The 56,559-nt window shown below is 63.3% G+C and carries 52 protein-coding genes and 1 other RNA gene (1 of these 53 only partly in view); 25 read left to right on the top strand and 28 right to left on the bottom strand.

Translation table 11 applies throughout. The features are described 5' to 3' along the window. Positions 1-231 precede the first annotated feature (231 nt). From sixA to IRZ56_RS09530, 3 genes are read right to left on the bottom strand one after another with little or no spacing between them, the layout of a single operon-like run. Entirely contained in the window at positions 232-690 is a 459-nt protein-coding gene (sixA, locus tag IRZ56_RS09520; protein WP_196144727.1) for a phosphohistidine phosphatase SixA, read from the bottom strand. Continuing rightward, complete coding sequence (locus tag IRZ56_RS09525) at positions 687-1,034, bottom strand: DUF4389 domain-containing protein (protein ID WP_196144728.1); 348 nt, start codon at positions 1,032-1,034, stop codon at positions 687-689. The genes sixA and IRZ56_RS09525 overlap by 4 nt, the downstream gene beginning before the upstream one ends. 15 nt (positions 1,035-1,049) lie before the next feature. Further along, complete coding sequence (locus tag IRZ56_RS09530) at positions 1,050-2,075, bottom strand: NAD(P)H-dependent glycerol-3-phosphate dehydrogenase (RefSeq protein WP_196144729.1); 1,026 nt, start codon at positions 2,073-2,075, stop codon at positions 1,050-1,052. Between the two features lie 139 nt (positions 2,076-2,214). On the opposite strand from IRZ56_RS09530, the gene IRZ56_RS09535 reads away from it, so the two are divergent. The 5 genes from IRZ56_RS09535 (at position 2,215) to fabB (ending at position 9,222) form a co-directional block, all read left to right on the top strand. Further along, a complete protein-coding gene (locus IRZ56_RS09535; protein WP_196144730.1) occupies positions 2,215-4,368 on the top strand; it encodes a TonB-dependent receptor plug domain-containing protein in 2,154 nt (717 codons plus the stop codon). Further along, positions 4,368-5,258 carry an ABC transporter substrate-binding protein gene (locus tag IRZ56_RS09540; protein ID WP_196144731.1) on the top strand — a complete coding sequence of 297 codons (891 nt, stop codon included), beginning with the start codon at positions 4,368-4,370 and terminating at the stop codon, positions 5,256-5,258. The genes IRZ56_RS09535 and IRZ56_RS09540 overlap by 1 nt, the downstream gene beginning before the upstream one ends. Then, complete coding sequence (locus IRZ56_RS09545; RefSeq protein WP_196144732.1) at positions 5,255-7,177, top strand: ATP-binding protein; 1,923 nt, start codon at positions 5,255-5,257, stop codon at positions 7,175-7,177. The genes IRZ56_RS09540 and IRZ56_RS09545 overlap by 4 nt, the downstream gene beginning before the upstream one ends. Positions 7,178-7,474: 297 nt before the next feature. Then, complete coding sequence (fabA, locus tag IRZ56_RS09550) at positions 7,475-7,990, top strand: 3-hydroxyacyl-[acyl-carrier-protein] dehydratase FabA (RefSeq protein WP_043211383.1); 516 nt, start codon at positions 7,475-7,477, stop codon at positions 7,988-7,990. An 11-nt stretch (positions 7,991-8,001) separates the two neighbouring features. Further along, a complete protein-coding gene (gene fabB, locus IRZ56_RS09555; RefSeq protein WP_084854676.1) occupies positions 8,002-9,222 on the top strand; it encodes a beta-ketoacyl-ACP synthase I in 1,221 nt (406 codons plus the stop codon). A gap of 190 nt (positions 9,223-9,412) precedes the next feature. Here the strand turns inward: fabB and IRZ56_RS09560 are convergent, their stop codons facing one another. Then, positions 9,413-10,420: an amidohydrolase family protein gene (locus tag IRZ56_RS09560; RefSeq protein ID WP_196144733.1), complete on the bottom strand. Its 1,008-nt coding sequence runs from the start codon at positions 10,418-10,420 to the stop codon at positions 9,413-9,415. Between the two features lie 117 nt (positions 10,421-10,537). On the opposite strand from IRZ56_RS09560, the gene IRZ56_RS09565 reads away from it, so the two are divergent. Next, a complete protein-coding gene (locus tag IRZ56_RS09565; RefSeq protein ID WP_196144734.1) occupies positions 10,538-11,401 on the top strand; it encodes a pirin family protein in 864 nt (287 codons plus the stop codon). Positions 11,402-11,574: 173 nt separating this feature from the next. Here IRZ56_RS09565 and IRZ56_RS09570 read toward each other — a convergent pair whose 3' ends face one another. The 4 genes from IRZ56_RS09570 to IRZ56_RS09585 form a co-directional block, all read right to left on the bottom strand. After that, the gene (locus IRZ56_RS09570; RefSeq protein ID WP_196144735.1) at positions 11,575-12,300 is read right to left on the bottom strand and encodes a dienelactone hydrolase family protein; all 726 of its coding nucleotides are present in this window, start codon (positions 12,298-12,300) and stop codon (positions 11,575-11,577) included. A 247-nt stretch (positions 12,301-12,547) separates the two neighbouring features. Further along, positions 12,548-14,452 (bottom strand): molecular chaperone HtpG, encoded by a 1,905-nt coding sequence (htpG, locus tag IRZ56_RS09575; RefSeq protein WP_196144736.1) that lies wholly within the window; start codon positions 14,450-14,452, stop codon positions 12,548-12,550. Positions 14,453-14,547: 95 nt separating this feature from the next. After that, a complete protein-coding gene (locus IRZ56_RS09580) occupies positions 14,548-15,006 on the bottom strand; it encodes a PaaI family thioesterase (RefSeq protein WP_196144737.1) in 459 nt (152 codons plus the stop codon). Further along, a complete protein-coding gene (locus tag IRZ56_RS09585) occupies positions 15,003-15,479 on the bottom strand; it encodes a PaaI family thioesterase (protein ID WP_196144738.1) in 477 nt (158 codons plus the stop codon). Before IRZ56_RS09585 ends, IRZ56_RS09580 begins: the two co-directional genes overlap by 4 nt. Positions 15,480-15,639: 160 nt before the next feature. On the opposite strand from IRZ56_RS09585, the gene IRZ56_RS09590 reads away from it, so the two are divergent. Continuing rightward, positions 15,640-15,885 (top strand): hypothetical protein, encoded by a 246-nt coding sequence (locus IRZ56_RS09590; RefSeq protein WP_196144739.1) that lies wholly within the window; start codon positions 15,640-15,642, stop codon positions 15,883-15,885. A 65-nt stretch (positions 15,886-15,950) separates the two neighbouring features. Here the strand turns inward: IRZ56_RS09590 and IRZ56_RS09595 are convergent, their stop codons facing one another. The 11 genes from IRZ56_RS09595 to sdhC form a co-directional block, all read right to left on the bottom strand. Further along, positions 15,951-16,700 (bottom strand): DUF599 domain-containing protein, encoded by a 750-nt coding sequence (locus IRZ56_RS09595; RefSeq protein WP_196144740.1) that lies wholly within the window; start codon positions 16,698-16,700, stop codon positions 15,951-15,953. Positions 16,701-16,880: 180 nt separating this feature from the next. Continuing rightward, positions 16,881-18,194 carry a branched-chain amino acid transport system II carrier protein gene (gene brnQ, locus IRZ56_RS09600; protein WP_196144741.1) on the bottom strand — a complete coding sequence of 438 codons (1,314 nt, stop codon included), beginning with the start codon at positions 18,192-18,194 and terminating at the stop codon, positions 16,881-16,883. 386 nt (positions 18,195-18,580) lie between these two features. Beyond that, positions 18,581-19,465 carry a succinate--CoA ligase subunit alpha gene (gene sucD / locus IRZ56_RS09605; protein ID WP_084854666.1) on the bottom strand — a complete coding sequence of 295 codons (885 nt, stop codon included), beginning with the start codon at positions 19,463-19,465 and terminating at the stop codon, positions 18,581-18,583. Continuing rightward, a complete protein-coding gene (gene sucC / locus IRZ56_RS09610; RefSeq protein ID WP_011534748.1) occupies positions 19,465-20,631 on the bottom strand; it encodes an ADP-forming succinate--CoA ligase subunit beta in 1,167 nt (388 codons plus the stop codon). The genes sucD and sucC overlap by 1 nt, the downstream gene beginning before the upstream one ends. Positions 20,632-20,802: 171 nt before the next feature. Next, positions 20,803-22,239 carry a dihydrolipoyl dehydrogenase gene (gene lpdA, locus IRZ56_RS09615; RefSeq protein ID WP_196144742.1) on the bottom strand — a complete coding sequence of 479 codons (1,437 nt, stop codon included), beginning with the start codon at positions 22,237-22,239 and terminating at the stop codon, positions 20,803-20,805. Positions 22,240-22,331: 92 nt separating this feature from the next. After that, on the bottom strand, positions 22,332-23,549 hold the full coding sequence (gene odhB, locus IRZ56_RS09620; protein WP_196144743.1) for a 2-oxoglutarate dehydrogenase complex dihydrolipoyllysine-residue succinyltransferase: 1,218 nt from the start codon (positions 23,547-23,549) through the stop codon (positions 22,332-22,334). Between the two features lie 42 nt (positions 23,550-23,591). Next, positions 23,592-26,423, bottom strand: a complete 2,832-nt coding sequence (locus IRZ56_RS09625; protein ID WP_196144744.1) for a 2-oxoglutarate dehydrogenase E1 component — start codon at positions 26,421-26,423, stop codon at positions 23,592-23,594. Positions 26,424-26,669: 246 nt separating this feature from the next. Beyond that, positions 26,670-27,374: a succinate dehydrogenase iron-sulfur subunit gene (locus IRZ56_RS09630; protein ID WP_196144745.1), complete on the bottom strand. Its 705-nt coding sequence runs from the start codon at positions 27,372-27,374 to the stop codon at positions 26,670-26,672. A gap of 11 nt (positions 27,375-27,385) precedes the next feature. Beyond that, positions 27,386-29,158, bottom strand: coding sequence for a succinate dehydrogenase flavoprotein subunit (gene sdhA, locus IRZ56_RS09635; protein ID WP_196144746.1), 1,773 nt, complete (start codon positions 29,156-29,158; stop codon positions 27,386-27,388). A gap of 3 nt (positions 29,159-29,161) precedes the next feature. Next, positions 29,162-29,530, bottom strand: coding sequence for a succinate dehydrogenase, hydrophobic membrane anchor protein (sdhD, locus tag IRZ56_RS09640; RefSeq protein WP_043211427.1), 369 nt, complete (start codon positions 29,528-29,530; stop codon positions 29,162-29,164). Continuing rightward, positions 29,524-29,910: a succinate dehydrogenase, cytochrome b556 subunit gene (sdhC, locus tag IRZ56_RS09645; protein WP_172402947.1), complete on the bottom strand. Its 387-nt coding sequence runs from the start codon at positions 29,908-29,910 to the stop codon at positions 29,524-29,526. Before sdhC ends, sdhD begins: the two co-directional genes overlap by 7 nt. A 351-nt stretch (positions 29,911-30,261) precedes the next feature. Here sdhC and gltA point away from each other — a divergent pair, with 351 nt between their 5' ends. Continuing rightward, positions 30,262-31,551 (top strand): citrate synthase, encoded by a 1,290-nt coding sequence (gene gltA / locus IRZ56_RS09650; RefSeq protein WP_196144747.1) that lies wholly within the window; start codon positions 30,262-30,264, stop codon positions 31,549-31,551. A gap of 72 nt (positions 31,552-31,623) precedes the next feature. Here the strand turns inward: gltA and IRZ56_RS09655 are convergent, their stop codons facing one another. Then, on the bottom strand, positions 31,624-32,316 hold the full coding sequence (locus IRZ56_RS09655) for an alpha/beta family hydrolase (RefSeq protein ID WP_230381273.1): 693 nt from the start codon (positions 32,314-32,316) through the stop codon (positions 31,624-31,626). A gap of 50 nt (positions 32,317-32,366) precedes the next feature. On the opposite strand from IRZ56_RS09655, the gene ccoN (IRZ56_RS09660) reads away from it, so the two are divergent. From ccoN (IRZ56_RS09660) to IRZ56_RS09735, 16 genes are all read left to right on the top strand, one after another. Beyond that, on the top strand, positions 32,367-33,791 hold the full coding sequence (ccoN, locus tag IRZ56_RS09660) for a cytochrome-c oxidase, cbb3-type subunit I (protein ID WP_196144748.1): 1,425 nt from the start codon (positions 32,367-32,369) through the stop codon (positions 33,789-33,791). A gap of 13 nt (positions 33,792-33,804) precedes the next feature. Beyond that, a complete protein-coding gene (gene ccoO, locus IRZ56_RS09665) occupies positions 33,805-34,413 on the top strand; it encodes a cytochrome-c oxidase, cbb3-type subunit II (RefSeq protein ID WP_196144749.1) in 609 nt (202 codons plus the stop codon). Positions 34,414-34,422: 9 nt separating this feature from the next. Continuing rightward, positions 34,423-34,611 (top strand): cbb3-type cytochrome oxidase subunit 3, encoded by a 189-nt coding sequence (locus tag IRZ56_RS09670; RefSeq protein WP_196144827.1) that lies wholly within the window; start codon positions 34,423-34,425, stop codon positions 34,609-34,611. Then, a complete protein-coding gene (gene ccoP, locus IRZ56_RS09675; RefSeq protein WP_196144750.1) occupies positions 34,611-35,552 on the top strand; it encodes a cytochrome-c oxidase, cbb3-type subunit III in 942 nt (313 codons plus the stop codon). Before IRZ56_RS09670 ends, ccoP (IRZ56_RS09675) begins: the two co-directional genes overlap by 1 nt. A 429-nt stretch (positions 35,553-35,981) precedes the next feature. Beyond that, positions 35,982-37,424 carry a cytochrome-c oxidase, cbb3-type subunit I gene (gene ccoN / locus IRZ56_RS09680; RefSeq protein ID WP_196144751.1) on the top strand — a complete coding sequence of 481 codons (1,443 nt, stop codon included), beginning with the start codon at positions 35,982-35,984 and terminating at the stop codon, positions 37,422-37,424. Beyond that, a complete protein-coding gene (gene ccoO, locus IRZ56_RS09685; RefSeq protein WP_196144752.1) occupies positions 37,424-38,032 on the top strand; it encodes a cytochrome-c oxidase, cbb3-type subunit II in 609 nt (202 codons plus the stop codon). Before ccoN (IRZ56_RS09680) ends, ccoO (IRZ56_RS09685) begins: the two co-directional genes overlap by 1 nt. 5 nt (positions 38,033-38,037) lie before the next feature. Beyond that, complete coding sequence (locus IRZ56_RS09690; RefSeq protein ID WP_084854741.1) at positions 38,038-38,235, top strand: cbb3-type cytochrome oxidase subunit 3; 198 nt, start codon at positions 38,038-38,040, stop codon at positions 38,233-38,235. Next, positions 38,232-39,212, top strand: coding sequence for a cytochrome-c oxidase, cbb3-type subunit III (ccoP, locus tag IRZ56_RS09695; RefSeq protein ID WP_196144753.1), 981 nt, complete (start codon positions 38,232-38,234; stop codon positions 39,210-39,212). The genes IRZ56_RS09690 and ccoP (IRZ56_RS09695) overlap by 4 nt, the downstream gene beginning before the upstream one ends. A gap of 348 nt (positions 39,213-39,560) precedes the next feature. Continuing rightward, positions 39,561-40,976 (top strand): cytochrome c oxidase accessory protein CcoG, encoded by a 1,416-nt coding sequence (ccoG, locus tag IRZ56_RS09700; protein WP_196144754.1) that lies wholly within the window; start codon positions 39,561-39,563, stop codon positions 40,974-40,976. A gap of 11 nt (positions 40,977-40,987) precedes the next feature. Then, positions 40,988-41,518, top strand: a complete 531-nt coding sequence (locus tag IRZ56_RS09705) for a FixH family protein (protein ID WP_196144755.1) — start codon at positions 40,988-40,990, stop codon at positions 41,516-41,518. Positions 41,519-41,667: 149 nt separating this feature from the next. Continuing rightward, a complete protein-coding gene (locus tag IRZ56_RS09710; RefSeq protein WP_196144756.1) occupies positions 41,668-44,142 on the top strand; it encodes a heavy metal translocating P-type ATPase in 2,475 nt (824 codons plus the stop codon). After that, positions 44,121-44,336: a cbb3-type cytochrome oxidase assembly protein CcoS gene (ccoS, locus tag IRZ56_RS09715; protein WP_196144757.1), complete on the top strand. Its 216-nt coding sequence runs from the start codon at positions 44,121-44,123 to the stop codon at positions 44,334-44,336. The genes IRZ56_RS09710 and ccoS overlap by 22 nt, the downstream gene beginning before the upstream one ends. Next, entirely contained in the window at positions 44,329-45,012 is a 684-nt protein-coding gene (locus IRZ56_RS09720) for a sulfite exporter TauE/SafE family protein (protein ID WP_196144758.1), read from the top strand. The genes ccoS and IRZ56_RS09720 overlap by 8 nt, the downstream gene beginning before the upstream one ends. Before the next feature lie 267 nt (positions 45,013-45,279). Then, entirely contained in the window at positions 45,280-46,662 is a 1,383-nt protein-coding gene (hemN, locus tag IRZ56_RS09725) for an oxygen-independent coproporphyrinogen III oxidase (protein ID WP_196144759.1), read from the top strand. Positions 46,663-46,845: 183 nt separating this feature from the next. Beyond that, positions 46,846-47,580 carry a Crp/Fnr family transcriptional regulator FnrA gene (gene fnrA / locus IRZ56_RS09730; protein ID WP_196144760.1) on the top strand — a complete coding sequence of 245 codons (735 nt, stop codon included), beginning with the start codon at positions 46,846-46,848 and terminating at the stop codon, positions 47,578-47,580. A gap of 52 nt (positions 47,581-47,632) precedes the next feature. Next, entirely contained in the window at positions 47,633-48,181 is a 549-nt protein-coding gene (locus IRZ56_RS09735; RefSeq protein ID WP_084854644.1) for an adenine phosphoribosyltransferase, read from the top strand. Positions 48,182-48,249: 68 nt separating this feature from the next. On the opposite strand, the gene recR is transcribed toward IRZ56_RS09735, so the two are convergent. The 3 genes from recR to dnaX all read right to left on the bottom strand — a co-directional run bounded on the left by recR (position 48,250) and on the right by dnaX (position 51,621). Continuing rightward, positions 48,250-48,852, bottom strand: a complete 603-nt coding sequence (gene recR, locus IRZ56_RS09740) for a recombination mediator RecR (protein WP_196144761.1) — start codon at positions 48,850-48,852, stop codon at positions 48,250-48,252. A gap of 295 nt (positions 48,853-49,147) precedes the next feature. Beyond that, the gene (locus IRZ56_RS09745; RefSeq protein WP_084854642.1) at positions 49,148-49,483 is read right to left on the bottom strand and encodes a YbaB/EbfC family nucleoid-associated protein; all 336 of its coding nucleotides are present in this window, start codon (positions 49,481-49,483) and stop codon (positions 49,148-49,150) included. Positions 49,484-49,545: 62 nt separating this feature from the next. Beyond that, positions 49,546-51,621 (bottom strand): DNA polymerase III subunit gamma/tau, encoded by a 2,076-nt coding sequence (dnaX, locus tag IRZ56_RS09750; protein WP_196144762.1) that lies wholly within the window; start codon positions 51,619-51,621, stop codon positions 49,546-49,548. 129 nt (positions 51,622-51,750) lie between these two features. Here dnaX and IRZ56_RS09755 point away from each other — a divergent pair, with 129 nt between their 5' ends. Then, the gene (locus IRZ56_RS09755; protein ID WP_196144763.1) at positions 51,751-52,524 is read left to right on the top strand and encodes a substrate-binding periplasmic protein; all 774 of its coding nucleotides are present in this window, start codon (positions 51,751-51,753) and stop codon (positions 52,522-52,524) included. A gap of 3 nt (positions 52,525-52,527) precedes the next feature. Here IRZ56_RS09755 and IRZ56_RS09760 read toward each other — a convergent pair whose 3' ends face one another. The 5 genes from IRZ56_RS09760 to ligA form a co-directional block, all read right to left on the bottom strand. Further along, entirely contained in the window at positions 52,528-52,725 is a 198-nt protein-coding gene (locus IRZ56_RS09760) for a hypothetical protein (RefSeq protein ID WP_196144764.1), read from the bottom strand. 319 nt (positions 52,726-53,044) lie between these two features. Beyond that, positions 53,045-54,979 (bottom strand): hypothetical protein, encoded by a 1,935-nt coding sequence (locus IRZ56_RS09765; RefSeq protein ID WP_196144765.1) that lies wholly within the window; start codon positions 54,977-54,979, stop codon positions 53,045-53,047. A 17-nt stretch (positions 54,980-54,996) separates the two neighbouring features. Continuing rightward, positions 54,997-55,419 carry a hypothetical protein gene (locus tag IRZ56_RS09770; RefSeq protein WP_196144766.1) on the bottom strand — a complete coding sequence of 141 codons (423 nt, stop codon included), beginning with the start codon at positions 55,417-55,419 and terminating at the stop codon, positions 54,997-54,999. Between the two features lie 164 nt (positions 55,420-55,583). Further along, an RNA gene (gene ffs, locus IRZ56_RS09775) (signal recognition particle sRNA small type) lies at positions 55,584-55,680 on the bottom strand. Between the two features lie 122 nt (positions 55,681-55,802). Next, on the bottom strand, positions 55,803-56,559 hold the final stretch of the coding sequence (ligA, locus tag IRZ56_RS09780; RefSeq protein WP_196144767.1) for an NAD-dependent DNA ligase LigA. 1,598 nt of this gene lie beyond the right edge of the window; only the last 757 of its 2,355 coding nucleotides appear in the window; the start codon falls outside the window, past its right edge — the gene reads right to left on this strand; the stop codon is at positions 55,803-55,805.

A 56,559-nucleotide genomic window follows, 5' to 3' on the forward strand; every position in this document is an offset into this window, starting at 1 on the left:
CCCTTGCCAGGCGACGGTGATATCCGGCCCGGCCCAATCGCGGGACAAGCCCGCTCCCACAAAGCCCGCAAAATCAAATAGTTATGCGTTGCTCTATGAGAGCTGGCTTGCCAGCGATAGGACCGGGGCAAGCAACTCAAGACGGTTGGCTCCCACAGGGGGCTTGTTATCTGCGCGACAGCGCAGCCCGGAAGGGCTGGGTGATTTCCCACAAGAGTGCGATTGCCCAGCTCATCCCGCGTGATGCAGCCCCCGCAAGGTCATCACCCCCGCCAGCGGCCAATCCCCTTCGAGCTCCGCCAGGCTGGCCGTACTCATGGGCGCCGGGTGCTGGCCATGGCCATGCTCCAGCATACTCACCAGGTTACCCACCAACGGTTGATGGCTCACCAGCAGCATGTGCTCCAAGCCCAGCTTGTCCAGCTCGCCGATCACCTCGCCGGCATCGCTGTCGGGGGTCAGCCAGGGCACGGTACGCACCGGCCCGGCGAACCCGAGCGCCTCGTATACCAGCGCCGCCGTCTGTTGGGCCCGCACATAGGGGCTGGCGATGATCGCATCCAGTGGTTGGCCCAGCAGCCGTGCGGCACTGCGCATGACCTGCTCGCGCCCGTGGGCAGTCAGACGCCGCTCGGCATCGGTGTTGGCCCGCGGCTCGGCCTCGCCATGACGCAGCACCCAGAGCTTCACAGCTTGGGCTCCTCGTCACGCGCCGGGTGGGCGCCCGCGGCTACTTCATGGGGCTGCTCGCCTTCCGGGGCGCGAGGCGTCGGCCAGTCGGCGAACGGCCAAGGCTTCTGGTCGCTGTGGAAGGTGCCGAAGCGGCCGATCTGCGCCAGGTACTGGCTGAGGCTGTCGCCGAAGTTCATCAGGCTGCCGCTGGGCGCGCCATAGACCAGGCGGTAGATCAGCTGCACCAGCACCAGGCCGCCCAGCAGGAGCTGCGCCACGTGCCAGACCAGCAGAAACACCAGCATCCACAGTACCCGCAGGATGATCGATTCGCGCTCGGCGCGGTTTACAGGGTCGTTCATGGATTGGCTCCGGGGTCAGTTGAAACCGCTGATGGAAATGAAATCGACATCGGTCTTGGGTTCGGCGCGCATCAAGTGCTCGATCACCTGGTTCAGCGTGCGCCCCTCGAACAGGATCGCATGCAGCCCCGCCACCAGCGGCATGTACACCTGTACCTCCTGGGCCTTGGCCTTGAGCACCTTGAGGGTGTTGACGCCTTCGGCCACCTCGCCCAGGCGGCTGACCGCCTGCTCCAGGCTCAGGCCCTGGCCCAGGGCATGGCCGACCTGGTAGTTGCGGCTCTTGGGCGAGGAACAGGTGACGATCAGATCACCCACCCCGGCCAGGCCCAGGAAGGTCATGGGGTTGGCCCCCAGGCTCACGGCGAAACGGGTCATCTCGGCCAACGCTCGGGTGATCAACATGCTCTTGGTGTTCTCGCCCATGCCCAGAGCCACGGCCATGCCCGCGATGATCGCATAGACGTTCTTCAGTGCCCCGCCCAGCTCTACACCGAAGCGGTCGGCGCTGGCATAGACACGGAAGGTGCGCCCGTGCAGCACGGCCTGCACCTGCTGGCAGAGGGCTTCGTCCTCGCTCGCTACCACAGTGGCGGTCAGGGCGTGCTCGGCAATCTCACGTGCCAGGTTCGGCCCCGAGAGCACACCGATACGGGCCTGGGGGGCGATTTCCTCGAGGATCTGGCTCATCAGCTTGAAGCTTTGCGCCTCGATGCCCTTGGTCAGGCTCACCAGGCCCTTGCCGCGCAGCAGCTCGGCATGGGGCGCCAGCACGCTGCGCAGGGCGCTGGACGGCAGGGCGACGAAGATCAGGTCACAGGCCTGCAGCGTGGCCAGCAGGTCATTGACCGGCTCGACCCCATCATGCACGCGGATGCCCTTGAGATAGCGCGGATTCTCGCGATTGACGCGCATGGCCTCGGCCTGTTCCGGGTCGCGCATCCATTGGCGCACCGGCACGCCGTTCTCCGCCAGCAGGTTCGCCACGGCGGTGCCGAAGCTGCCGCCTCCCAGAACTGCAACAGGTTGCTGTTCAGTCATATCCAATCCGTTAAAGCCAATAAGTTAAGTGGCGACCGGGGCATTATACGGTGCGTATGCGACAGGGCCAGTGTCAGAGCTGTCGCAAACAAGACATGGAGGACACAGACCACTGGCAAAACCCAAACGGTCGGTTAACATGCCTGTTTCATCCCCGAAACAAGGCCGTACCGTGTTCCCTGGCACGCCACCCTTCCCGCGCCTGTTGTTGCTGACTGCCCTCGTGGGCGGCCCGGCCGTGGCCGACGACATGTTCCTCGACAACCAGGATCTGCCTCAGGTTCTGACCGCAACCCGTCTCAAACAATCCCCGGCGGCCGTACCGGGCAGCATGACGGTGCTCGACGCCGAGCTGATCCGCGCCAGCGGCGCGCGCGATATCCCGGAACTGATGCGCCTGGTGCCCGGCATGATGGTCGGCTATGGTGCCGGCAACCAGCCGACGGTCAACTACCATGGCAGCAATGTCAGCGACGCCCGGCGCATGCAGGTGCTGATCGATGGCCGCTCGGTGTACCGCGCGGGCCTGGCCACGGTAGATTGGAGCGACATTCCGCTGGCCATCGAGGACATCGAGCGTATCGAGGTGTTCCGCGGCCCCAACACGGTCAGCTATGGCGCCAACGCCTTGATGGCGGTGGTCAACATCCTCACCCGCAACCCAGCCGACAGCCATGGCACCCGGCTGAAGGTGACCCGTGGCCAGGATGGCATCAACGATTTCTATGCAAGCCAGGGCTTTGGCTGGGAAGGCGGCGACATGCGCCTGTCGCTGTCCGGCATGCAGGATGACGGCTTCGATTCGGACCAGTTCGGCAACGACTACCGTGACAGCCGCCGCCTGAACCGCTTCAACCTCAGTGCCAGCCACAACCTGGCCATGAACCAGACCTTGGAATGGCAGCTGGCGGCCAAGGAAGGCAGCAACCAGCGGCCCTATACCTACCAGCCGGTGTTTCGCAACGCCCTGGCCGGTGACAATGCCGACGTCAATGCCAAGGACTATGCAGGCTCGGTACGCTGGAACATCGACTTCAACCCTGAGCACAGCTTCTACATCCAGAGCTCGGCCCAGCACTTCGAGCGCGAGCAAGTCTGGCGTGCCTGCGACGCCGCCCTGGCCTTTAGTCCGCAGATGACCCGAATGTGGCAGCTGGACCCGAATTTCGCCGAGCGCGTGGCACGCAATATCAACAAGGGCCGGGACAGCTTACCAACGACTACCGACCCGGTCCTCAACGACCTGCTCGACCAGGTGCAGAACGAGTGGGACAACGGTGCCAACCAGACCGTCTGCGGTGACGTCGACCAAAGCACCCGCGAGAGCCGCTTCGACCTGGAGATCCAGGACACCCTGAGCCTGAGCGACAACCTTCGTCTGCTCAGCGGCATGAACTACCGTTACGACCGGGCCGACTCGCAGACTTATTTCAACGGTAGCCTGGACGACCAGACCTGGCGTCTGTTCGGCCAGCTGGAGTGGCGCGCGAACGAACACTGGATCGTCCAGGGCGGTTTGATGTTCGAGGACTCCCGACTTTCCGGCAGTTCGCTGACGCCGCGCATGGCCGTCAACTATCTGATCACGCCGCGCCACGGGTTGCGCGCGGTGTACTCCGAGGCCGTGCGCTCGCCGGACATGTTCGAGAACAACGTCAACTGGAGCTACACCGTCGACAACCTTAGCTCCAATGTCTACGGCTTCAAGAGCGGCGAATACTTCGTCAAGACCCGCGGCCCGGGCAACCTCGACCAGGAGCGCATGCGCTCGCGCGAGCTGGGCTACAACGGCAACTTCAGCGACATCGACTTGAGCATGGACGTGAAGCTGTTCTACGACGAGATCACCGGAATGATCAGCGAGCCGTTGCGCAACAACCAGTACATCGCCAGCAATGCCAACAAGGCCCGCTTCAGTGGTAGCGAGGCCCAGCTGGACTGGCGCCCCACCCTGCACGACCGCTTGCGCCTGACCTACGCCTACGTCGATGCCTGGGCCAGCAACCCCAACGATCGTCGCCTCAGCGCGCGCAACAGTGGCTCGGCCGGCTGGATGCGTGACTGGGGCGAAGGCTGGTCCAGCGCCCTCTTCTACTACGGCGACGATGCTCTCAACGGCTATCGCTACGAGCGCATGGACCTGCGCCTGGCCAAGCGCTTTCGCTTCCAGGGCACCAGCCTGGAACTGGCAGCCCTGTGGCAACAACGCCTTGACGACGAGCCGGTCACCCTCGAACAGAACCGCTATGACAGCCGCCACCGCCTGAGTGTCAGCGCGGAGCTCGAGTTCTGATGCGCCTGTTGCTGCGCCTGCTGCTGTTATGCCTCTGGCCGCTGGGAACGGTATCGGCCAGCGAAGTGCTGCTGGTCGGTGCCAGTGACCAACCGGGCGTCCGCAGCTTCGTCAGCGCCTTGCAAGCCCATCGCCCCCAGGACCAGGTACGCTTCAAGGCCGTGGCTGACCTGCCCCGGCCCGGGCATTTGAAGGGCGACGTGCGCCTGGTGCTGCTCGATGTCGCCGCCCTGGAATGGCGCCTGGGCGAGGCGGCAGGGCCGCCTGCCCTGGCCCTACGGGTCAGTCGTGTACAGGCCGAACAACGCCTGGGAAAGTCACGACCGGCATACCTGTGCCTGCTCTGGAGCGACCCGCCGCCTGCCCGCCAGCTGCGCCTGGTTCGCTACCTGCTGCCGCAAGCCCGGCGGGTTGGCGTGCTGTATGGCGAACATAGCCGCTTCCTGCTCGATGAGCTGCGCCTGGCCGCCCGCCCGCTGGGCCTGGAGATCGTCGCCCAGGACTGGCCGGACCCGCGTGACAGCAGGCCCTTGCAACGCCTGCTCGGCAACAGCGACGTACTGCTGGGGATCGACGACCCAGACCTGTACAACTCCAAGACCGCCAAAAATGTCCTGCTCAGCACCTACGGTCGGCAGATGGCGCTGGTAGGCCCCAACGCCGGCTTTGTCCGCGCTGGCGCCCTGGCCAGCACTTTCAGCGACCAGGACGACTGGCTGGCCGTGCTCGACCAGTTGCTCGACCGCCCACCGGCCAGCTGGCCGCGCAGCCACTACCCTGCGCACTATGGGGTGACCGGCAATCAGCAGGTAGCCCGCGCCCTGGGCCTGGAGCCGATCGACGCCGAGGCCGCGGCCGTGGTGCTGGCCGAAGGAGAGCCCATGCCATGAGCAATCGCCGGAGCTGGGACATTCATACCCGTACACAGATGATCAGCCTGGGCCCCGCCCTGCTGCTCACCTTGCTGTTGATCAGCTTCTTCACCTTCGTGCGTATCCAGGACTTACGCCAGGAGCTCAACCATACCGGGCAACTGATCGCCAACCAGCTGGCGCCGGCCTCTGAATACGGCGTGATCTCCGGCAACAACGAGGTGCTGGAGAGCCTCATGCGGGCTACGTTGAGCATTCCCCACGTACGCTTCCTGGAGGTGCAGGACAGCCGCAACCATATCCTGGTGTACGTCGAGCAGAACGGCGAGAACATCAACCGAGCCCAGCGCGTGGAAGTGTTCCAGGCGCCGATCCGCCTGCAGCAGATCCGCCTGGACAACGACTTCCTGCAAGAAGGCAACACGCCCGTGCCGAGCGTCGGCGACGACTATCTGGGCCGCGTCATCGTCGGCATGTCCGACGACGCCTTCAGCCAGCGCCAACAGGAAATCGTCACCAAGGCCGGCATCCTGGCCTTGTTCGCCCTGCTGTTCACCTTCCTCCTCGCGCGGCGCCTGGCCATGAGCCTGGCCAAGCCGATCAGCGACATGGGGCATGCGGTCAAGGCCATCCAGAAAGGTGAGTTCAACGTGCCCCTGCCGGTGGTCGACGACAGCGAGCTGGGCCACCTGGCCCGCCATATCAACAACCTGGCCAGTGCCCTGGACCAGGCCAGCGCCGAACAGAAGCAAGCGATCGCCCAGCTGACCCAGGCCCGCGAGGAGGCCGAGCAGGCCAACCGGGCCAAGTCGGATTTCCTGGCGATGATGAGCCACGAACTGCGCACGCCCATGAATGGCGTGCTGGGCATGCTGCAGCTGCTCGAGACCACCCAGCTGACCAGCGAGCAAGCCGACTACACCGCAGTGGCCAGCGAGTCCACCGGCCACCTGCTCAAGGTGATCAACGACATCCTCGACTTCTCGCGCATCGAGCGCACCGCCGTGGAGCTGGAGCAGATAGGCTTCAACATCGGCGAGCTGGTCGCCAATTGCGTCCAGTCGTTCCAGCACAGCGCTCAGCAACGCGGGCTGGACCTGCGCCTGCAGTTGCTGCCGGGAATCGACCAGTTGCAGGTCAGCGGTGACCCGACCCGGATCCGCCAGATCCTGCTGAACCTGATCGGCAACGCCTTGAAGTTCACCGAACAGGGCCAGGTCGAAGTGGACGCCCGCTGGCACATGCTCGACCCGCAGCTGGTATGGTTCACCTGTGCGGTGCGCGACACCGGCATCGGTATCGACAGCGACCGCCTGGAAATGATGTTCGTAGCGTTCCAGCAGGCCGACAGCTCGATTTCCCGGCGCTATGGCGGTACTGGTCTGGGCCTGGCAATCGCACGCACCCTGGCCGAACGCATGGGCGGGCAACTGCGCGGCGAGAGCCGCGAGGGCCTGGGCTCGACCTTCACCCTGGAAATCCCCCTGCCCCTGGCCTCGCCCGCGGCAGCGCCGCCCAGCACCAGCGCGGACCGCCAGGCACCGCTGCAGGGCGGGCGCATCCTGCTGGTGGAGGACAACCCGGTCAACCAGAGCGTCATCGATGCCATGCTGCGCAGCCTGGGCTTCGACGTCAGCATCGCCAGCGATGGCGCCCAGGCCGTCGAACAGGTGGCACAGCAGCCTTTCGCCGCCGTCCTGATGGACTGCCGCCTGCCCATGATGGACGGCTACGAGGCCACCCGGCGCATTCGTCGGCTGCCGAATACCGCACAGCTGCCGATCATCGCCCTGACCGCCAACGCGCTGCAGGGCGACCGCGAACGGTGCCTGGCAGCGGGCATGAACGACTACCTGAGCAAGCCGTTCAAACGCACGGAATTGCAGCAGGTACTGCAACACTGGTTGTCTGGCCGGACAGCCGCCACTGGCGATTAGCGCGCAAATGCGTCAGTCTAGGGGAAATGTTGGCTTGGGCGAGGCTCATTCGGTGTCATGGAGGGGGTCGCCCCAGCGACGCAAGCATCGGAATTCGCGCCCTGGCCACTAGACAGGACCTGCCCAGGCCCTGAAAATAAGCGTTTCAGTGCACACCTGTACTTCTTTTGCCAGGTGCGCTGTGACTTTCACCACAACGCAATAGTCTACTTGTAGGCTGCCGCCCCGGACTCAACGCATGCCGGGCCGGCCGGGAAGATTCAGCCCCAGCCGCACGGGGATTATTGAGGAGCTCGCATGACCAAACAAAACGCCTTTACTCGGGAAGATTTGCTGCGCTGCAGTCGCGGTGAGCTGTTCGGCCCAGGTAATGCGCAACTGCCCGCCCCGAACATGCTGATGGTCGATCGCATCACCCATATCAGCGCCGAAGGCGGCAAGTATGGCAAGGGTGAGTTGGTCGCCGAGCTGGATATCAATCCGGACCTGTGGTTCTTCGCTTGCCACTTCGAAGGCGATCCGGTCATGCCGGGCTGCCTGGGTCTGGATGCCATGTGGCAGCTGGTCGGCTTCTTCCTCGGCTGGCAGGGCCTGCCGGGCCGTGGCCGCGCCCTGGGCTCGGGCGAGGTGAAATTCTTCGGCCAGGTGCTGCCGTCGGCCCAGAAGGTCACCTACAACATTCACATCAAGCGCGTCCTGAAGGGCAAGCTGAACATGGCCATCGCCGATGGCTCGGTCAGCGTCGACGGTCGCGAGATCTACACCGCCGAAGGCCTGCGGGTCGGCGTGTTCACCTCCACTGACAATTTCTAAGGGTTATTCGCATGCGCCGCGTCGTTATCACTGGTCTGGGCATCGTATCGTGCCTGGGCAATGACAAAGCTACCGTCACCGAAAACCTGCGCAACAGCCGTCCGGGTATCCGTTACAACCCGGAATACAAGGAAATGGGGCTGCGTAGCCAGGTTTCCGGTTCCATCGACCTCAACCTCGAAGAGCTGATCGACCGCAAGGTCTATCGCTTCGTCGGCCATGCCGCTGCTTATGCCTACCTGGCGATGCAGGACGCGATCAAGGATGCCGGCCTGACCGAGGAGCAAGTCTCCAACCCGCGTACCGGCCTGGTCGCAGGTTCCGGCGGTGCCTCCACCCTGAACCAGATGGAAGCCCTGGACACCCTGCGCGAGAAAGGCGTCAAGCGTGTCGGCCCGTATCGCGTCACCCGTACCATGGGCAGCACCGTGTCGGCGTGCCTGGCCACCCCGTTCAAGATCAAGGGCATCAACTACTCGATCTCGTCGGCCTGCGCCACTTCGGCACACTGCATCGGCACCGCCCTGGAGCAGATCCAGTGGGGCAAGCAGGACATCGTCTTCGCCGGTGGCGGTGAAGAAGAGCACTGGAGCCAGTCGTTCCTGTTCGATGCCATGGGCGCCCTGTCGACCAAGCGCAACGAAACCCCGGAACTGGCTTCGCGCGCCTACGACGCCGACCGTGATGGCTTCGTCATCGCCGGCGGTGGCGGCATGGTGGTGGTCGAGGAGCTCGAACACGCCCTGGCCCGTGGCGCCAAGATCTACGCCGAAATCGTTGGCTACGGCGCGACGTCCGACGGCTACGACATGGTTGCCCCGAGCGGCGAAGGCGCGATCCGCTGCATGCAGCAGGCGCTGTCCACCGTCGACACCCCGATCGACTACCTCAACACCCACGGCACCTCCACCCCGGTCGGCGACGTCGCCGAGATCAAGGGCGTGCGTGAAGTGTTCGGCGACAAGGCACCGAAGATCAGCTCGACCAAGAGCCTGTCGGGCCACTCGCTGGGCGCCGCAGGCGTACACGAGGCGATCTACTGCCTGCTGATGATGGAAAACAACTTCATTGCCGGCTCCGCCAACATCGACGAGCTGGACCCGGAGGTCGCCGACCTGCCGATCCTGCGCAAGACCGAAGAAAACGCCAAGATCGATACGGTCATGAGCAACAGCTTCGGCTTCGGCGGCACCAACGCTACCCTGGTGCTCAAGCGCTGGACTGGCAAGTAACAGCCTGACGCAGCCGTAACGAAAACGCCCCGACTGGTTCGGGGCGTTTTCATTTGTGCGTCTGGAGATTGCCGGGGGCGCTGTTCGCCCCTTTCGCAGCACAAGGCCGCTCCTACACCGGACATGTAGGAGCGGCCTTGTGCCGCGAAAGGGCTGCAAAGCAGCCCCAGAGCCGCGATATGCAAGGACGCTACTTTGGCCCACCAGGCAATACGCCGAGAAAGTTCTCCCGCGCCACCTTACGGGCCACCTCGGCAGGCAACGCATCGAGGAACGGATCGAAGCCGTGCATCTGCTCACCGATGCTGGAGAAACGCCCCACCACGTCGGAGCCGAGCATGAAGCGCTCAGGGAAGCGCTCGACCAGCGCCAGCCATGCTTTGCGCGGCTTGCCGTGTTCATCGAGCAGGTAGGGCTCGCGCATGCTCCAGGACAAGTCGATGTACAGGTTCGGGTAGGTCTCCAGCAGCCGCGTGACCACAGGCAGGAGGAACTTCATCTGTGTCTGGTGCCGGTGGATTTCCATGCTGGTGCCAGCATGGGCCCAGATGAAGCGGGTATGCGGATGGTCACGCAGTGGCTGCTCGATCTCGGCCAGGTAGAGCGGGTTGCGTTCGCGCTTGGAGGTGATGTTGGAGTGCATCAGCACCGGCAGGTCCTGCTCGGCGGCCAGATGATAGATGCGTGTCATGGCCTCGTTGTTGGCCCGCGGGGTATCGCCGCTGGTCAAGGCGGTGAGGTCGTCGTGGCGGGTGAACACTTCGCCGATGCCCTGCCATAGACCTGGATAGAGCTCGAGCATTCGTTCGACATGGTGCACGGCATTCTTGTCCACCGGGTTGAAGCCACTGATGAACGGGTGAAAGCGCCGCCGCTGCTCGGGCGGCAGTGTTTCCAGCGCCGCGGCCACATAGAGGTCGGTGGCGCTGTACCAGTAGGCTTCGGCGTCGTCGCCTGCGTAGTAGCGGGGACGCTTGGGCTCGTCCTCATGCCACTTCTTGGCCACCGGAATGCCGGAAATCATCGACTGGTCGATACCTGCCGCATCCATTGCCTGGAGCAATGCCGGCATGCCTTCGCTTTCCTGGAAGAAATCGACGTAGTGCAGGTGAGCGTCGCTGTAGCGGTAATCGCGAGCCTGCGCCGCCAGGCACAATCCTCCCGACAACAGCAAGCAGGTCAGCGCTCTGGCAATCATGGGCAGTGTCCTTTTCAGGGGTACGAAAACAGTAGACCAACAGCTAAGCCAGACGGTTCAGCGCTGCGCCCCGACCCGCTATGCTAGAGGCACCTGTTGCCTGCCTGGAGCCCCGCCATGAGCCGCCCCCTGGTCATCCACCCCCGCGCCGAATCGGTCGAAGGCCAGCCCATCCTGCGTCCGCTGCCGTCGGCTCAATGCCGTAGCGTCGGGCCATTCGTGTTCTTCGACCATATGCTGGAAACAGACTACGCACCCGGCAGCGGCATGGACATCCGCCAACACCCGCATATCGGCCTGTCGACCCTGACCTACCTGTTCGAAGGCGAAATCCTGCACAAGGACAGCCTGGGCTCCGAACAGCGTGTATTGCCCGGTGACGTGAGCTGGATGACCGCAGGCAGTGGCGTCGCCCATGTCGAACGCACGCCAGCGGATGCCTTCGCCGACGGCTCGCGCCTGCACGGTTTGCAGGTGTGGCTGGCTTCGCCCAGGGAACATGAGCAAGGGCCTGCGAGTTATAGCCACCACCCGGGAGCCAGTCTGCCGGTGAGCGACAGTTTGGGCGTGCGTATCTGCATGATTGCCGGCGAAGGCTTTTGCCTGCAGTCCCCCGTACCGGTGCTCTCCCCTACCCTGTATGCCCTCGTGCAAATGCAGGCGGCGACCACGCTGACAGTCCCCACCGAACATGCCCAGCGCGCCTTGTACGTGCTCGATGGCGAACTGTTGCTGGATGAAGACGAAGTCGAGCCCTGCAACCTGCTGGTGCTGCCAGAAGGCGAAGAAGTGACGCTGTACGCACAAGGCGAATGCCAGCTGGTGTTGATCGGCGGCGCGCCGCTGGATGGGCCGCGGCGGATGAACTGGAACTTCGTGGCCAGTGACCCGGAATTGATCGAGCAGGCCAGAGCCAGGTGGGCTGCGGGGGATTGGCCCACGGTGCCGGGGGAAACGTCACGCATCGAATTGCCGCGCTAAGGCGCGATATCGAGTCGCCTTCATCGCGGGACAAGCCCGCTCCCACAGGGGGGCGGCGCTAGCCGCTTGTTCTCTGCGCGACAGCGCAGCCCGAAGGGCTGGGCAATCTCCCACAAAGGCGCCGCTGCACCCAATCTGTGGAAGCGGGCTTGTCTCGCGATGCAGGCAATGCGCTACTTCTGGAACACTTCATCCAGCAAGTTGAACATTGCTCGGAACGCCCGCTCGGACGTGCGCCGGTCGTACTGCATCTTGCCCGGCACGTTGGCCGCAGGGTCGGTGAACGAGTGCACCGCACCGCCGTAGCTCAGCAACTGCCAGTCCACCTTGGCCGCGTTCATCTCGTCCTCGAAGGCCGGCAACTGCTCCTTGGGCACCAGCGGGTCGGATGCACCATGCAGCACCAACACCGAGCCCTTGATGCGCTTGGCATCGGCCGGGTTCGGCGTGTCCAGGGTGCCGTGGAACGACACCGTCGCCTGCAAATCGGCACCAGTGCGGGCCAGCTCCAGGGCACAGCAACCGCCGAAGCAGAAGCCGAAGGTGGCGACCTTGCCCGGCTCCAGCAAGGCCTTGGATTGCCCCAGCAACTGCGCCAAGGCTTCTTCCATACGCTTGCGCAGCTCGGCGCGGTCGTTCTTGAGCGGCATCATCGCCGCCCCGGCCTCGTCGGCATTAGAGGGCCGCAGCGACTGCCCGTACAGGTCGGCAATCAGCACCACGTAGCCCTGGCTGGCGACTTCCTTGGCGATCCGCTCAGCGCCCTCGCCAATGCCCATCCAGTTCGGCGCCATCAACAGGCCCGGCTGCGGCAATGCGCCCGGGGCATAGACCAGGCGGCTCTCGTAGGCCTTGCCGGACAGGTGGTAGACCAGCGACTCGACGATTACCTTGCTCATCAAACTCCTCCTTGCACCATGAAAAAAAACCCTCCGAAGCGTAACGGCAGCCAGTTAAGCAATTGGGGCCGCTACGCGCCCCATCGCGGCACAGGCCCGCTCCTACAGGGACCTCGCCATTGGTAATGGTTTGCATGATCCTGTAGGAGCGGGCCTGTGCCGCGATGGGCTGCATAGCAGCCCCAATGACGCCCTAATCAGCTTGACTGACTGGCATTACGCCGAAGCGGGCGTTCCTTGCATCAACTCAAGCAGACAACTCGACCAGCAGCTTGTTCAGGCGACGAACGTAGGCCGCCGGGTCCTTCAGACTGTCACCGGCCGCCAGGGCGGCCTGGTCGAACAGGATGTGCGACAGTTCCGCGAAGCGGTTCTCGCTCTGTTCGTTGTCCAGCTTCTCGATCAGCGGGTGACCCGGGTTGAACTCGAAGATCGGCTTGGATTCCGGCACCTTCTGGCCGCTGGCCTCGAGGATCTGGCGCATCTGTAGGCCCAGGTCCTGCTCACCGATGGCCAGGATCGCCGGCGAGTCGGTCAGGCGGTGCGAGACGCGTACCTCGGCGACGCTATCGCCCAGAGCGGTCTTCAGGCGCTCGACCAGGCCTTCCTTCTCCTTGGCGACTTCTTCCTGGGCCTTCTTGTCTTCCTCGGAATCCAGGGCACCCAGGTCCAGGTCGCCACGGGCGACGTCGACGAAGGCCTTGCCATCGAACTCGTTGAGGTAGCTCATCAGCCACTCGTCGATGCGGTCGGTCAGCAGCAGCACTTCGATGCCTTTCTTGCGGAAGACTTCCAGGTGCGGGCTGTTCTTGACCTGAGCATAGGACTCGCCGGTCAGGTAGTAGATCTTGTCCTGACCTTCCTTGGCGCGGGCCAGGTAGTCGGCCAGGGCCACGTTCTGCTCGCCGCTGTCCTCGGAGGTCGAGGCGAAGCGCAACAGGCCTGCGATCTTCTCCTTGTTGGCGAAGTCCTCGGCAGGGCCTTCCTTCATCACCTGGCCGAAGTTCTTCCAGAAGCCCTTGTACTGCTCCGGCTCGTTCTTGGCCAGCTTCTCCAGCATGTCCAGCACGCGCTTGGTCAGGGCCGATTTCATCGAGTCGATGATCGGGTCCTTCTGCAGGATCTCGCGGGAAACGTTCAGCGACAGGTCATTGGAGTCGACCACACCTTTGATGAAGCGCAGGTACAGCGGCAGGAACGATTCGGCCTGATCCATGATGAACACGCGCTGCACGTACAGCTTCAGGCCGCGTGGTGCTTCGCGCTGGTACAGGTCGAACGGCGCACGGGCCGGCACGTACAGCAGCGAGTTGTATTCGAGCTTGCCTTCGACCTTGTTGTGGCTCCAGGCCAGCGGGTTCTCGAAGTCATGGCCGATGTGCTTGTAGAACTCCTGGTATTCCTCGTCCTTGATCTCGGTACGCGGACGGGTCCACAGGGCGCTGGCGCGGTTGACGGTTTCCCATTCTTCGGCTGGCTGCTCTTCGCCTTCGGCGGCGGCCTGCTCCTTGGGCAGCTGGATCGGCAGGGCAATGTGGTCGGAATACTTCTTGACCACGTTGCGCAGGCGCCAGCCGTCGGCGAACTCTTCCTCGCCCTTCTTCAGGTGCAGGACGATGCGGGTGCCACGCTGGGGTTTGTCCACGGTGGCGACTTCGAATTCGCCCTCGCCCTTGGACGACCAGTGCACGCCCTCGGCCGCCGGCAGGCCGGCGCGCCGACTGAAGACATCGACCTTGTCGGCGACGATGAACGCCGAATAGAAGCCGACGCCGAACTGGCCGATCAGGTGCGAATCCTTCTTCTGGTCACCGGTCAGGTTCTTCATGAAGTCAGCAGTGCCGGACTTGGCGATGGTACCCAGGTGGGTGATCACGTCCTCGCGGCTCATGCCGATGCCGTTGTCCTCGAGGGTCACGGTGCCGGCGTTCTTGTCGAAGCTCACGCGGATCTTCAAGTCGGCGTCACCCTCGAGCAGCTCAGGCTTGGCCAGGGCCTCGAAACGCAGCTTGTCGGCGGCGTCGGAGGCGTTGGAGATCAGCTCACGCAGGAAGATCTCCTTGTTCGAGTACAGCGAATGGATCATGAGGTGCAGCAGCTGCTTCACCTCGGTCTGGAAGCCCAGGGTTTCCTTTTGAGTTTCCACACTCATGGTCTTCAACACTCCGATCTGATGGCAGTGGTCGCCGGGCGCCTATGTAGGCTGCCTTTTGGCGGCGGATGTCCAGCAGATGGGGGCAGCCCGGACTATTTCAAGGGCTTTTCCGGTTCGATCTTGAAATGCGCCCTCGCCGTGGCGATAGGCGAGGCAGGGTCGGCCTGCCAGGCCGTGATGGCGACGTTGGTCACCCGCCGCCCCTGGCGCCATAGCTGGCAGCGGGCGAAGGTGTCGCGGTAATGCCCGGCGCGCAAATAGTCGATGGAGAAATCGATGATCTTGGGGATGCTCGCACTCTCGCTGTAGATAAGCAGGTACAACGCCGCCGACAGTTCCATGAAGCCTGCGATCACCCCGCCATGGATCGCCGGCAGCAGCGGGTTGCCGATATTGTCCGGGTTGGCCGGCAGGCGAAACAGCAGGTCATCGCCCTCGCGCGCGCACTCGATGCCGATCAGCCCTGCATAGGGAATCAGCGCCAGCAACGGCTCGTAGTCACCTACGGCATGCGCTTCATTGAGGCGCAGGCGAACGTCCCGGGGAATCATGGCCGGCCCTCCTTGAGCGTATTGCCGAAGCGGATGCCGCCCTTGATGGCCTGGCCCAGGCGCATGAAAGTGCCGACCACGTGGCAGATCGGCTGGGCTGGGTCGTCCTGGTAGGCGGTGCCGCGGGTGAAGATCACATCGCGGGTTACCCGGTAGCATTGGGCGTGGCCGTATATTGGCTTGCCCGCTTGCGCCGGGTGCATGTAGTCGATGCGCAGATCGAGGGTCGGGCACACTTCGAACTTGGGCAATACACATAAAGTTGCCATGCCGCAGGTGGTATCCATCAAGGTGGTCAGGGCACCGCCATGCACCGCGCCAGTTTGCGGATTGCCTACAATCGTCGGCGACCAGGGCAGCATCAGCGTCATGCCCTCGGTATCGGCATGATGCACCTGCATCTGCAAGCGCTGGCAATGTTTCAACGCCGAAAGAAAGCGTTCGGCCATGGCCATCAGGTCGTTATCAGACATGGGCAACCTTATTTTTTCGTGAGAATGTTCACTCTGCACACTTTCAGTGAAAAGTCTATCTAGCTCCGCGTGCGATATATCTGTAATCTGCGCGGAACTAATTCCGCTTACTTGAGCTCAAATGGAACAAGTAAGTTATTCCACAAGGAGAGACACCCCCATGCGTAAACCTTTTGCTTTTGCCCTGATGCTGGCCGCTGCCATGGGCCTGGCCGCTTGCGACAAGGCGAACGAAGAGAAAGCTCCGGAAACCAAGACCGAGCAAGCCGCTCCTGAAGCCGCTCCTGCTGCTCCGGCTCCGGAAGCTGCCCCGGCCGCCCCTGCTCCGGAAGCTGCTCCTGCTACTCCGGCTCCAGAAGCCACTCCTGCTCCGGAAACCGCTCCAAGCGAGCCAGCCAAGCAGTAAGCAACACCCACAAAAAACCCGGCGATTGCCGGGTTTTTTTGTGCCTGAGTTTTCAATAAAACGTTTCAGCCCACGTTATTGACGTTGTCCTTGCCCACCTCCGCCGGCGCACTTTCGGTTGGCGTGAAGACCATGACCTCCAGCACATCAGAATGAAATTCACGGCGATACAGAATGCATACCACCCCGACACTCATGGCCATGAACAACCATGGGCTGATGAACCAGCTCAGCATGGCCATGCCGAAATAATAGGAACGCAGGCCGAAGTTGAACTGGTTCGCCGCCAGCGACAATACACGCGCTGCGCGAGAAGCGAATGCCTTGCGCTCCAACTCATTGACCAGACGCTCGCCAATCATCGGTGCCGAGCCGACCAACACTGCGGCAAAGTTGTATTGGCGCATGCACCAACTGAACGTGAAGAACGCATACACGAAAACCATCGCCAGGCACAGCAACTTGACCTCGGACACGCCCTGGGACGCCTCCTGCACCAACGGCAGGTCAGCCAGCAATGACAACGCACGATCAGAGGCCCCCAGCACCGTCAGGATGCCCGCCAGGATGATCAGCGTGCTCGAGGCGAAGAACGATGCGTTGCGCTCCAGGTTGCCGATCACACTGGCATCGGCGATGCGGTTGTCACGCAGCAGCATGCGCCGCATCCAGTCTTCCCGGTATAAGTGCAGCACGCTGGCCAGGCAGGCTGTGTCGCGGCCCTTCCAGATGGCATAGCGGGTGTAGCCGCCCCAACACAGGGCGAACCAGCAGATGGCGAGCACATTGCTCAGGTTGCTTTGAATGAAGTTCATGCAGGTTCCTATCGTTCAGGCACGGTGAATGATATAGACCGGCTTTCGACGCCCAGGGCCGGGAAAAGGCACGCACCGACAATAAAAAAACCCCGCATCCGAATGGACGCGGGGTTCAGGTTTCAACCAAGGCGGGTGCCCTTGGGCTTGTGGCCGGCACCAGGACCTGGCGTCAACTCATCAGGCCAATGCCTCGCGCGGCTTGCCCAGCATGCGGTCGCACGCCACGGCCAGGCCCAGGGTGACCACCGAAGGCACCAGCCAGGCCAGGCCCTGGTCGCTCAACGGCAGGTGTGCCATGGCGTCCGGCAGCATGTGCGCCAAGCTGCTGCCCTTGATCGCGTCGACCAGGCCGAACAGCAGCGACACCAGCATCACCGGCGCCAGGATACGCACGGGCGAATTCCACAGGTCCTTGACGAAGCTCAGGCCCACGACAACGATGCACGGCGGGTAGATGGCCGTGAGCACCGGGATCGAGAACATGATCAGCTTGGTCAGCCCCAGGTTGGAGATCAGCAGCGAGAAGCCGGCCAGGATCACCACCAGCGCGCGGTACGACAGCGGCAGGATCTGGCTGAAGTACTCAGCACAGGCGCAGGTCAGGCCCACGGCGGTAACCAGGCAGGCCAGAGCGATCAGTACCGCGAGGAAGCCGCTGCCCAGCGAGCCGAATGTGTGCTGCACGTAGGCATGCAGGACGGCCGCGCCGTTGGAGGCACCCATGGCGATGTCATGGCTACCCGCTCCCAGGCGGAACAGGCTGATGTACACCAGCGCCAGGCCGACACCGGCGATCAGGCCGGCGATGATGGCGTAGCGGGTGATCAGCTTCGGCGACTCGACACCGCGCGAGCGGATGGCATTGACGATGACGATACCGAATACCAGGGCGCCCAGGGTATCCATGGTCAAGTAACCATTGACGAAGCCCTGGGAGAACGGTGCGGTCACGTACTGCGGCTGCGCCTCGCCGATGGTGCCGGCCGGCAGCGCGAACGCGGCGATGCCGAGCACCGCCAGGGCGATGATCTTCAGCGGCGCGAGGAAGCGGCCTACAGTGTCGAGCAGCTTGGTCGGGTACATCGACACGGCCAGTACCACGGCGAAATACACCAGGCTGTAGATGAACAGCGCCAGCGGGCTTTCACCGGTCAGCGGTGCCACGCCTACTTCGAACGACACGGTAGCGGTGCGCGGGGTCGCGAACAGCGGGCCTACCGAGAGGTAGCACACGGCCGCCAGCAGGCCGCCGAAGAACTTGCCGATCGGGCTGCTCAGCGCGTCCATGCCGCCGCCGACCTTCGCCAGGGCAACCACGGTGATGACCGGCAGGCCAACGGCGGTGACCAGAAAGCCCAGGGCCGCCATCCAGACATGCGGGCCGGACTGCAGGCCTACGATGGGCGGGAAGATGATATTGCCGGCGCCGACGAACAATGCGAACGTCATAAAGCCAAGTGCCAGGATATCCTGGCCTTTTAACACTTTCATTTAAGGAAGTACCACACTGCTGAAATCGGGATTCGTGAGGGGATTTCCCCATGGGTGAGGGAAATGCTGCCCGGCTTGGTGAGCCAGACCCGTTTAGCGTGTCGTTCCCTTTTGGGGGACGGGCACAGAGTGAGGGCGTAGGTTAACCGTTTTACCCGGCAAACGCACTGGGACAGACGTGCTTGTCCGATGTGCGTATGTTCTTGTCGTCTGGGTGACTCTGTGCAGCGGATATTCTCACAGGAGCATCGACCAGCGTCTGTCAGAAAATACCTATCAAACCCATCGAAAAAATCGTTGTCGTCACGCTTCGTTTGCATTGTCCTGAAAACACAAAGGCCACCCGAAGGTGGCCTTTGTGTTGCGTGGGGGGTATTGCGTGTTACTTACTTCTTGATTTCCCAGCCGGTCAGCTCGGCCAGGGCCTTGCCGATGTCAGCCAGGGAACGCACGGTCTTGACACCTGCGTCCTGCAGGGCGGCGAACTTCTCGTCCGCAGTACCCTTGCCACCCGAGATGATGGCGCCAGCGTGGCCCATGCGCTTGCCCGCAGGTGCGGTAACACCAGCGATGTAGGAAACGACAGGCTTGGTCACGTTGGCCTTGATGAAGGCCGCGGCTTCTTCTTCAGCCGAACCGCCGATCTCACCGATCATGACGATCGCTTCGGTCTGCGGGTCTTCCTGGAACAGCTTCAGGATGTCGATGAAGTTGGAGCCCGGAATCGGGTCGCCGCCGATACCGACACAGGTCGACTGGCCAAAGCCGGCGTCGGTGGTCTGCTTGACCGCTTCGTAGGTCAGGGTGCCGGAACGGGAAACGATACCGACCTTGCCCGGCAGGTGGATGTGGCCTGGCATGATACCGATCTTGCACTCGCCCGGAGTGATGACGCCTGGGCAGTTAGGGCCGATCAGGCGTACGCCCAGCTCATCGCACTTGACCTTGGCGTCCAGCATGTCGAGGGTAGGAATACCCTCGGTGATGCAGACGATCAGCTTGATGCCACCGAAGGCGGCTTCCAGGATCGAGTCCTTGCAGAACGGAGCCGGAACGTAGATCACCGAAGCTTCGGCGCCGGTCGCCTCGACGGCTTCCTTGACGGTGTTGAACACCGGCAGGCCCAGGTGGGTGGTGCCACCCTTGCCTGGGGTTACACCGCCGACCATCTTGGTGCCGTAGGCGATGGCTTGTTCGGAGTGGAAAGTACCCTGCGAGCCGGTGAAGCCCTGGCAGATGACCTTGGTGTCTTTATTGATCAGGACGCTCATTACTTGCCCTCCGCAGCTTTGACAACTTGTTGAGCAGCGTCGGTCAGGCTGGTTGCCGCAATGATGTTCAAACCGCTTTCTGCCAGTACTTTAGCGCCCAGTTCGGCGTTGTTGCCTTCGAGGCGAACGACGACCGGAACCTTGACGCCGACTTCTTTCACTGCACCGATGATGCCTTCGGCAATCATGTCGCAGCGAACGATGCCACCGAAGATGTTGACCAGAACGGCCGCGACATTGCTGTCGGACAGAATGATCTTGAACGCTTCGGTCACGCGTTCCTTGGTAGCGCCACCGCCAACGTCGAGGAAGTTGGCCGGCTTGCCGCCGTGCAGGTTGACGATGTCCATGGTACCCATGGCCAGGCCGGCACCGTTGACCATGCAGCCGATGTTACCTTCCAGCGCCACGTAGTTCAGTTCGAACTTGGCGGCGTGAGCTTCGCGGGCGTCGTCCTGGGAAGGATCGTGGAAGGTTTTCAGCTTAGGCTGACGGTACATGGCGTTGGCGTCGATGTTGATCTTGGCATCGAGGCAGTGCAGGTCGCCGTCGGCCTTGATGACCAGCGGGTTGACTTCCAGCAGGGCCAGGTCGTGGTCCTTGAACAGTTTGGCCAGGCCTACGAAGATCTTGGCGAACTGTTGAACCTGCTTGCCTTCCAGACCCAGCTGGAACGCCAGCTCACGACCCTGGAACGGCTGTGCGCCGACCAGTGGGTCGATGGTAGCCTTGAGGATCTTCTCGGGAGTTTCGTGAGCGACTTTCTCGATGTCCACGCCACCTTCGGTGGAGGCCATGAACACGATGCGACGGCTCGAACGATCGACTACAGCGCCCAGGTACAGTTCCTTGGCGATGTCAGTGCAGGATTCGACCAGGATCTTGGAGACTGGCTGACCATTGGCGTCGGTCTGGTAGGTAACCAGGTTCTTGCCCAGCCACTGCGCAGCGAACGCCTTGGCGTCTTCCTTGCTGCGAACCAGCTTGACGCCGCCCGCTTTACCGCGACCACCGGCGTGGACCTGGGCTTTTACCACCCACTCCGAGCCGCCGATCTTGTCGCAGGCTTCTGCCGCTTGCTCAGGGGTGTCGACTGCGAAACCCTTGGAAACTGGCAGGCCGTATTCAGCGAACAGCTGTTTACCCTGATACTCGTGAAGATTCATGCTTTTTACCGTCTTCGTTAGGTACTGCGCTTCGGCGCTGCGCCATTTCTGGCGCCGCGCCACCTGTGACCGTTTGCCCCGGGTTATCCCGGTGGCCCGGTCCGGCGGACGTTCCGCGGTGAGTCTTGCACGCAAGACCCACGACGGGCAGCCCGCCGTGGTTTCTTATAATTAACGCTTCTTACGGTTGGCCACGTGGATGGCACCGCCATTCACGGCCAGCGCGGCTTCATGCAGCGCTTCGGACAGGGTCGGATGGCTGAACACCATCATGCCCAGGTCTTCTGCGCTGGTACCGAATTCCATCGCGATCGCACCCTGCTGCACCAGTTCGGCAGCCGATGGGCCGATCACGTGAACGCCCAGTACGCGGTCGGTCTTGGCATCGGCGATGACCTTGACGAAACCACCGGTGTCGTTGGCAGCCATCGCACGGCCGCTGGCCGCGAACGGGAAGGTGCCCACGTTAACCTCAACGCCCTCGGCTTTCAACGCCTGTTCGGTCTTGCCGACCCACGCGATTTCCGGGTGGGTGTAGATGACCGACGGGATCAGGTCATAGTTCATCTGGGCCTTGTGGCCCTTGATGCGCTCGACGACCATGATGCCCTCTTCCGAAGCCTTGTGGGCCAGCATCAGGCCACGCACCACGTCACCGATGGCGTAGACGCCCGGTACGCTGGTGGCGCAGTGGTCATCGACGTAGATGTAGCCACGCTCATCGATGGTCACGCCGCTGTCGGCGGCCAGCAGGTCGGTGGTCACAGGACGACGGCCGACGGCGACGATCAGCTTGTCGAAGACGATCTTCTGCTCGCCATTGGCGTCGGTGTAGGTGACTTCGACTTCTTCGCCGTTGACTTTCGAGCCGGTCACGCGAGCGCCCAGCTTGATGTCCAGGCCCTGCTTGGTCAGGGTCTTCTGGGCTTCCTTGGAAACCGCGGTGTCGGCGGCCATCAGGAAGGTGTCCAGGGCTTCCAGGACGGTGACCTGGGCCCCCAGGCGCGACCATACCGAACCCAGTTCCAGGCCGATCACGCCAGCGCCGATGACGCCCAGGCGCTTGGGTACGGATTGGAATTCCAGGGCACCGGTGGAGTCGACGATGACTTTCTGGTCGACAGGAGCCGGCGGAATGTCGATCGGACGCGAGCCGGAAGCCAGGATCACGTTCTCGGCTTCGATGACTTCGGTGGTGCCGTCAGGCTTGGTGACTTCGACCTTCTTGCCGGCCAGCAGTTTGCCGTGGCCCTGGATCGAGGTCACGCCGTTGGCCTTGAACAGGGTGGCGACGCCACCGGTCAGGTTCTTGACGATGCCAGCCTTGCGGCCAACCATCGCGGCGACGTCCATCTTCACTTCGCCAGTGGAGATACCGTGGACGTTGAAGCTCTCTTTGGCTTCCTTGTACTTCCAGGAGCTGTCCAGCAGGGCCTTGGAAGGAATGCAACCCACGTTCAGGCAGGTACCGCCCAGGGCCAGCTTGCCCTCGGCGTCGGTGTATTTCTCGATGCAGGCGGTCTTGAGGCCGAGCTGAGCAGCCTTGATCGCGGCCACGTAGCCGCCAGGACCTGCACCAATCACTACCACGTCGAATTTCTGGGTCATAAAAGATTCCTTTTAAGCTTCAAGCGGCAAGCCTCAAGCGGCAAGCGGCGCGCTCCCGAGGGAACTGGCCACTTGCCGCTTGCAGCTGTGCGTTAGATGTCCAGCAGCAGACGAGCCGGGTCTTCCAGCAGGTTCTTGATGGTCACCAGGAAGGTTACCGCTTCCTTGCCGTCGATCAGGCGGTGGTCATAGGACAGCGCCAGGTACATCATCGGGCGAATGACCACTTGGCCATTGATCGCCATCGGACGCTGGATGATGTTGTGCATGCCCAGGATGGCCGCCTGCGGCGGGTTGACGATCGGGGTCGACATCATCGAGCCGAAGGTACCACCGTTGGTGATGGTGAAGGTACCGCCAGTCATCTCTTCGATGGCCAGCTTGCCTTCACGGGCCTTCTTGCCGAAGGTGGCGATGCCGTTCTCGATCTCGGCCAGCGACATCGATTCGGCGTTGCGCAGGACCGGAACCACCAGGCCACGGTCGCTGGAGACGGCGACGCCGACGTCCGCGTAGCCGTGGTAGACGATGTCGTTACCGTCGATCGAGGCGTTGACGGCCGGGAAGCGCTTGAGCGCCTCGGTGGCGGCCTTGACGAAGAACGACATGAAGCCCAGGCGTACGCCGTTGTGGCTCTTCTCGAACAGGTCCTTGTACTTCGAACGCAGGGCCATGACTTCGGTCATGTCCACTTCGTTGAAGGTGGTCAGCATGGCCATGTTCGACTGGGCTTCGACCAGGCGCTCGGCGATCTTGGCGCGCAGGCGGGTCATCGGCACGCGCTTCTCGGTGCGATCGCCAGCGGCGGTGACCACAGGGGCAGCAGCGGCGGCGGCGGCGGGCTTGGCAGCAGCGGCAGGTGCCGACTTCTTGTTGGCGATGGCGGCAACCACGTCTTCCTTGGTCACGCGGCCACCTTTGCCGGTGCCGGCAACGGAAGCCAGGTCGATGCCATTTTCTTCAGCCAGCTTGCGTGCGGCCGGGGCGGCGACCGGGTCGTCTTCGCCAGCGTCGGCGGCAGCGGCAGCCGGAGCAGCAGCGGCGGGTGCTGCTGCCGGAGCGGCAGCAGCACCACCTTCAACGATCGAGCCCAGGACTTCGTCGGACAGGACGGTGTCGCCCTCGCCCTTGACGATGTCGCCCAGCACGCCATCGGCGGTGGCCAGTACTTCCAGGACGACCTTGTCGGTCTCGATGTCGACGATCAGTTCGTCACGCTTGACGGCTTCGCCCGGCTTCTTGTGCCAGGTGGCAACGGTGCCGTCGGCGACCGATTCCGGGAAGGTTGGGGCTTTGATCTCAATAGCCATTGTCAGTGTTTCCTTAAATTCGGTTTCAGGTGCGCGAAGGCGTTAAACAGTGAAGGCATCCTGCAGCAGTTTTTCCTGCTGCTCGGCGTGCATCGAAGCGTAACCACAGGCTGGCGCGGCAGAAGCGTCGCGGCCGGCGTACTCCAGGACCAGCGCCTTGTTGTGGCGGGTCAGGATGCGGCGCATGTGATGCTGGCTGCTGTACCAGGCGCCCTGGTTCATCGGTTCTTCCTGGCACCACACCGCATGCTTGAGGTTGGTGTACGGCGCCAGGATTTCCACCAGGTCGTCCTCAGGGAACGGATACAGCTGCTCGATACGCACGATGGCGATGTCTTCGCGGCCTTCGGCACGGCGCTTTTCCAGCAGGTCGTAGTAGACCTTGCCGCTGCACAGCACGAGGCGTTCGACCTTGGCCGGATCGAGGCTGTCGATTTCCGGGATCACGGTCTGGAACGAGCCTTCGGCCAGGTCTTCCAGGGTCGAGACGGCCAGCTTGTGGCGCAGCAGCGACTTCGGCGTCAGGACGATCAGCGGCTTGCGCAGCGGGCGGATGACCTGGCGACGCAGCAGGTGGTAGATCTGTGCCGGAGTGGTCGGTACGCACACCTGGATGTTGTGTTCGGCGCACAGCTGCAGGTAACGCTCCAGACGCGCGGAGGAGTGCTCCGGGCCCTGCCCTTCGTAGCCGTGTGGCAGCAGCATGGTCAGGCCGCACAGACGGCCCCACTTGTGCTCGCCGCTGGTGATGAACTGGTCGATCACCACCTGGGCACCGTTGGCGAAGTCACCGAACTGGGCTTCCCAGATCACCAGCGCGTTCGGCGTGGTGGTCGAGTAACCGTATTCGAAGGCCAGTACCGCCTCTTCCGACAGGAAGGAGTCGTACAGCTCGAACTTCGGCTGGCCCGGGAACAGGTTCTGCAGCGGTACGTAGGTGCTGGCGTCCTTCTGGTTGTGCAGCACCGCGTGACGGTGCGAGAAGGTGCCACGACCGATGTCCTGGCCGGTCATGCGGATCGGGTGGCCTTCGAACTGCAGCGTGGCGTAGGCCATGGTCTCTGCATAACCCCAGTTGATCGGCAGGCCGCCGGCCTGCATCTTCTGGCGGTCTTCGTAGATCTTCGCCACCTGGCGCTGGACCACGAAGCCTTCCGGCAGCTCGAGCAGCTTGGCCGAGAGGTCCTGCAGGGTCTTGAGGTCGAAGCGGGTGTCGTGACGCGCGGTCCAGGCATGGCCCAGGTACGGACGCCAGTCGACGAACAGCTCGCGGTTCGGCTCCTTGACCAGGCTCTTGACCACGTGCAGGCCGTTGTCCAGCGCGTTGCGGTACTCGTCGATCTTGGCCTGGGCGCGCTCGGCGTCGATACGACCGGCCTGGATCAGGGCCTCGGCGTACAGCTCGCGGGTGGTGCGCTGCTTGCTGATCTGCTGGTACATCAGCGGCTGGGTGCCGTTGGGCTCGTCGGCCTCGTTGTGGCCGCGACGACGGTAGCAGACCAGGTCGATGACCACGTCACGCTTGAACTGCATGCGATAGTCGATGGCCAGCTGGGTCACGAACAGGACCGCTTCCGGGTCATCGCCGTTCACGTGCAGGATCGGCGCCTGGATCATCTTGGCGACGTCGGTGGCGTACTCGGTGGAGCGCGAGTCCAGCGGGTTGGAAATGGTGAAACCAACCTGGTTGTTGATCACGATGTGCACGGTGCCGCCGGTCTTGAAACCGCGGGTCTGCGACATCTGGAAGGTTTCCATGACCACGCCCTGGCCGGCGAACGCAGCGTCGCCGTGGATCGAGATCGGCAGGACCTTGTCACCGACGGTGTCATTGCGACGGTCCTGGCGGGCGCGCACCGAACCTTCCACCACCGGCGAGACGATTTCCAGGTGGGACGGGTTGAACGCCATGGCCAGGTGGACTTCGCCACCGGGGGTCATCACGTTGGAGGAGAAGCCCTGGTGATACTTCACGTCACCGGAGCCCAGCTCGTTCATCTTCTTGCCTTCGAACTCGTCGAACAGCTCGCGCGGGTTCTTGCCGAAGGTGTTGACCAGCACGTTGAGGCGGCCGCGGTGGGCCATGCCGATCACGACCTCCTTGGTGCCGTAGGAGCCGGAGCGCTGGATCATTTCGTCCAGCATCGGGATCAGGCTTTCGCCGCCCTCGAGGCCGAAACGCTTGGTGCCTGGGTACTTGGTGCCCAGGTATTTCTCCAGGCCTTCACCTGCGGTGACGCGCTCGAGCAGGTGGGTCTGCACGTCGGCGGAGAATTCAGGACGGCCACGGACGCTTTCCAGGCGCTGCTGGAACCAGCTGCGCTGTTCGGAATCGACGATGTGGGTGAACTCGGCGCCGATGGTGCGACAATATGTCTTCTGCAGCGCATCGAAGATTTCGCGTAGGCTCGCCTCCTCTTTGCCGATGAACAGGTCGCCGGCACGGAAGGTCGTATCAAGGTCGGCATTGGTCAAGCCGTAGTGATTGATCGACAGGTCTACGGGCGCAGGGCGCTGCCACAACCCCAACGGGTCGAGCTTGGCAGCCTGATGGCCGCGCATACGATAGGCCTGGATCAGTCGCAGAACTTCAACCTGCTTCTTCTCGTGTTCACTGCTCACGCTCCCGGCGGAAACCGGTTGAGCGCGGCGCTGGTTCTTTGCCAGCAGTACGAAATGGTCGCGGATTGTAGAGTGCGATACATCGGTAGCGGTGCTGCCGTCGGCGGGCAACTTCTGGAAGTAGGTGCGCCACTCTTCTGGCACAGCGTTAGGGTCGTGCAGGTAGAGCTCATAAAGCTCTTCCACATATGCAGCGTTACCACCTGAAAGGTGGGCGCTTTCCCACATGCGCTGCATCACGCTTTCTTGCATGCTTGGTCACCCTCGGTTAGGGGACTGATCGGCAAGAGCCACAGCAAACCTGGAAAAGTCCGAACACAGCGACTGAACCACGCCACCTGGATCCTGCAGATTTTCCGGGTACCAGCCCGGAAGCCCCTGCTGGTCTCATATCTTCATAGGTAATGAGCGCGGGCTTTGTGGGCCCTTGCTCGGGTTTTACCTCAGTGCGGGCTCGACGCCCGCACCTCGGCTTACTGCTGGTGCAACATTTTTGGATCAGGTGCCGCTTTGCAGCAGCATGTTACGTACGTGACCGATTGCCTTGGTCGGGTTCAGACCTTTCGGGCAAACGTTTACGCAGTTCATGATCCCGCGGCAGCGGAATACGCTGAACGGGTCATCCAGGGACGCCAGGCGCTCCTGGGTCTTGGTGTCACGGCTGTCGGCCAGGAAGCGATAGGCCTGCAGCAGAGCGGCGGGGCCCAGGAACTTGTCCGGGTTCCACCAGAACGACGGGCAGGAGGTCGAGCAGCAGGCGCACAGGATGCACTCGTACAGACCGTCCAGCTTGTCGCGGTCTTCCGGCGACTGCAGACGCTCGATGGCCGGGGCCGGCGTGTCGTTCTGCAGGAACGGCTTCACCTTCTCGTACTGCTTGTAGAAGATGCTCATGTCGACGACCAGGTCACGAATGACCGGCAGGCCCGGCAGCGGGCGCAGAACCAGCTTGTTGCCCTTGACCGCCGCCGACAGCGGGGTGATGCAGGCCAGGCCGTTCTTGCCGTTGATGTTCATGCCATCGGAACCGCAAACGCCTTCACGGCAGGAGCGACGGTAGGAGAAGCCCTCGTCCTGCTCCTTGATCAGTGCCAACACGTCCAGAACCATCAGATCCTTGCCGCCGGTATCGACCTGGAAGGTCTGCATCTTCGGCGCCGAATCGGTGTCCGGGTTGTAACGATAAACTTCGACTTGCAACATAGCGGCCACCCTTAGTAAGTCCGGACTTTTGGTTCGAAGGCAGGAACTGTCTTCGGCGCAAAGTTGACGCCACGCTTGGCGACGCGCTTCTCACCCGGGTAATACAGGGTGTGGCACAGCCAGTTTTCGTCGTCACGGTCTTCGTAGTCTTCACGGGCGTGAGCGCCGCGGGACTCTTTACGGGCTTCGGCCGCGATGGCGGTCGCTTCGGCGACTTCCAGCAGGTTCTGCAGCTCCAGCGCTTCGATACGCGCGGTGTTGAAGGCCTGGGACTTGTCGTTGATCTTGACGTTGGCGATACGGTCGCGCAGGCCAGCCAGCTGCTCGATACCCTTCTGCATGTATTCGCCGGTACGGAATACACCGAAGTAGTTCTGCATGCAGCTTTGCAGCTCACGCTTGAGGCTGGCGACGTCTTCGCCGGTGGTGCGCTCGTTGAGCTTGCTCAGGCGGTTCAGGGCAACGTCGACGTCGGTGTCGCTGGCATCGCGGTACTCGACGCCTTCGGTCAGCGCCTTCTCCAGGTGCAGGCCGGCAGCGCGGCCGAACACGACCAGGTCGAGCAGCGAGTTGCCGCCCAGGCGGTTGGCACCGTGAACCGATACGCACGCCACTTCACCTACGGCGAACAGGCCAGGAATGATCTGGTCCTTGCCTTCGGCGTCCATGGTGATGGCCTGGCCATGAATGTTGGTGGCAACGCCGCCCATCATGTAGTGGCAGGTCGGGATGACCGGAACCGGAGCGACCACAGGGTCGACGTGGGCGAAGGTCTTGGACAGCTCGCAGATGCCTGGCAGGCGGCTGTGCAGCACTTCCTCGCCCAGGTGGTCCAGCTTCAGCAGTACGTGGTCCTTGTTCGGGCCCACGCCGTTGCCGGCGATGATTTCCTTGACCATGGAGCGGGCGACCACGTCGCGGCCAGCCAGGTCCTTCGCGTTCGGCGCGTAACGCTCCATGAAGCGCTCGCCGTGGGCGTTGATCAGGTAGCCACCCTCACCGCGGCAACCTTCGGTGACCAGTACACCGGCGCCGGCGATGCCGGTCGGGTGGAACTGCCACATCTCGATATCCTGCACCGGTACACCGGCACGCAGGGCCATGCCGACACCGTCGCCGGTGTTGATCAGGGCGTTAGTGGTGGAAGCGTAGATACGACCCGCACCGCCGGTAGCCAGAACGGTGGCCTTGGACTTGATGTACATGGTCTCGCCGGTTTCGATGCAGATCGCGATCACACCGACGAAGGCGCCATCCTGGTTCTTCACCAGGTCAACGGCGTAGTACTCGTTGAGGAAGGTGGTGCCCGCCTTCAGGTTGCCCTGGTAGAGGGTGTGCAGCAGCGCGTGACCGGTACGGTCGGAGGCTGCGCAGGTACGGGCGGCCTGGCCACCCTTGCCGAAGTCCTTGGACTGGCCACCGAACGGACGCTGATAGATACGGCCGGTTTCGGTACGGGAGAACGGCAGGCCCATGTGGTCCAGCTCGAAGACCGCTGCCGGGCCTTCCTGACACATGTATTCGATCGCGTCCTGGTCACCGATGTAGTCGGAGCCCTTGACGGTGTCGTACATGTGCCAGCGCCAGTCGTCGTTCGGGTCGGCCGAAGCGATGGCGCAGGTGATGCCACCCTGTGCGGAAACGGTGTGCGAACGGGTCGGGAACACCTTGGTGACCACGGCAGTCTTGTGACCGCCCTGGGCCAGCTGCAGCGCAGCGCGCATGCCGGCACCGCCGCCACCGATGATGATGGCGTCGAAGGAAATCGTTGGAATTTTAGCCATGGATCAGATACCCCAGAGAATCTGCACACCCCAGACGAAGTAGGCGAACATCGCAACGCCGCATACAGCCTGGAACAGGAAACGAATCGCAGTCGCCGACTTGCCGAACGACATCGGCGTCAGGTAGTCGGTGGCAATGGTCCACATGCCGACCCAGGCGTGGGCGCCCAGGGCAACGAGTGCCAGCAGACTGAAGATTCGCATCGCGTTGTTGGAGAACAGACCGTGCCACTGGGCATAGTCGAGACCCGGGTGAACGGCGACGTAGCCGATCAGGAAGATGAAGTAAGCCGCGAGAACGACCGCAGATACGCGCTGCGCCATCCAGTCATAGAGGCCCGAACGCGACAGGTTCGTGACATTAGTTACCATACCCAAACTCCCGCCAGAACGATCAGCACCACGGAGATGACGATCACGATTTTCGAGCCCAGCTTGCCGCCTTCCAGCGTCTCACCGACGCCCATGTCCATGATCAGGTGACGGATACCGGCCACCAGGTGATACAGCAGGCCGGACAGCAGGCCCCAGGTCACCAACTTGGCCAGCGGACTGGTCAGACACGCCTTCACCTCGGCAAAGCCTTCCTCGGAACCCAGCGACTTGCCCAGTGCATACAGCATGATGGCAAGGCCGAGGAACAGGATGACGCCGGAGATACGGTGAAGAATGGACGTGTATGCGGTGATCGGGAGTTTGATGGTCCTTAGGTCTAGGTTTACAGGTCGTTGGCTTTTCACGGCTTTTTTCACACTGAAGAGCCCCTAGCTAACAGGGCAAAGTTGTTGGTAAGTGTACTGGTCAGGTACCCACCACCCAGGGAGCGACGACCCCCAGCGGAACGGGCTTGCAAGCCCCTGGCGGTCGGTTGCGGAGTATAGACAGTTAGGCTGCTTATGACAACGTGAGGGGCTCGCCCAAATAGCGCATTGCCTTTAACGGATAAAAGGCGTAAATGGGCGACAATTTCGCGAAAAACCAGGGCTCAGAGGGCGTTTCAACCAGCCTTTAGGCAAATTGACATTCGAATTTATCCCTCTATAGTGGTGCGGGCCCTGCGTGGGGGGTCTGTCTGATGATTTCAAGCATTAATAGGAGGCCACATGGCTGACAAAAAAGCGCAGTTGGTCATCGAGGGCGCAGCCCCCGTCGAGCTGCCCATTTTAACCGGCACCGTTGGTCCCGATGTTATCGACGTCCGCGGGTTGGGGGCTACTGGTCACTTCACCTTCGACCCCGGCTTCATGGCGACCGCCTCGTGCGAGTCGAAGATTACCTATATTGACGGCGACAAGGGTGTCCTGCTGCACCGCGGCTACCCGATCGAACAGCTCGCCGAAAAATCGGACTACCTGGAAACCTGCTACCTGCTGCTCAACGGCGAACTGCCCAATGCCGAGCAGAAGGCCCAGTTCGTCAGCACCGTGAAGAACCACACCATGGTTCACGAGCAGCTGAAATCCTTCTTCAACGGCTTCCGTCGCGACGCCCACCCGATGGCGGTGATGTGCGGCGTGGTCGGCGCTCTGTCGGCCTTCTATCACGACTCCCTGGACATCAACAACCCGCAACATCGCGAAATCTCCGCGGTGCGCCTGGTCGCCAAGATGCCGACCCTGGCCGCGATGGTTTATAAGTACTCCATGGGCCAGCCGATGATGTACCCGCGCAACGACCTGTCGTACGCGGAGAACTTCCTGCACATGATGTTCAACACCCCGTGCGAGATCAAACCGATCAGCCCGGTGCTGGCCAAGGCGATGGACCGGATCTTCATCCTCCATGCCGACCACGAGCAGAACGCCTCCACTTCCACCGTGCGCCTGGCAGGCTCCTCGGGCGCCAACCCGTTCGCCTGTATCGCTGCCGGCATCGCCGCGCTGTGGGGCCCTGCCCACGGCGGCGCCAACGAAGCCGTGCTGACCATGCTCGATGAAATCGGCGATGTCTCGAACATCGACAAGTACATCGCCAAGGCCAAGGACAAGAACGATCCGTTCAAGCTCATGGGCTTCGGTCACCGCGTGTACAAGAACCGCGATCCGCGCGCCACCGTGATGAAGCAGACCTGCGACGAAGTCCTGAGCGAACTGGGCATCAAGAACGACCCGCAGTTGGAACTGGCCATGCGCCTGGAAGAGATCGCCCTGACCGATCCGTACTTCATCGAGCGCTCGCTGTACCCGAACGTCGACTTCTACTCGGGCATCATCCTGAAGGCGATCGGTATTCCGACCAGCATGTTCACCGTGATCTTCGCCCTGGCACGTACCGTGGGCTGGATCTCGCACTGGAAGGAAATGCTCTCCAGCCCGTACAAGATCGGCCGTCCGCGCCAGCTGTACACCGGTTGCGAGCAGCGCGACATCGTTGACCTGAAGGACCGCAAGTAAGGGTTGCCCGGCAACACCGAACGCGTCTTCGAAAAAGGCCACCCCTGCGGTGGCCTTTTTTTCATGGGCGCCCTACCCTTGCAGAAACGCCGCCACCCGCTGCGCAGCCGCCTGCAAATGCTGCTCATGGGTGAACCCGGACGCCTTCAGCGGCTTGAGATCATGATCCCCGGCCGCCAGCCAGCAGACCTCGATCGAGGGCGAAAGCACATAGCTTTGCACCGCCTCCCGGTTACCCAAGGCATCACGCTCCCCCTGGACGATCAAGGTACGCGTACGCAGCCCCGCCAGGTGCTCGACCCGAGGTTTGTCCGGCTTGCCCACCGCATAGAACGGATACCCCAGACACACCAGGGCGTCAGCACCCAGCTCATCGACCAAGAGGCTCGCCATGCGCCCGCCCATGGACTTGCCTCCGATCGCCAGCGGCCCCGTGACCAAAGGCCGCACCTGAGCGTACACCTGGCGCCAGCAATCGAGCAGCACCGCCTGCGGATTGGGCGGGCGCTTGCCACCCCCAACGCGGCGCTGCGCCATGTAGGGAAACTCGAAACGAACCACCCCTACCCCTTGCTCCGCCAGGCCTTGCGCCATCTCCTCCATGAACGCGCTGTCCATCGGCGCGCCTGCACCATGAGCCAGGATCAGGCACCCCTTGTAACCCAGCCCTTTCCCGACCCGAGGGGGATCGCAGCGCAAGCCTGAGACATTTCCCACCTGCGCCCATTGATCCCCGTCAATACCGGCAATGTGCCCATTACTCATGCTTCGCCTCGCTATCTAGCCTGCCTATAACCGTGGATGGGAACCCATACATGAACACAACCAGCAGTACCGCCTATAACTACAAGGTGGTCCGCCAATTCGCCATCATGACGGTGGTGTGGGGAATCGTCGGGATGGGGCTCGGCGTATTCATCGCCGCACAGCTCGTCTGGCCCGCCCTCAACTTCGACCTCCCATGGACCAGCTTCGGCCGCCTGCGACCACTGCACACCAATGCGGTGATCTTCGCCTTCGGCGGCTGCGCCTTGTTCGCCACCTCCTATTATTCGGTGCAACGCACCTGCCAGACCACCTTGTTCGCGCCACGCCTGGCGGCGTTCACGTTCTGGGGCTGGCAACTGGTGATCCTGCTGGCAGCCATCACCCTGCCGCTGGGCTACACCAGCTCCAAGGAGTACGCCGAGCTGGAATGGCCGATCGACATCCTGATCACCATCGTCTGGGTCGCCTACGCCGTGGTGTTCTTCGGCACACTGATCAAGCGCAACACCAAGCACATCTACGTCGGCAACTGGTTCTACGGTGGCTTCATCCTCACCGTGGCGATGCTGCACATCGTCAACAACCTGGAAATGCCGGTCAGCCTGACCAAGTCCTACTCGCTGTACGCCGGCGCCACCGACGCGATGGTGCAATGGTGGTACGGCCACAACGCCGTAGGCTTCTTCCTGACTGCAGGCTTCCTGGGCATGATGTACTACTACGTGCCCAAGCAGGCCGAGCGCCCGGTGTATTCCTATCGCCTGTCGATCGTGCACTTCTGGGCGCTGATCACCCTGTACATCTGGGCCGGCCCGCACCATTTGCACTACACCGCGCTGCCTGACTGGGCGCAGTCGCTGGGCATGATCATGTCGCTGATCCTCCTGGCCCCGAGCTGGGGCGGCATGATCAACGGCATGATGACCCTCTCCGGGGCCTGGCACAAACTGCGCAGCGACCCGATCCTGCGTTTCCTGGTGGTGTCGCTGGCCTTCTACGGCATGTCCACCTTCGAAGGCCCGATGATGGCCATCAAGACCGTCAACGCCCTCTCCCACTACACCGACTGGACCATCGGCCATGTCCATGCCGGCGCCCTCGGCTGGGTGGCGATGATCTCCATCGGCGCGCTGTACCACACCATCCCGAAAGTGTTCGGCAAGGAGCGCATGTACAGCATCGGCCTGATCAACGCGCACTTCTGGCTGGCGACCATCGGCACCGTGCTGTACATCGCCTCGATGTGGGTCAACGGCATCGCTCAGGGCCTGATGTGGCGTGCGGTCAATGCCGACGGCACGCTCACCTACTCCTTCGTCGAGACCCTGGTGGCCAGCCACCCAGGTTTCATCGTCCGCTTCGTCGGCGGCGCGATCTTCCTCACCGGCATGCTGCTGATGGCCTGGAACACTTGGCGCACCGTGCGTGCACCCGCCACTGCCGCCGCCCCTGCGAACGCCCAGCTGGCCTGAGGAGACAAGCCTGATGAAACACGAAGTCATCGAGAAAAACGTAGGCCTGCTGGCACTGCTGATGGTGTTTGCCGTCAGCATCGGCGGCCTGACCCAGATCGTCCCGTTGTTCTTCCAGGACGTGACCAACAAGCCAGTCGAAGGCATGAAACCCTACACCGCCCTGCAGCTCGAAGGCCGCGACATCTACATCCGCGAAGGTTGCGTAGGCTGCCACTCGCAGATGATCCGCCCGTTCCGCGCCGAGACCGAGCGCTACGGCCACTACTCGGTCGCCGGCGAAAGCGTCTGGGACCACCCGTTCCTGTGGGGCTCCAAGCGTACCGGGCCTGACCTGGCCCGCGTCGGCGGCCGCTACTCCGACGACTGGCACCGCGCGCACCTGTACAACCCGCGCAACGTCGTGCCGGAGTCGAAGATGCCGTCCTACCCATGGCTGGTCGCACAGAAGGTCGACGACAGCCACACCGACACCAAGATGCGCACCCTGCGCACCCTCGGTGTGCCCTACACCGACGAGGACATCGCCGGTGCCCGCGATGCGGTCAAGGGCAAGACCGAAATGGACGCCCTGGTGGCCTACCTGCAGGTGCTGGGCACCTCGATCAAGAACAAGAGGTAAGCGATGGAACTGTCACTGGATATCGGCATGATCCGCGGCCTGGGCACGTTGATGGTGATGATCGCCTTCATCGGCCTGAGCCTGTGGGTGTTCAACCGTCGCCGCGACCGCGACTTCGCCGAAGCGCGCCTGCTGCCCTTCGTCGATGACCGCCTGCCCCCAGCCGGGCAGGAACCTGCCACAAGGAGTAACCAGTAATGACCACCTTCTGGAGTACGTACATCAGCGTACTGACCCTCGGCAGCCTCATCGGCCTGACCTGGCTGCTGCTCGGCACCCGCAAGGGCCAGAGCAGGAACACCACCGATCAAACCATGGGCCACAGCTTCGATGGCATCGAGGAATACGACAACCCGCTGCCCAAGTGGTGGTTCTGGCTGTTCGTCGGCACCCTGGTGTTCGCGGTCGGATACCTGATCCTCTACCCGGGCCTCGGCAACTGGAAAGGCGTGCTGCCGGGTTATGAAAATGGCTGGACCCAGGTCAACGAATGGCAGAAGGAAATGGACAAGGCCGACGCCAAGTTCGGACCGATCTTCGCCAAGTACGCCGCCATGCCCCTGGAAGACGTGGCCAAGGACCCGCAAGCGCTGAAGATGGGCAGCCGCCTGTTCGCCTCGAACTGCTCGGTGTGCCACGGCTCCGACGCCAAAGGCGCCTACGGCTTCCCCAACCTCACCGACAAGGACTGGCGTTGGGGCGGCGAGCCGGAGACCATCAAGGCCTCGATCATGGATGGACGCCACGGCGTGATGCCGGGCTGGGCCGAGGTAATCGGCGAACAAGGCGTGGCCGACGTCGCCGCCTTCGTGCTGACCAACCTGGATGGCCGTAGCCTGCCGCAAGGCGCCAAGGCCGACCCGGCCAAGGGCCAGGAAATCTTCGCCGCCAACTGCGTGGCCTGCCACGGGCCTGAAGGCAAAGGCACCCCTGCCATGGGCGCGCCGGACCTGACCCACCCGCAGGCGTTCATCTACGGCTCGAGCTTCGCCCAGCTGCAGCAGACCATCCGCTACGGTCGCCAGGGCCAAATGCCAGCCCAGCGTGAATTGCAGGGCAACGATAAGGTCCACCTGCTGGCGGCCTATGTCTACAGCCTCTCGCAGGACGACACGGCCGAAACCGTGACTGTCAAATAACACCCCTTCGCGGGCAAATCCTCTCCCACAGGGTTGGCGCTAATCCCTGTGGGAGCTGGCTTGCCCGCGAAAGGGCTGCCCCCGCAATACCCCCTGCCCAACCTACCCTCCCTTGCACCCCCCTCGAACAGAACTAAGCTTGTTGCCTCATATAGGCTTCGCTCACAACGAGCGGAGCAGATGTGGCGCATGGCCTGTCGCCGCTCTAGAAAAAAGCTTGACCGATCGATCAGAAAAAGTCGAAAAACGGTACACATTACAAACATTTATTTGTGTACAATCATCCAGCCCCTAAACCGCGGGACGGTGGTGGAAAGGGCCTGGACACGGGTCGGCGCAAGCATCCTTGCGTTGCCATAACCCTAGTGGTTATCGATACTGGCGCCGATTTTCGACCAACAAGAACACCCTAAACCGTGGAACCTTAGAATGAGCACTGCAATCAGTCCGACTGCTTATAACTATAAGGTCGTCCGCCAGTTCGCCATCATGACGGTGGTCTGGGGGATCCTTGGCATGGGGCTCGGCGTCTTCATCGCCTCGCAACTGGTATGGCCCCAGCTGAACCTGGACCTGCCATGGACGAGCTTCGGCCGCCTTCGCCCGCTGCACACCAACCTGGTGATCTTCGCCTTCGGGGGTTGCGCACTGTTCGCCACCTCCTACTACGTGGTGCAGCGCACCTGCCAGACCCGGCTGATCTCCGACAGCATGGCCGCCTTCACCTTCTGGGGTTGGCAGGCGGTGATCGTCGGCGCCCTGATCACCCTGCCGATGGGCTACACCACCACCAAGGAATACGCCGAGCTCGAGTGGCCGCTGGCGATCCTGCTGGCCATCGTCTGGGTCACCTACGGCTTGGTGTTCTTCGGCACCATCGTCAAGCGCAAGACCAAGCACATCTATGTCGGCAACTGGTTCTACGGTGGCTTCATCGTGGTCACGGCGATGCTGCACATCGTCAACCACATGTCCCTGCCGGTCAGCTGGTTCAAATCGTACTCGGCCTACTCCGGCGCCACCGACGCGATGATCCAGTGGTGGTACGGCCACAACGCCGTGGGCTTCTTCCTGACCACCGGTTTCCTGGGCATGATGTACTACTTCGTACCCAAGCAGGCCGAACGCCCGATCTACTCGTATCGCCTGTCGATCGTGCACTTCTGGGCGCTGATCACCCTGTACATCTGGGCCGGCCCGCACCACCTGCACTACACCGCGCTGCCTGACTGGGCACAGTCGCTGGGCATGGTGATGTCGATCATCCTGCTGGCCCCGAGCTGGGGCGGCATGATCAACGGCATGATGACCCTCTCCGGGGCCTGGCACAAACTGCGCACCGACCCGATCCTGCGTTTCCTGGTGGTGTCGCTGGCCTTCTACGGCATGTCCACCTTCGAAGGCCCAATGATGGCCATCAAGACGGTCAACTCGCTGTCGCACTACACCGACTGGACCATCGGCCATGTCCACGCCGGCGCGCTCGGCTGGGTGGCGATGATCTCCATCGGCTCGGTCTACCACATGATTCCCAAGCTCTACGGCCGCCAGCAGATGCACAGCGTCGGCCTGATCAACGCGCACTTCTGGCTGGCGACCATCGGCACCGTGCTGTACATCGCCTCGATGTGGGTCAACGGCATCACCCAGGGCCTGATGTGGCGCGCCATCAACGACGACGGCACCCTCACCTACTCCTTCGTCGAAGCCCTCCAGGCCAGCCACCCGGGCTACATCGTCCGTGCCCTGGGCGGTGCGTTCTTCGCCTCCGGCATGCTGCTGATGGCTTACAACGTCTACCGCACCGTCCGCGCCTCGAAGCCGGCAGAGGCTGAGGAAGCCGCCAAGATCGTCGTCGTGGGAGCTCACTGATGAAACACGAAGCAGTCGAGAAGAATATCGGCCTGCTGGCCTTCTTCATGGTCATCGCCGTCAGCGTCGGTGGCCTGACCCAGATCGTCCCGCTGTTCTTCCAGGACGTGACCAACAAGCCGGTCGAGGGCATGAAGCCGCGAACCGCGCTGGAGCTCGAAGGCCGCGACATCTACATCCGCGAAGGTTGCGTAGGCTGCCACTCGCAGATGATCCGCCCGTTCCGCGCCGAGACCGAGCGCTACGGCCACTACTCGGTCGCCGGCGAAAGCGTCTGGGACCACCCGTTCCTGTGGGGCTCCAAGCGTACCGGGCCTGACCTGGCCCGCGTCGGTGGCCGCTACTCCGACGACTGGCACCGCGCACACCTGTACAACCCGCGCAACGTGGTACCGGAATCGAAGATGCCGTCCTACCCGTGGCTGGTCGAGAACAAGCTCGACGGCAAGGATACGCCGAAGAAGATGGAAGTCTTGCGCACCCTGGGCGTGCCCTACACCGACGAGGACATCGCCGGCGCCCGCGACGCGGTCAAGGGCAAGACCGAGATGGACGCCATCGTGGCGTACCTGCAAGGCCTTGGCACCATCATCAAGAGCAAGCGGTGACACTGATGGATATCGGGATGATTCGCGGCCTGGGCACCGTCGTGGTGATGGTGGCCTTCGTTGGCCTGGCGCTGTGGGTGTTCAACCCACGGCGCAAGAAGGAATTCGACGAGGCGACCCGGTTGCCGTTCGCCGATGACCCCGAGGCCAGCCAGCACGTCGAGCAAGCGCAAGCGAAAGCTTCTAGGAGCAACGAACAATGACAACCTTCTGGAGTCTGTACGTCACCGTCCTGACCCTGGGCACCATCTTCTCTCTGACCTGGCTGTTGCTTTCCACTCGCAAGGGCCAGCGCGAGGAAGCCACCGACGAGACCGTCGGCCATGCCTTCGACGGTATCGAGGAATACGACAACCCGCTGCCCAAATGGTGGTTCTGGCTGTTCGTCGGCACCATCGTGTTCGCCCTGGGCTACCTGGTGCTTTACCCGGGCCTGGGTAACTGGAAAGGCATCCTGCCGGGCTACCAGTACCTGGATAACGAGAAGAAGACCGAGTTCGCCAACGGCCAACCAGGCTGGACCGGCGTGCACGAGTGGGAAAAGGAAATGGCCAAGGCCGACGCCCGCTTCGGGCCGATCTTCGCCAAGTTCGCCGCCATGCCCATCGAGGAAGTGGCCAAGGACCCGCAAGCGCTGAAGATGGGGGGCCGCCTGTTCGCCTCCAACTGCTCGGTGTGCCACGGCTCCGACGCCAAGGGCGCCTACGGCTTCCCCAACCTGACCGATAACGACTGGCGCTGGGGCGGCGAGCCGGAGACCATCAAGACCACCATCATGAATGGTCGCCACGGCGTGATGCCGGCCTGGGCCGAGGTGCTCGGCGAGCAGGGCGTGGCCGACGTCGCCGCCTTCGTGTTGACCAACCTGGACGGGCGCAGCCTGCCGGAAGGCGCCAAGGCCGACCCGGCCAATGGCCAGAAGCTATTCGCCGCCAACTGCGTAGCCTGCCACGGCCCCGAGGGCAAGGGCACCCCAGCCATGGGCGCGCCGAACCTGACCCACCCGCAGGCGTTCATCTACGGCTCGAGCTTCGCCCAGCTGCAACAGACCATCCGCTACGGTCGCCAGGGGCAGATGCCAGCCCAGGCGCAGATGCAGGGCAACGACAAGGTCCACCTGCTGGCGGCCTACGTCTACAGCCTCTCGCACCAGGAACAGGAAACGGCCAAGGCCGAGTGAGTGTGTGACCCAGGCCCCGCCAGCGACCCTGCCGGGGCCTTTTTCTTGAGCAGGGTTCGGCGTTGCCTGTTCTGGCACTATCGCCGGCAAGCCGGCTCCCACAGATTCGGAGTGGGAGCCGACTTGCCGGCGATGAAGCCAGACAATTTCAACCGCTTGATGACTTGAATCAATTGACAGCAGCCTTTACACGATCCACACCATAAACCCAATGCGACTAAAGGTCGCGGCGCGCTCCCTGCCTGCCAGCACAGGCGTATCATGGGCCGCAGAGCGCTAGCAGAATGCGCAGGACTGCGGCCGGCACGTACTGGCCGCGGCATTTCTCCACTGCCGTGGGACACGATGATGAGCAAGCAAATTCCGGTACATGATGTCACCCCACCCGCCAAGAAAGGCCAGGAATCCCTCGACCTCTATGCCTCCCGGGAAAAGATCTACACCCGCGCCTTCACCGGCGTGTTCCGCAGGCTGCGGATGGTCGGCGGGGCGATCCTGTTCCTGCTCTACTTCGGCACCGTGTGGCTGAACTGGGGTGACCACCAAGCCGTGTGGTGGAACCTGCCCGAGCGCAAGTTCTATATTTTCGGCGCCACCATCTGGCCCCAGGACTTCATCCTGCTCTCGGGCCTGCTGATCGTCGCCGCCTTCGGCCTGTTCTTCATCACCGTGTTCGCCGGTCGTGTATGGTGCGGCTATACCTGCCCGCAAAGCGTCTGGACCTGGATCTTCATGTGGTGCGAGAAAGTCACCGAGGGCGACCGCAACCAACGCATGAAGCTGGACAAGGCGCCGATGAGCGCCAACAAGCTGCTGCGCAAGACCGCCAAGCACAGCCTATGGTTGCTGATCGGTTTCGTCACCGGCATGACCTTCGTCGGCTATTTCTCGCCGATTCGCGAACTGGTCAGCGAGTTCTTCACAGGCCAAGCCGATGGCTGGGCCTACTTCTGGGTCGGTTTCTTCACCCTCGCCACCTATGGCAATGCCGGCTGGCTGCGGGAGCAGGTGTGCGTGCACATGTGCCCGTACGCACGCTTCCAGAGCGTGATGTTCGACAAGGATACCCTGATCGTTTCCTACGACCCGCGCCGCGGCGAAACCCGCGGACCACGCAAGAAGGACATGGATTACAAGGCCAAGGGCCTGGGCGACTGCATCGATTGCACCATGTGCGTACAGGTCTGCCCGACCGGCATCGACATCCGTGATGGCCTGCAGATCGAATGCATCGGCTGCGCGGCGTGCATCGACGCCTGCGACAACATCATGGAGAAGATGAACTACCCCAAGGGCCTGATCAGCTATACCACCGAGCACAACCTGTCCGGGCAGAAGACCCATATGCTGCGCCCGCGCCTGATCGGTTACGCCTTGGTACTGCTGGTGATGATCGGCCTGCTGGTCACCGCGTTCGCCACCCGTTCGCTGGTGGGCTTCGACGTCAGCAAGGACCGCGTGCTGTACCGCGAGAATGCCCAAGGGCGAATCGAGAACGTGTACAGCCTCAAGGTCATGAACAAAGACCAGCGCGACCATGTTTACGTGCTCGATGCCGCCGGCCTGCCAGGCCTGCAGCTCGAAGGGCACCGCGAGGTGCGAGTCGCCGCCGGCGATATCGTCAGCCTGCCGGTGCAATTGTCGGTCGCCCCCGAGCAATTGCCCTCGACCACCAACGAAATCACCTTCACCCTCAAGGACGCCGATGACAGCGCCACCCAGGTTGAAGCCAAGAGCCGTTTCATCGGCCCGCAAATCCGCTGAGAGAGAACGACATGCCTGCCGCAACCGCCGCCAGCCCATGGTACAAGCACCTCTGGCCCTGGATCATCATCGGCATCCTGACCACCTCGGTCTGCCTGAGCCTGACCATGGTCAGCATTGCCGTGCGCAACCCGGACAACCTGGTGAACGACAACTACTACGAGGCCGGCAAGGGCATCAACCGTTCCCTGGACCGGGAACTGCTGGCCCAGACCCTCAACCTCAAGGCCAGCGTGCATCTGGACGAGCTGACCGGCGAAGTCCAGGTGCGCCTGAGCGGCGACAGCGACCCGCAGGCGCTGGAACTGAACCTGATCTCACCGACCCAGCCGGAGCGCGACCGCAAGGTGCAACTGGCCCGTGTCGAGCCAGGCCGTTATGTCGGCCAGCTGGAAGACAAGGTCGAAGGCCGGCGCTTCGTCGAGCTGCTGGGCAACCAGGACGGTCGCGTGTGGCGGCTGTTCGAGGAGGAGAAAGTCGCCCATGGGGTGAACCTGGAACTGGGCGATGAGGCCCTGCAGGGTGCCGAGCACCAGGAATAGCGACACCGCCTCGCACCTTGTGGGAGCGGGCTTGTCCCGCGATGGCGTCGGCCCGGCTAAAGGAGGTGCCCGAGCCGACGCCATCGCGGGGCAAGCCCGCTCCCACAGGGTCGATGCAAACCTGAAGATTTGCGTAAGGCAACAATTCGATGACCCAACCCACGCCCTGCTACCACTGCGCCCTGCCCGTCCCCGCAGGCAGCCGCTTCACCGCAGTGGTCCTCGGTGAACCGCGACAGTTCTGCTGCCCCGGCTGCCAGGCCGTGGCCGAGTCGATCGTGGCCGGTGGCCTGGAGAGCTACTACCAGCACCGCAGCGACACCAGCGCCAACCCCGAGGCCCTGCCGCGCCAGTTGCAGGACGAATTGGCCCTCTACGACCGCGCCGATGTGCAGCAGAGCTTCGTCCGCCAACAAGGCGAGCTTCGCGAAACCACGCTGATGATCGAAGGCATCAGCTGCGCCGCCTGTGGCTGGCTGATCGAGAAACACCTGCGTAACCTGCCGGGCGTGGCCGAGGCGCGCCTGAACCTGTCCAATCACCGCCTGCTGGTGGCCTGGGACGACCGCCAGGTACCGCTCTCGCACCTGCTGGCCGAGCTGCGCCAGATCGGCTACGCCGCCCACCCCTACCAGCCTGACCAGGCCGCCGAACAGCTGGCCCGGGAGAACCGCAGCGCCCTGCGCCGCCTGGGCGTGGCGGGCCTGCTGTGGTTCCAGGCGATGATGGCGACCATGGCCACCTGGCCTGAATTCAACATCGACCTGAGCCCCGAGCTGCATACCATCCTGCGTTGGGTCGCGCTGTTTCTGACCACGCCCATCGTCTTCTACAGCTGCGCACCGTTCTTCAAGGGCGCCGCCCGCGACCTGCGTACCCGCCACCTGACCATGGACGTCTCGGTGTCGCTGGCCATCGGCCTGGCCTACGGCGCCGGAATCTGGACCGCCATCACCGGCAGCGGCGAGCTGTACTTCGACACGGTCGGCATGTTCGCGCTGTTCTTGCTCACCGGTCGCTACCTGGAACGCCGCGCACGGGAACGTACAGCCGCCGCCACCGCCCAGCTGGTCAACCTGCTGCCGGCCTCGTGTCTGCGACTGGACGCCGCCGGCCACGGCGAGCGTATCCTGCTGGCGGAGCTGCGCCAGGGTGACCGGGTGCAGGTGCTGCCCGGCGCGGTGATCCCGGCCGATGGCCGCATCGTCGACGGCCGCTCCAGCATCGACGAGTCGCTGCTGACCGGCGAATACCTACCCTTGGCGCGCCAGGCCGGCGATCGGGTCACCGGCGGCACGCTGAATGTCGAAAGCCCCCTGACCGTGGAGGTCCAAGCACTGGGCCAGGACTCGCGGCTCTCGGCCATCGTTCGCCTGCTCGAGCGGGCCCAGTCGGAAAAGCCCCGGTTGGCCGAGATCGCCGACCGGGCTTCCCAGTGGTTCCTGTTGTTCACTCTGGTAGCCAGTGTCGCCATTGGCCTGCTGTGGTGGCAAATCGACGCGCCACGTGCGTTCTGGATCGTCCTGGCCATGCTGGTGGCGACCTGCCCATGCGCACTGTCTTTGGCCACGCCCACCGCCCTCACCGCAGCCACCGGCACCCTGCACCGGCTGGGCTTGCTGGTGACCCGCGGCCATGTGCTCGAAGGCCTGAACCAGATCGACACGGTGATCTTCGACAAGACCGGCACCCTGACCGAAGGCCGCCTGGCCCTGCGCAGCATCCACCCGCTAGGCCCCTTGCCCGCCGATCGTTGCCTGGCCCTGGCCGCGGCGCTCGAAAATCGCTCGGAGCACCCCATCGCGCGCGCCTTCGGCCGTGCCGCGATACCTGCCGAAGATGTCCAGACGGAGCCAGGGCTGGGCCTTGAGGGGCTGTTCGAAGGCGCGCGCTTGCGTATCGGCCAGGCCAGTTTCGTCTGCGCCCTGAGCGGCGCGCCCGTGCCGAGCGTGCCGCAACCGCGCGGCCAATGGCTGTTACTGGGCGATACCCAGGGCCCCCTGGCCTGGTTCAGTCTCGATGACCGCCTGCGTGAGGATGCTCCCGCCCTGTTGGCTGCCTGCAAGGCCCGGGGCTGGAAGACCCTGCTGCTGTCCGGCGACAGCTCACCGATGGTCGCCGAGGTGGCAACGCAGTTGTGCATCGACCAGGCCATCGGCGGCCTGCGCCCGGACGACAAGCTGGACCGACTCAAGGCCTTGCAGGCCGAAGGCCGCAAGGTGCTGATGCTGGGTGACGGCGTCAACGATGTGCCGGTACTGGCTGCCGCCGATATCAGCATCGCCATGGGCTCGGCCACGGACCTGGCCAAGACCTGCGCCGACGCGGTGCTGTTGTCCAACCGCCTCGAGGCGCTGGTGCAGGCCTTCGACCTGGCCCGCCGTACCCGACGCAACATCCTCGAGAACCTGCTCTGGGCGACCCTGTATAATGGCCTGATGTTGCCGTTCGCCGCCCTGGGCTGGATCACGCCGGTCTGGGCGGCCATTGGCATGTCGGTCAGCTCGCTGATCGTGGTTCTCAACGCCCTGCGCCTGACCCGCCTGCCCAGCGCAGCGGGCCAGCCTGCACATGAGCCCTCGACACCCGGAAGGAAACCGCTATGCCCGCCCTCTACGTCATGATCCCGGCGGCCCTGCTGATCGTAGGCGTGGCCGTGTACATCTTCTTCTGGGCGGTGGACAGCGGCCAGTACGACGACCTCGACAGCCCCGCCCACAGCATCCTGTTCGATGACCAGGACCCGCGCCACCAGGCCGCCGTGAAACCTGACCAAGCCCAAGCCGACGCAGACAAGGACTCGAAACCACGTGCCTGACCTGCTCCCGCTCATCGGCTCGGCGCTGGTTCTGGGCCTGCTTGGCGGCGGCCACTGCCTGGGCATGTGCGGCGGCCTGATGGGCGCCCTGACCCTCGCCATCCCGCCTGAGCAACGCGCCCGACGCCTGCGCCTACTGCTGGCCTACAACCTCGGGCGCATCCTCAGCTACGCAGCCGCCGGCCTGGTGCTGGGCCTTGCCGGCGTGGCGTTGGCCAGCAGCCCATTGGCTCAAGGGCTGCGCGTGGTTGCCGCGTTGTTGCTCATTGCCATGGGCCTGTACCTGGCCGGCTGGTGGAGCGGCCTGACCCGCATCGAAGCGCTCGGGCGCGGCCTGTGGCGGCACGTCCAACCGTTGGCGACGCGCTTGCTGCCGGTGTCGAGCCTGCCCCGCGCCCTGCTGCTCGGCGCCCTGTGGGGCTGGCTGCCGTGTGGCCTGGTCTACAGCACGCTATTGTGGGCGGCCAGCCAGGGCAATGCGGCCCACAGTGCCGCGCTGATGCTGGCGTTCGGGCTGGGCACCTGGCCTGTGCTGGTCGCCACAGGCCTTGCTGCCGAGCGTATCGGCACCTTGCTGCGCAAGCGTGGCGTGCGCATGGCAGGCGGATTGCTGGTGATCCTGTTCGGCCTGTGGACACTACCCGGGCCGCACCAGCATTGGCTGATGGGGCATTGATCAGCGGCGCAGAACCGATGGCTGGAGCTACCTCTGTGGGAACAACTATCTTGAGTTGTTTGCCCCGGCCCTATCGCTGGCAAGCCAGCTCCCACAGGTACGGCGGCGTCTCTGAAAGCAGCGCAGGACAAGTGGGAGCCGGCTTGCCGGCGATTGGGGCGCACAGCGCCCCCGGACGGTCCATCCGAAGCCCGTTGATGCAAATCAAAACAGCTTTTTCGTCGGCCCCCTAGACTCCGGACACTGCCGCTCTATCCGGGGACCACCATGCTCGACGACCTATGCTGGGATTCCGACCTGATCCGCCGCTACGATCTGGCCGGGCCGCGCTACACCTCATACCCGACCGCCGTGCAACTGCATGGTGAAGTGGGCTCGTTCGACCTGCTCCATGCCCTGCGCGAGAGCCGCCGTGCGGTTCGCCCGTTGTCGCTGTACGTGCACGTGCCGTTCTGCGCCAACATCTGCTATTACTGCGCCTGCAACAAGGTCATCACCAAAGACCGCGCCCGGGCCCAGCCCTACCTGCAACGCCTGGAGCAGGAAATCCAGCTTGTCGCCTGCCACCTGGCCCCCAACCAGCGCGTCGAGCAACTGCACTTCGGCGGCGGCACTCCCACGTTCCTCAGCCATGTGGAACTGCGCCACTTGATGGCAACCCTGCGCCAGCATTTCCACCTGCTGGACGACGACTCCGGCGATTACGGCATCGAGATCGACCCACGCGAGGCCGACTGGTCGACCATGGGCCTGCTGCGCGAGCTGGGCTTCAACCGCGTCAGCCTGGGTGTACAGGACCTGGACCCGGCCGTGCAACGAGCGATCAACCGCCTGCAGAGCCTGGAGCAGACCCGTACGCTGGTCGAAGCTGCACGTACCCTACAGTTCCGTTCGGTCAACCTCGACCTGATCTACGGCCTGCCCCGGCAGACTCCAGACGGCTTCGCCCGTACCGTGGAGGAAGTGATCCGCCTGCAACCGGACCGCCTCTCGGTGTTCAACTACGCCCACCTGCCCGAGCGCTTCATGCCGCAGCGGCGCATCGACAGCAATGAACTGCCGGCCCCCGCCGCCAAACTGGAGATGCTGCACCGCACCATCGAGCAACTGACGGCCGCCGGCTACCGCTACATCGGCATGGACCACTTTGCCCTGCCCGATGACGAACTGGCCATCGCCCAGGAAGAAGGCACCCTGCAACGCAACTTCCAGGGCTATACCACCCACGGGCATTGCGACCTGATCGGCCTGGGCGTCTCGGCCATCAGCCAGATCGGCGACCTCTACTGCCAGAACAGCAGCGACCTGGCCACATACCAGGAGACCCTCTCCAACGCCCAGCTGGCGACCCAGCGCGGGCTGCTGTGCACCCCGGACGACCGCGTGCGACGGGCGGTGATCCAGCAGCTTATCTGCCACTTCGAGCTGGATTTCGACACCATCGAGCAGGCCTTCTCCATCGATTTTCGTGGCTACTTCAACGAGCAGTGGGCGGCGCTTCAAGCCCTGCAGCGAGACGGCCTGATCAGCCTGGACACCCAGGGCATCCGCGTGATGCCTGCCGGGCGCCTGCTGGTGCGCTCGGTATGCATGGTGTTCGATGCTTACCTGGCCATGCACAACCGCCAGCGTTTTTCACGGGTGATCTGATACGAATCGATCGACCACATGGACAGACCTCCTTGCCAGGGACACTATGGGCAATTGACAGGCCTGGGCAGCTATTCGCCACGGCCTGGCCAGCGCGCACCAAAATAGCGCACGCTGGTCTACACCCCACGCTGTGAGTTACCCTTACAGCTTATGTGTGCTTTCTCACAAGGATCGATTGTCATGTCCGAGCCAGTCAAACTGCGCCCTCACAACCAGGCCCACTGCAAGGACTGCAGCCTGGCGCCTCTGTGCCTGCCCCTGTCCCTCGACCTGGAGGACATGGACGCCCTGGACGAGATCGTCAAGCGCGGCCGCCCGTTGAAGAAAGGGGAATTCCTGTTCCGCCAGGGCGACAATTTCGGCTCGGTGTATGCGGTGCGCTCCGGCGCCCTGAAAACCTTCAGCCTAAGCGACAGCGGCGAAGAGCAGATCACCGGTTTCCATCTGCCCAGCGAGCTGGTCGGCCTGTCCGGCATGGACACCGAGGCGTACCCGGTGTCGGCCCAGGCACAAGAGACCACATCGGTCTGCGAGATTCCGTTCGAGCGTCTGGACGAGCTGTCGGTGCAACTGCCGCAACTGCGTCGCCAACTGATGCGCGTGATGAGCCGCGAGATCCGCGACGATCAGCAGATGATGCTGCTGTTGTCGAAGAAGACTGCCGACGAGCGCATCGCTACCTTTCTGGTCAACCTTTCCGCGCGCTTCCGTGCTCGCGGCTACTCGGCCAACCAGTTCCGCCTGAGCATGTCGCGCAACGAGATCGGCAACTACCTGGGCCTGGCGGTGGAAACCGTGTCACGGGTCTTCACCCGCTTCCAGCAGAATGGCCTGATCAAGGCCGAAGGCAAGGAGGTGCACATCCTCGACCCGATCCAGCTCTGCGCGCTGGCGGGTGGCGCGATGGAAGCCTGAACAAGCCTCCCCGGCAAGGTATACTGGCGCATCCGTTTTCCAGGAAAGCCACATGCACTGCGATACCTTCGACCTCAAAGCCCTGATCCGCCCGGTCCCGGACTTCCCCAAGCCGGGCGTGATCTTCCGCGACATCACCCCGCTGTTCCAGTCGCCCCGTGGGCTGCGCTACGTCGCCGACCAATTCATCGAGCGCTACGTCGAGGCCGAGTTCAGCCACATCGGTGCCATGGACGCCCGCGGCTTCTTGATCGGCTCGATCATCGCCCATCAATTGAACAAACCGCTGATCCTGTTCCGCAAACAGGGCAAGCTGCCGGCCGACGTGCTGTCGGAGGCCTACCAGACCGAATACGGCGAAGCCTTCCTGGAAGTGCATGCCGACAGCCTGTGCGAAGGTGATTCGGTATTGATCTTCGACGACCTGATCGCCACCGGCGGCACCTTGCTGGCGGCTGCCAACCTGGTGCGACGTACCGGCGCCGAGGTGTTCGAGGCGGCAGCGATCATCGACCTGCCGGAGCTGGAAGGTTCGCGTCGCCTACAGGCGGCGGGAGTGCCGACCTTCTGCCTGACCGAGTTTTCGCTCAGCGAATATTGAGATGCATCGGGGCCGCTGCGCGGCCCATTCGCGGGCAAGCCCGCTCCTACAGGCGGTGGCGTATCGGCTTACAGCGAAATGGGTTTACGCCCTGCGAATGCATGAGCCAGGGTCCCACCGTCCACCATCTCCAGCTCCCCTCCCAACGGCACGCCGTGAGCAATCCGAGAGGCGGCCAGGCCTTTTTCGGCCAATAGCTGGGCGATGTAGTGGGCGGTCGCCTCCCCTTCCACGGTGGGGTTGGTGGCCAGGATCACTTCACTGAACGTGCCCTGCTCTTCGATCCTCGCCATCAACTGCGGGATGCCGATGGCCTCTGGACCCAGGCCATCCAAGGGCGACAGGTGGCCCTTTAGCACGAAATAGCGACCGCGGTAGCCGGTCTGCTCCACTGCGTACACGTCCATAGGACCTTCGACCACGCACAGCTGGGTGTCGTCGCGGCGCGTGTCGGCGCACTGGGGGCACAGTTCCTGCTCGGTCAGGGTGCGGCATTGGCGGCAATGGCCGACGCCCTCCATGGCTTGGCTCAGGGCTTGGGCCAGGCGCAGGCCGCCGCTGCGGTCGCGCTCGAGCAGCTGCAGTGCCATGCGCTGGGCGGTTTTCTGGCCGACGCCGGGCAAGGTGCGCAGGGCATCGATCAGTTGGCGGATCAGGGGGCTGAAGCTCATGGGAAAGGCCTGACAGATCAATAGGAGGCGGTTTATACCCATCAGGGTCATTCACGTCAAATGGATGCAAGCTGGGATACCCTGTCATCTGCCGCCCTGATGCCCTCTCCTCCCGCTCCTATTCTTGCTCTTGCTTGCGATGCGTGATAGCCCAGGCGCCGTAAGGGCGTAAAAGTGACTCGGCGTCACCATCGCAAACGGACTTTGCGCTTACCTCAAACCGACGCGCAATAAAAAAGCCGCCCCGATAATCGGCAGCGGCTTCGATAGGCAGCCGGTCAAGACCGGCAACGCATCAGAACGGCATTTTGAAGCCAGGCGGCAATTGCATGCCAGCGGTCATGCTGCCCATCTTTTCCTGGCTGTTCTGCTCGACCTTGCGCACCGCGTCGTTCAGCGCAGCAGCGATCAGGTCTTCCAGTACCTCCTTGTCGTCCTCTTCGGTCGACATCAGGCTCTGGTCGATGCTGACGCGCTTCACGTCGTGACGACCGGTCATCACCACGCTCACCAGGCCACCACCCGACTGGCCGGTGACTTCGGCGTTGGCAAGCTCTTCCTGCATTTTCTGCATCTTTTCCTGCATTTGCTGGGCCTGCTTCATCAGGCCGGCCATGCCACCTTTCATCATGGGGTACACCTCGATTGGTTCATGTAATGCGGCCGACGCAGCGCCGGGCGCATGGTTATCGGTTATTCGCCCTGGCTGACCAAGGCCTGTACAGGCTCAATAGTATCCTGCCGCACCGTTGCACCGAACTGCCGGATCATCTGCTGGATGAGTGGGTCCTGTTCGATCGACACCTCCGCGTCGCGCTGACGCTCGGCCCGCTTGCGCGCGGCAGCCTGGGCGGGCGTCTCCTGCTCCGGGCGGATCAGCTCGATCTGCAAGCGCAGGGTGCGCCCCAGGTGCTGGTTGAGCGCCTCGTTCAGACGCCGCTGCTGAGTCGTGTTGAACAGCGCGCCCTGGGCCGGGTCCAGGTGCAGCAGCCAGTCATCGCCCTCAGCGGCGATCAACGTACAGTTTGCGGCGATGTTGCCTGTCATGCCCGACACAGGCAACTGCGGGAATAATTCCAGCCATTGCAAGGCCAGGCCTGTGGCGGGCTTGGCCGCAGGCAATGGCTCCGGCGCCTTGGCCGGCTCGACCTCGTGCACATGTTCGGCCAGCTCGTCCAGATAGCTGAAGCCTGCTGGATCGCTGTCCGGCGTGTAGTAGTCCTCGTCCAGCGGAGGCTCGTCGTCCCGGTCCATGCCGGCAGGGCCATAGGCAGACGGGTCGAACGGCGGCTCGTCGTCGTTCGATGACTCCACGCTCGGCCCTGGTGCAGGCGCCGGCTCAGGGGCAGGCGCCACAGCGACAGGGGCCTGCGGGGCAGCAGGCGCTTCCCATGGCAGGTCGATGACCTCCTCCACCTGCGGCTCGGGCGCGTGGACCTCTGCCTGAGCCTCAGGCTCGCCCTCTGCGGGCGGGGTGGGTTCCACCGGCTGCTGCGGCGCTTCGGCAGGCTCGACGACGGGATCGGCCACCGCCGCTACGTCTGCAGGTGCCGCGGCGGGCTCGGGAACGCTGGCAACAGCCGGCTCGACGGCAGGCGCCGCAGCTGCCACCGGGGTTGCCGGATCAGCTGTGGCCTGGCTGATCCCCACCGGCTTTAGTACCGGCTTCGGTGCATCGTCGGCATCGGCCGGGCGGAAGGCCAGCATTCGCAGCAGGACCATCTCGAAGCCACCGCGCGGGTCCGGCGCCAGGGGCAGGTCGCGACGGCCGATCAGGCCCATCTGGTAATAGAACTGCACATCCTCGGCCGGCAGTGCCGAGGCCAGGGCCAGCACCCGTTCACGGTCGCCCTGGCCGTTGTCGACGGCCTCGGGCAATGCCTGGGCGATGGCAACCCGGTGCAGCACGTTGAGCATTTCGGCCAACACACCGTTCCAGTCCGGGCCCTGCTCGGCCAGGTTGCGCACCGCTTCCAGCAGTGCCCGGGCGTCGCCTTCGAGCAAGGCCTGGAGCACGCCATAGACCTGACCGTGGTCCAGAGTACCGAGCATCGCCCGTACGTCCGCGGCCAAGACCTTGCCCTCGCCAAAGGCAATGGCCTGGTCGGTAAGGCTCATGGCATCGCGCATCGAGCCATCGGCCGCGCGGCCAAGCAACCACAGGGCGTCCTCCTCGAAGGGCACATTCTCGGCGCCGAGCACATGGCTCAGGTGCTCGACCACACGCTCCGGGCTCATGTTCTTCAGGGAGAACTGCAAACAGCGCGAGAGGATGGTGGCCGGCAGCTTCTGCGGGTCGGTGGTGGCCAGGATGAACTTGACGTAGGGTGGCGGCTCTTCCAACGTCTTGAGCAAGGCGTTGAACGAGTGGGTCGAGAGCATGTGCACTTCGTCGATCAGGTAGACCTTGAAGCGCCCACGGCTCGGGGCGTACTGCACGTTGTCGAGCAATTCGCGGGTGTCTTCGACCTTGGTGCGGCTCGCGGCGTCGATCTCGATCAGGTCGACGAAGCGGCCTTCGTCGATTTCCCGACATACCGAGCAGGTGCCGCACGGCGTCGAGGTAATGCCGGTTTCGCAGTTCAGACATTTGGCAATGATACGCGCGATGGTGGTCTTGCCCACGCCGCGGGTACCGGTGAACAGATAGGCATGGTGCAGGCGCTGGTTGTCCAGGGCGTTGATCAAAGCCTTGAGCACATGGGCCTGGCCGACCATTTCGCGGAACGAGCGCGGGCGCCATTTACGTGCAAGAACCTGATAACTCATCAAAAAACCATCGCAACCTGAACGAGCGGAAGATCGCTAATGCTAGCGGAGCGGGGGCAAAATTGCACCCTGCCGAACTCGTCTACGCTATGAACAGGCACACTCCGGCAGCGATCAGGGAGGATTGACGTGCGGCGAGTCCTGCTCATCCTCGTGTTCTGGGCCAGCCACAGCCTGGCGGAACAGCCGCTTCTACGTTTTTCCGTGGCCGAAAGCTGGAGCATGCCGCTGATACGCCTCGAGCAGGATCAGCCGGTCGAAGGCATCCTGTTCGACCTGATGCAGGCCCTTGCCCAGGAAACCGGCGTGCGCCCGCGCTACCACCTGATGGCCCGCCTGCGCCTCAAGCAGGCCATGGACAATGGCGATATCGACGTGCGCTGCTACGTCGCGCCCCAATGGTTCAGCGAGCGCTTCGACAATTTCCTGTGGAGCGTACCCCTGCTTCGCCAGCGCGACTTGCTGGTCGGCAGCCCCGGCACACACCACCCCAGCCAGGCAGATGAGCTGGTGCGCCAGCCCGTGGGCACCGTGCTGGGGTACAGCTACCCGGCCCTGGAACGCCTGTTCGCCCAAGGCAGGCTGCACCGCGAAGATAGCCGCAACCAGCTGCTGGTCCTGCAGAAACTGCAGGCCGGGCGCTACCGCCACGCCGTAAGCAATGCGTTCTCCCTGCACTGGTTCAACCGCCAGCAGCCACCCGCCCAGCAACTGCCAGCCGTGGCCGTGCTGGAAGAGCAGGACCTGCACTGCATGGTCCGCGACGACCCGGCCGTTCCGACCCAGCAGATACTCAAGGCGCTGGCACGCATGAAGCAATCGGGGCAGATCGACCGGATCGTGCAGCGCTACAGCGCACCTACGGTACAGCCAGCCGCATCCCGTCAGGCCATTGATCGATGAGCGCTAGGCAAAAGATATAGCGTTCAGAAAAATGATGATCCCCAGCACGACAAGCCCGATGGCGACACCCTGAAGCGGCGTCAACTCTTTTTTAAAGGAGGGTGCCGACGCAAGCAGCTCCGACTCGACCATTCGGAGGCTGCCTTGGCGCCACTCTGCAGGCTGGTATCCAGGCCCAAATTTCATAGTGCTCATCTGCATGCTTGCGTCTCCGCTTGTTGTTGTGATGAGCCCGGATAATAAGGATTAATTTCCTACATAAATGCCAGATATCTCTGCTTCTTCCGCAAGGCAACTCCTACTCAAGATCAAAACAGTACACAGGCTGTTCAAACTTTGACCTGCCTGTAGCAGCTCAATCGCGGGACAAGCCCGCACAGGGAGATATGCGCTATCGCACAGGGAATTGGTGGCCGGCGCTGATCCTGTAGGAGATTACCCAGGCCTTCGGGCTACGCTGTCGCGCCGACCTTTGTGGGAGCGGGCTTGCCCCGCGATTGGGCCGGCACAGGCCAGCCCGTCAATAACCGTGGGACTCCCGGAACGGCTGCCCCTTGTGATAGGCAACCCACTCCTGCACATCGTACGGCAAGTACAGGTGCCGACGGGCTCGCGACAGCGCGATGTACACCGCACAGACCCGGGCGTCGAACGCGTAGGCGTCCTTGAACGGCTCGGTGCTCATCAGCTCTGGCGTCAGCAGCACATGGTCGAATTCCAGCCCCCCGGCGTCCTCGGCCAGCATCAGCATGACGCTGCCCGGTTGGCCGGTCACCTGCGCCTTGAGCGCATTCAGGTCGGCCATCCTGAAGCTCTCCTGCAACCGGCCCTGCACCCACTGGAACGACGCATCGTGACGGTGGGCATCCTGCACCTGGCGCCAATCGGTGCTATGGGCGAAATACGGGTGCGAGGTGTCGGCATCCTGCTCGCCGCGAAACAGCTTGATCGCGGTCTCCATGAAGGCCGCCATGCCCGACTGCTCGGCGAAGCCAAGCGCGCAACGCTTGCCCGCCAGCTCCAGGGCCCATTTCATGGTGTCCCAGTGCGAGGCCGTCAACACCACGCACCCAACCGGCGGAACGAAGGCTTGCGGATAGAACTCGATCCCGACCTCGGCGCTGCCGGCGCCCTCGAAGGCGAGTTTGGACTTGTGCGAGTGCACGCTGATCAGCGGGTTGATCAAGCGCTCGACCTGAGGCCCGCTGCGTACGGAGAAGGCAATCTCGCGCTGGCGTACCTCGCGCTGCCTGCGCAAACCCGGGCCCCAGGCACGCTGATATTCGTCGCCCAGGGTGATCAGCACCTGTCGGCCGCGCTCGATGATCTGCAGCAGCGACGCCGGCACGTCCTGGCTTTCGTCGATGATCACATGGCTGTAGTGCGCCGGCACGCTGCAACCGGCCAGGCTCGCGCGCTTGACCAGCAACAATGGCGCAAAACCGCTGTGGCTGCCCCACTCAGGGTTGGCCTGCAGGTACGTCCACAGCCGGCTCGCGTATTCGAGCAGAACGCGGCCGTCGACGTTCGACAAGGGCTGCTCGAAGAACGGCAGGTGGCGGGCAGTGATGCTGTAGTCCCACGATTCGCAATAGTTTTTCAGCACCTCCAGGCAGATCTCCAGCGCCTTCTCCGGCCCGTATTGACGAAAGCCGAGGATTCCCAGCTCCTCGGCCAGGGCGCGCTTGCGCAGCAGCCTGGCCGGCTTGCTCGACGGCCGTCGCGAACCTGACAGCAGCTCCTGGGCGAACTCACCGAAAGTCTTGCCGCGCTTGCTATCGGCCTGCACGCCAAGGCGGCGGCGAAGGGTCTGGAGCTTGCCGGTGGTACGCGCCAATGGCAGTACGCGGCCCGCCGGCAGGCAATCGATCAAGGCGCCGAGCAGATAGCTCTTGCCAATGCCGGCGTACCCTTGCACATGCAAGTCTTCGTCCGGGTTGGCCCGCACCACCCGGACCAACTTGTCCTGCGCATCGGTGAGCCACCGCTCCTTGTTTACACCCGTGACGGCCTGCTGGCGGAACGGGTTGTTGTTAAGGTGCCGACGGACCTTGAATTCGAAATCCCACTTGCCGTCTGGCAGCAGGTAATTGCCGGCATCGACTTCGTCCGCCGGCAATAGATGCAACTTCGACCCTTTCATGACCTCCAGGCCAAAGTACAGCTTGCGCGCATCGAACAACCGGCGTGCTTCCGACAGCAGCCCCACGCCCGGCGAATGACGCCCATCGACCGCCCAGGCCAGAAGCCTGGCCAGCACCTTTTCGGCCGCTGCCGGGTCGAGCACCTGCCCCTTGGCATCGGCAAGATGCTGAATGACCAGCACCGCAGCCAACTGCGCATCGCCCAGGGCCTCCAGCGCCGGCTGGCCAGGTGCATCGAGCAGGCCCTGGCAAGCCTGCGCGGTCACCGGTAGGAACACCGGCTGGGTGAAATCGTAGTGTTCAGGTTGCATACGCGCTCACGCCAAAATCATTCAACAGCGCACGGCTCGGCACCGGCCGCCACCTGCAATGCATACTCATAGGCCCCGAGGCTGCCGGCCATACCTCCCGGGTATGTTCGCGCCTCGCCTGCGCTCGCCTCGCCGTCGGACTCGATCACGCCATCAAGTTCGTACAACGCCATCTCCAGCAGCTTGCGCAAGTGCCGGGCGTTGCCGGCCGAAACCCGCAACTGCAGCTCGAACCCACCGGGGCTCGTCATGGCCGGCTTGTCGCAACTCACCACCTCGGCCTCGCCCAGTATGCGCTCGTGCTCTTCTTCCATCTGGTCAAGCACCTTGGTCAGCTCCAGCACCCGCTCGGGGTGGGCAGCCATCAGGTCCTTGATCTCAAGGCGGCGCACCTGCCATTCACGGATCTTGTGGCGGGTCAGGTCGTCTACGTGGTCCATGGTCGTTACCTCGCGGCCAAAACGGACTGGCGGAATGCCTTGCATGATAAGGCGCGCGAAGGGGCGGGAGAAAGGTGCGTGGTATTACCAGGCGTTGAAGGCTGGGTACACAGGGCAAGGTCGGAAGGATGAAGCGGCTTGGCAGACGCCAAAAATGGAGGCGGCCCCACCAGCCACACCCCGGCACACGATGTTCCCGCTATGGCTGCTCCCTTCCGGGCCTGACCAGGTTAACGGGTAATCGTTGCGGGGGGACCGATGGGGCCACCACTGCGCGGCCCGCCAAGTGACGAGCCGCGCCATTGTACCGGTCTGGGGCGAAGTTACAACCTCTGCACCGAGAAAAAACCATCATTTCTCAATGACTTGTCCCCATTGGTCGCTCAGACCGCGATGCCCTGGGCGTCGAGGAAGCTGACGAAGGCGTCTTCATCGAGCACCTTGACCCCAAGGTCATTGGCCTTGGCCAGCTTGGAGCCGGCGCCGGGGCCGGCGACCACGCAATGGGTCTTGCCGGATACCGAGCCGGCCACCTTGGCGCCGAGGCTTTCCAGTTTTTCCTTGGCGACGTCGCGGCTCATGCGCTCCAGGGTGCCAGTCAGGACCCAGGTCTGCCCTGCCAGGGGCAGGCCTTCTGCAACCTTCTTCTCGCTGGCCCAGTGCATGCCGAATTCCAGCAGTTGCGCTTCGATGGCACGGGCCAGTTGCTGGTTGGCTGGCGCCTTGAAGAACTCACGCACGGCCTCGGCCTGCTTGGTGTTCAAGGCCTGGCGCAGGTCGATGCCGTCGGCTTCGATGATCTTGTCCAGGGTGCCCAGCTTGGCTACCAGTTTCTGCGCGCCGGTCGGGCCGACCGAGGGGATATCGAGCTTGGCGATCATGCCGTCCAGGGTGGTACTGGCGGCGAACTCGGGAGCCAGCTCGCCTTCGTCCTGCAACTGCAGGCCGCTGTCGAGCAGTTGCTGGATGACGTCGCGGTTGTGGTCGTCCTCGAAGAAGTTGTGGATCTCGTAGGCAACTTCCAGGCCGATGTCTGGCAGGTAGGTCAGCACCTGCGGCAAGGCCTGCTGCACCCGCGCCAGGCTACCCAGGGAACGGGCCAGGACCTTGGCGGTTTCCTCGCCGACGTCCGGGATCCCC

This window comes from Pseudomonas guariconensis (assembly GCF_015680235.1).
GTDB lineage: Bacteria > Pseudomonadota > Gammaproteobacteria > Pseudomonadales > Pseudomonadaceae > Aquipseudomonas > Aquipseudomonas guariconensis_A.

Excerpts from the sequence above, each read along its gene's own strand:
- dnaX (WP_196144762.1), bottom strand. The coding sequence starts at position 51,621 with ATGAGTTATCAGGTTCTTGCACGTAAATGGCGCCCGCGCTCGTTCCGC.
- ccoS (WP_196144757.1), top strand. The coding sequence starts at position 44,121 with ATGCCCGCCCTCTACGTCATGATCCCGGCGGCCCTGCTGATCGTAGGC.
- IRZ56_RS09690 (WP_084854741.1), top strand. The coding sequence starts at position 38,038 with ATGGATATCGGGATGATTCGCGGCCTGGGCACCGTCGTGGTGATGGTG.
- hemN (WP_196144759.1), top strand. The coding sequence starts at position 45,280 with ATGCTCGACGACCTATGCTGGGATTCCGACCTGATCCGCCGCTACGAT.
- IRZ56_RS09595 (WP_196144740.1), bottom strand. The coding sequence starts at position 16,700 with ATGAACTTCATTCAAAGCAACCTGAGCAATGTGCTCGCCATCTGCTGG.
- IRZ56_RS09585 (WP_196144738.1), bottom strand. The coding sequence starts at position 15,479 with ATGTCTGATAACGACCTGATGGCCATGGCCGAACGCTTTCTTTCGGCG.
- IRZ56_RS09745 (WP_084854642.1), bottom strand. The coding sequence starts at position 49,483 with ATGATGAAAGGTGGCATGGCCGGCCTGATGAAGCAGGCCCAGCAAATG.
- IRZ56_RS09765 (WP_196144765.1), bottom strand. The coding sequence starts at position 54,979 with ATGCAACCTGAACACTACGATTTCACCCAGCCGGTGTTCCTACCGGTG.
- IRZ56_RS09530 (WP_196144729.1), bottom strand. The coding sequence starts at position 2,075 with ATGACTGAACAGCAACCTGTTGCAGTTCTGGGAGGCGGCAGCTTCGGC.
- fnrA (WP_196144760.1), top strand. The coding sequence starts at position 46,846 with ATGTCCGAGCCAGTCAAACTGCGCCCTCACAACCAGGCCCACTGCAAG.
- ccoG (WP_196144754.1), top strand. The coding sequence starts at position 39,561 with ATGAGCAAGCAAATTCCGGTACATGATGTCACCCCACCCGCCAAGAAA.
- sucC (WP_011534748.1), bottom strand. The coding sequence starts at position 20,631 with ATGAATCTTCACGAGTATCAGGGTAAACAGCTGTTCGCTGAATACGGC.
- IRZ56_RS09760 (WP_196144764.1), bottom strand. The coding sequence starts at position 52,725 with ATGCAGATGAGCACTATGAAATTTGGGCCTGGATACCAGCCTGCAGAG.
- IRZ56_RS09710 (WP_196144756.1), top strand. The coding sequence starts at position 41,668 with ATGACCCAACCCACGCCCTGCTACCACTGCGCCCTGCCCGTCCCCGCA.
- IRZ56_RS09590 (WP_196144739.1), top strand. The coding sequence starts at position 15,640 with ATGCGTAAACCTTTTGCTTTTGCCCTGATGCTGGCCGCTGCCATGGGC.
- IRZ56_RS09770 (WP_196144766.1), bottom strand. The coding sequence starts at position 55,419 with ATGGACCACGTAGACGACCTGACCCGCCACAAGATCCGTGAATGGCAG.
- ccoP (WP_196144753.1), top strand. The coding sequence starts at position 38,232 with ATGACAACCTTCTGGAGTCTGTACGTCACCGTCCTGACCCTGGGCACC.
- IRZ56_RS09565 (WP_196144734.1), top strand. The coding sequence starts at position 10,538 with ATGAGCCGCCCCCTGGTCATCCACCCCCGCGCCGAATCGGTCGAAGGC.
- sdhA (WP_196144746.1), bottom strand. The coding sequence starts at position 29,158 with ATGGCTAAAATTCCAACGATTTCCTTCGACGCCATCATCATCGGTGGC.
- recR (WP_196144761.1), bottom strand. The coding sequence starts at position 48,852 with ATGAGCTTCAGCCCCCTGATCCGCCAACTGATCGATGCCCTGCGCACC.
- IRZ56_RS09630 (WP_196144745.1), bottom strand. The coding sequence starts at position 27,374 with ATGTTGCAAGTCGAAGTTTATCGTTACAACCCGGACACCGATTCGGCG.
- brnQ (WP_196144741.1), bottom strand. The coding sequence starts at position 18,194 with ATGAAAGTGTTAAAAGGCCAGGATATCCTGGCACTTGGCTTTATGACG.
- odhB (WP_196144743.1), bottom strand. The coding sequence starts at position 23,549 with ATGGCTATTGAGATCAAAGCCCCAACCTTCCCGGAATCGGTCGCCGAC.
- ccoO (WP_196144749.1), top strand. The coding sequence starts at position 33,805 with ATGAAACACGAAGTCATCGAGAAAAACGTAGGCCTGCTGGCACTGCTG.
- IRZ56_RS09570 (WP_196144735.1), bottom strand. The coding sequence starts at position 12,300 with ATGAGCAAGGTAATCGTCGAGTCGCTGGTCTACCACCTGTCCGGCAAG.
- lpdA (WP_196144742.1), bottom strand. The coding sequence starts at position 22,239 with ATGACCCAGAAATTCGACGTGGTAGTGATTGGTGCAGGTCCTGGCGGC.
- IRZ56_RS09560 (WP_196144733.1), bottom strand. The coding sequence starts at position 10,420 with ATGATTGCCAGAGCGCTGACCTGCTTGCTGTTGTCGGGAGGATTGTGC.
- IRZ56_RS09540 (WP_196144731.1), top strand. The coding sequence starts at position 4,368 with ATGCGCCTGTTGCTGCGCCTGCTGCTGTTATGCCTCTGGCCGCTGGGA.
- fabB (WP_084854676.1), top strand. The coding sequence starts at position 8,002 with ATGCGCCGCGTCGTTATCACTGGTCTGGGCATCGTATCGTGCCTGGGC.
- ccoP (WP_196144750.1), top strand. The coding sequence starts at position 34,611 with ATGACCACCTTCTGGAGTACGTACATCAGCGTACTGACCCTCGGCAGC.
- IRZ56_RS09525 (WP_196144728.1), bottom strand. The coding sequence starts at position 1,034 with ATGAACGACCCTGTAAACCGCGCCGAGCGCGAATCGATCATCCTGCGG.
- sucD (WP_084854666.1), bottom strand. The coding sequence starts at position 19,465 with ATGAGCGTCCTGATCAATAAAGACACCAAGGTCATCTGCCAGGGCTTC.
- IRZ56_RS09655 (WP_230381273.1), bottom strand. The coding sequence starts at position 32,316 with ATGAGTAATGGGCACATTGCCGGTATTGACGGGGATCAATGGGCGCAG.
- IRZ56_RS09625 (WP_196144744.1), bottom strand. The coding sequence starts at position 26,423 with ATGCAAGAAAGCGTGATGCAGCGCATGTGGGAAAGCGCCCACCTTTCA.
- IRZ56_RS09705 (WP_196144755.1), top strand. The coding sequence starts at position 40,988 with ATGCCTGCCGCAACCGCCGCCAGCCCATGGTACAAGCACCTCTGGCCC.
- IRZ56_RS09735 (WP_084854644.1), top strand. The coding sequence starts at position 47,633 with ATGCACTGCGATACCTTCGACCTCAAAGCCCTGATCCGCCCGGTCCCG.
- gltA (WP_196144747.1), top strand. The coding sequence starts at position 30,262 with ATGGCTGACAAAAAAGCGCAGTTGGTCATCGAGGGCGCAGCCCCCGTC.
- ccoN (WP_196144748.1), top strand. The coding sequence starts at position 32,367 with ATGAACACAACCAGCAGTACCGCCTATAACTACAAGGTGGTCCGCCAA.
- IRZ56_RS09535 (WP_196144730.1), top strand. The coding sequence starts at position 2,215 with ATGCCTGTTTCATCCCCGAAACAAGGCCGTACCGTGTTCCCTGGCACG.
- IRZ56_RS09580 (WP_196144737.1), bottom strand. The coding sequence starts at position 15,006 with ATGATTCCCCGGGACGTTCGCCTGCGCCTCAATGAAGCGCATGCCGTA.
- htpG (WP_196144736.1), bottom strand. The coding sequence starts at position 14,452 with ATGAGTGTGGAAACTCAAAAGGAAACCCTGGGCTTCCAGACCGAGGTG.
- ccoO (WP_196144752.1), top strand. The coding sequence starts at position 37,424 with ATGAAACACGAAGCAGTCGAGAAGAATATCGGCCTGCTGGCCTTCTTC.
- sdhD (WP_043211427.1), bottom strand. The coding sequence starts at position 29,530 with ATGGTAACTAATGTCACGAACCTGTCGCGTTCGGGCCTCTATGACTGG.
- fabA (WP_043211383.1), top strand. The coding sequence starts at position 7,475 with ATGACCAAACAAAACGCCTTTACTCGGGAAGATTTGCTGCGCTGCAGT.
- IRZ56_RS09545 (WP_196144732.1), top strand. The coding sequence starts at position 5,255 with ATGAGCAATCGCCGGAGCTGGGACATTCATACCCGTACACAGATGATC.
- ccoN (WP_196144751.1), top strand. The coding sequence starts at position 35,982 with ATGAGCACTGCAATCAGTCCGACTGCTTATAACTATAAGGTCGTCCGC.